This window comes from Dyella japonica DSM 16301, assembly GCF_001010355.1.
Taxonomy (GTDB): Bacteria; Pseudomonadota; Gammaproteobacteria; order Xanthomonadales; family Rhodanobacteraceae; genus Dyella; species Dyella japonica.
The window spans coordinates 1-44,728 of record NZ_JPLA01000044.1 but is presented as its reverse complement, the minus strand read 5'-3'; the positions used below and the strand labels follow the sequence as shown (position 1 = coordinate 44,728).

General features: G+C 61.7%; 44 protein-coding genes and 1 pseudogene. 26 read left to right on the top strand and 19 right to left on the bottom strand.

From position 1 onward, the window contains the following. Positions 1-117: 117 nt before the first annotated feature. The gene (locus Y882_RS15515) at positions 118-801 is read right to left on the bottom strand and encodes a hypothetical protein (RefSeq protein WP_046972855.1); all 684 of its coding nucleotides are present in this window, start codon (positions 799-801) and stop codon (positions 118-120) included. Positions 802-938: 137 nt separating this feature from the next. On the opposite strand from Y882_RS15515, the gene lptM reads away from it, so the two are divergent. The 7 genes from lptM (at position 939) to Y882_RS15475 (ending at position 6,622) form a co-directional block, all read left to right on the top strand. Further along, a complete protein-coding gene (gene lptM, locus Y882_RS15505; protein WP_244466364.1) occupies positions 939-1,328 on the top strand; it encodes an LPS translocon maturation chaperone LptM in 390 nt (129 codons plus the stop codon). Continuing rightward, the gene (gene dapF / locus Y882_RS15500; RefSeq protein WP_046972852.1) at positions 1,328-2,161 is read left to right on the top strand and encodes a diaminopimelate epimerase; all 834 of its coding nucleotides are present in this window, start codon (positions 1,328-1,330) and stop codon (positions 2,159-2,161) included. Before lptM ends, dapF begins: the two co-directional genes overlap by 1 nt. 85 nt (positions 2,162-2,246) lie before the next feature. Then, positions 2,247-2,930 carry a DUF484 family protein gene (locus tag Y882_RS15495; RefSeq protein ID WP_046972851.1) on the top strand — a complete coding sequence of 228 codons (684 nt, stop codon included), beginning with the start codon at positions 2,247-2,249 and terminating at the stop codon, positions 2,928-2,930. Positions 2,931-2,935: 5 nt separating this feature from the next. Beyond that, positions 2,936-3,823 (top strand): tyrosine recombinase XerC, encoded by an 888-nt coding sequence (gene xerC / locus Y882_RS15490; RefSeq protein WP_046972850.1) that lies wholly within the window; start codon positions 2,936-2,938, stop codon positions 3,821-3,823. Positions 3,824-4,019: 196 nt separating this feature from the next. Further along, positions 4,020-4,553 carry an ATP-dependent protease subunit HslV gene (gene hslV / locus Y882_RS15485; RefSeq protein ID WP_046972849.1) on the top strand — a complete coding sequence of 178 codons (534 nt, stop codon included), beginning with the start codon at positions 4,020-4,022 and terminating at the stop codon, positions 4,551-4,553. Between the two features lie 80 nt (positions 4,554-4,633). Continuing rightward, positions 4,634-5,971, top strand: a complete 1,338-nt coding sequence (gene hslU, locus Y882_RS15480; protein ID WP_046972848.1) for an ATP-dependent protease ATPase subunit HslU — start codon at positions 4,634-4,636, stop codon at positions 5,969-5,971. 36 nt (positions 5,972-6,007) lie between these two features. Then, the gene (locus tag Y882_RS15475) at positions 6,008-6,622 is read left to right on the top strand and encodes a hypothetical protein (RefSeq protein WP_046972847.1); all 615 of its coding nucleotides are present in this window, start codon (positions 6,008-6,010) and stop codon (positions 6,620-6,622) included. Between the two features lie 169 nt (positions 6,623-6,791). Here Y882_RS15475 and Y882_RS15470 read toward each other — a convergent pair whose 3' ends face one another. Further along, the gene (locus tag Y882_RS15470; protein ID WP_046972846.1) at positions 6,792-9,068 is read right to left on the bottom strand and encodes a S9 family peptidase; all 2,277 of its coding nucleotides are present in this window, start codon (positions 9,066-9,068) and stop codon (positions 6,792-6,794) included. Between the two features lie 153 nt (positions 9,069-9,221). Further along, positions 9,222-9,401 carry a hypothetical protein gene (locus Y882_RS15465; RefSeq protein ID WP_046972845.1) on the bottom strand — a complete coding sequence of 60 codons (180 nt, stop codon included), beginning with the start codon at positions 9,399-9,401 and terminating at the stop codon, positions 9,222-9,224. A 141-nt stretch (positions 9,402-9,542) separates the two neighbouring features. On the opposite strand from Y882_RS15465, the gene Y882_RS15460 reads away from it, so the two are divergent. Both Y882_RS15460 and rbsK read left to right on the top strand, forming a co-directional pair. Continuing rightward, the gene (locus tag Y882_RS15460; protein WP_052950054.1) at positions 9,543-9,968 is read left to right on the top strand and encodes a hypothetical protein; all 426 of its coding nucleotides are present in this window, start codon (positions 9,543-9,545) and stop codon (positions 9,966-9,968) included. A 59-nt stretch (positions 9,969-10,027) separates the two neighbouring features. Continuing rightward, on the top strand, positions 10,028-10,909 hold the full coding sequence (gene rbsK, locus Y882_RS15455; RefSeq protein ID WP_046972844.1) for a ribokinase: 882 nt from the start codon (positions 10,028-10,030) through the stop codon (positions 10,907-10,909). A gap of 110 nt (positions 10,910-11,019) precedes the next feature. On the opposite strand, the gene Y882_RS15450 is transcribed toward rbsK, so the two are convergent. Beyond that, positions 11,020-13,584 carry a DNA translocase FtsK 4TM domain-containing protein gene (locus tag Y882_RS15450; RefSeq protein ID WP_046972859.1) on the bottom strand — a complete coding sequence of 855 codons (2,565 nt, stop codon included), beginning with the start codon at positions 13,582-13,584 and terminating at the stop codon, positions 11,020-11,022. Positions 13,585-14,052: 468 nt separating this feature from the next. Here Y882_RS15450 and Y882_RS21010 point away from each other — a divergent pair, with 468 nt between their 5' ends. Then, complete coding sequence (locus Y882_RS21010; protein WP_425479473.1) at positions 14,053-14,292, top strand: helix-turn-helix transcriptional regulator; 240 nt, start codon at positions 14,053-14,055, stop codon at positions 14,290-14,292. On the opposite strand, the gene Y882_RS21005 is transcribed toward Y882_RS21010, so the two are convergent. Then, positions 14,289-14,456, bottom strand: coding sequence for a recombinase family protein (locus Y882_RS21005; protein ID WP_425479474.1), 168 nt, complete (start codon positions 14,454-14,456; stop codon positions 14,289-14,291). The genes Y882_RS21010 and Y882_RS21005 overlap by 4 nt on opposite strands. Positions 14,457-14,643: 187 nt before the next feature. Here Y882_RS21005 and Y882_RS15440 point away from each other — a divergent pair, with 187 nt between their 5' ends. Beyond that, the gene (locus Y882_RS15440; protein WP_046972842.1) at positions 14,644-15,159 is read left to right on the top strand and encodes a hypothetical protein; all 516 of its coding nucleotides are present in this window, start codon (positions 14,644-14,646) and stop codon (positions 15,157-15,159) included. A 394-nt stretch (positions 15,160-15,553) separates the two neighbouring features. Here Y882_RS15440 and Y882_RS15435 read toward each other — a convergent pair whose 3' ends face one another. Beyond that, complete coding sequence (locus Y882_RS15435) at positions 15,554-15,856, bottom strand: helix-turn-helix domain-containing protein (RefSeq protein ID WP_244466363.1); 303 nt, start codon at positions 15,854-15,856, stop codon at positions 15,554-15,556. 121 nt (positions 15,857-15,977) lie between these two features. Here Y882_RS15435 and Y882_RS15430 point away from each other — a divergent pair, with 121 nt between their 5' ends. Next, positions 15,978-16,451, top strand: a complete 474-nt coding sequence (locus tag Y882_RS15430) for a hypothetical protein (protein ID WP_162207425.1) — start codon at positions 15,978-15,980, stop codon at positions 16,449-16,451. Positions 16,452-16,595: 144 nt separating this feature from the next. Here Y882_RS15430 and Y882_RS19380 read toward each other — a convergent pair whose 3' ends face one another. From Y882_RS19380 to Y882_RS15415, 5 genes and pseudogenes are all read right to left on the bottom strand, one after another. After that, entirely contained in the window at positions 16,596-17,552 is a 957-nt protein-coding gene (locus Y882_RS19380; RefSeq protein WP_211259199.1) for a restriction endonuclease, read from the bottom strand. Positions 17,553-17,574: 22 nt separating this feature from the next. Then, on the bottom strand, positions 17,575-17,979 hold the full coding sequence (locus Y882_RS20100; RefSeq protein WP_156171509.1) for a hypothetical protein: 405 nt from the start codon (positions 17,977-17,979) through the stop codon (positions 17,575-17,577). Between the two features lie 50 nt (positions 17,980-18,029). Next, positions 18,030-18,515 carry a hypothetical protein gene (locus Y882_RS15420; RefSeq protein WP_244466362.1) on the bottom strand — a complete coding sequence of 162 codons (486 nt, stop codon included), beginning with the start codon at positions 18,513-18,515 and terminating at the stop codon, positions 18,030-18,032. Between the two features lie 39 nt (positions 18,516-18,554). Continuing rightward, positions 18,555-18,746, bottom strand: a pseudogene (locus Y882_RS21000) (HNH endonuclease); the annotation flags it as partial. A gap of 101 nt (positions 18,747-18,847) precedes the next feature. Then, positions 18,848-19,420: a recombinase family protein gene (locus tag Y882_RS15415; RefSeq protein ID WP_046972837.1), complete on the bottom strand. Its 573-nt coding sequence runs from the start codon at positions 19,418-19,420 to the stop codon at positions 18,848-18,850. A gap of 170 nt (positions 19,421-19,590) precedes the next feature. Here Y882_RS15415 and Y882_RS20280 point away from each other — a divergent pair, with 170 nt between their 5' ends. From Y882_RS20280 to Y882_RS15395, 4 genes are all read left to right on the top strand, one after another. Beyond that, positions 19,591-19,815 (top strand): hypothetical protein, encoded by a 225-nt coding sequence (locus tag Y882_RS20280; RefSeq protein WP_046972836.1) that lies wholly within the window; start codon positions 19,591-19,593, stop codon positions 19,813-19,815. Continuing rightward, positions 19,808-20,545 (top strand): TIGR04255 family protein, encoded by a 738-nt coding sequence (locus tag Y882_RS18975; RefSeq protein ID WP_052950049.1) that lies wholly within the window; start codon positions 19,808-19,810, stop codon positions 20,543-20,545. Before Y882_RS20280 ends, Y882_RS18975 begins: the two co-directional genes overlap by 8 nt. Next, positions 20,542-21,036 carry a hypothetical protein gene (locus tag Y882_RS15400; RefSeq protein ID WP_046972835.1) on the top strand — a complete coding sequence of 165 codons (495 nt, stop codon included), beginning with the start codon at positions 20,542-20,544 and terminating at the stop codon, positions 21,034-21,036. Before Y882_RS18975 ends, Y882_RS15400 begins: the two co-directional genes overlap by 4 nt. Positions 21,037-21,486: 450 nt before the next feature. Continuing rightward, positions 21,487-22,176, top strand: a complete 690-nt coding sequence (locus Y882_RS15395; protein ID WP_046972834.1) for a hypothetical protein — start codon at positions 21,487-21,489, stop codon at positions 22,174-22,176. A 390-nt stretch (positions 22,177-22,566) separates the two neighbouring features. On the opposite strand, the gene Y882_RS15390 is transcribed toward Y882_RS15395, so the two are convergent. The 5 genes from Y882_RS15390 to rpmH form a co-directional block, all read right to left on the bottom strand. Further along, positions 22,567-23,874, bottom strand: coding sequence for a tyrosine-type recombinase/integrase (locus tag Y882_RS15390; RefSeq protein WP_046972833.1), 1,308 nt, complete (start codon positions 23,872-23,874; stop codon positions 22,567-22,569). Between the two features lie 175 nt (positions 23,875-24,049). Continuing rightward, positions 24,050-25,390: a tRNA uridine-5-carboxymethylaminomethyl(34) synthesis GTPase MnmE gene (gene mnmE, locus Y882_RS15385; RefSeq protein ID WP_046972832.1), complete on the bottom strand. Its 1,341-nt coding sequence runs from the start codon at positions 25,388-25,390 to the stop codon at positions 24,050-24,052. Between the two features lie 77 nt (positions 25,391-25,467). Then, the gene (yidC, locus tag Y882_RS15380; RefSeq protein ID WP_046972831.1) at positions 25,468-27,165 is read right to left on the bottom strand and encodes a membrane protein insertase YidC; all 1,698 of its coding nucleotides are present in this window, start codon (positions 27,163-27,165) and stop codon (positions 25,468-25,470) included. 58 nt (positions 27,166-27,223) lie between these two features. Continuing rightward, positions 27,224-27,622, bottom strand: coding sequence for a ribonuclease P protein component (gene rnpA, locus Y882_RS15375; RefSeq protein WP_082121140.1), 399 nt, complete (start codon positions 27,620-27,622; stop codon positions 27,224-27,226). A 13-nt stretch (positions 27,623-27,635) separates the two neighbouring features. After that, entirely contained in the window at positions 27,636-27,773 is a 138-nt protein-coding gene (rpmH, locus tag Y882_RS15370) for a 50S ribosomal protein L34 (protein WP_019464789.1), read from the bottom strand. 211 nt (positions 27,774-27,984) lie between these two features. On the opposite strand from rpmH, the gene dnaA reads away from it, so the two are divergent. From dnaA to Y882_RS15325, 9 genes are all read left to right on the top strand, one after another. Next, on the top strand, positions 27,985-29,334 hold the full coding sequence (dnaA, locus tag Y882_RS15365) for a chromosomal replication initiator protein DnaA (RefSeq protein ID WP_046972830.1): 1,350 nt from the start codon (positions 27,985-27,987) through the stop codon (positions 29,332-29,334). A gap of 251 nt (positions 29,335-29,585) precedes the next feature. Next, complete coding sequence (gene dnaN, locus Y882_RS15360; RefSeq protein WP_046972829.1) at positions 29,586-30,686, top strand: DNA polymerase III subunit beta; 1,101 nt, start codon at positions 29,586-29,588, stop codon at positions 30,684-30,686. A gap of 96 nt (positions 30,687-30,782) precedes the next feature. Continuing rightward, complete coding sequence (recF, locus tag Y882_RS15355; protein ID WP_046972828.1) at positions 30,783-31,862, top strand: DNA replication/repair protein RecF; 1,080 nt, start codon at positions 30,783-30,785, stop codon at positions 31,860-31,862. A gap of 73 nt (positions 31,863-31,935) precedes the next feature. Further along, positions 31,936-34,350: a DNA topoisomerase (ATP-hydrolyzing) subunit B gene (gyrB, locus tag Y882_RS15350; protein WP_046972827.1), complete on the top strand. Its 2,415-nt coding sequence runs from the start codon at positions 31,936-31,938 to the stop codon at positions 34,348-34,350. Positions 34,351-34,661: 311 nt separating this feature from the next. Then, positions 34,662-35,951: a tetratricopeptide repeat protein gene (locus Y882_RS15345; RefSeq protein ID WP_211259198.1), complete on the top strand. Its 1,290-nt coding sequence runs from the start codon at positions 34,662-34,664 to the stop codon at positions 35,949-35,951. Between the two features lie 198 nt (positions 35,952-36,149). Continuing rightward, entirely contained in the window at positions 36,150-36,809 is a 660-nt protein-coding gene (locus Y882_RS15340; protein ID WP_046972826.1) for an energy transducer TonB, read from the top strand. Between the two features lie 49 nt (positions 36,810-36,858). Beyond that, positions 36,859-37,605: a MotA/TolQ/ExbB proton channel family protein gene (locus tag Y882_RS15335; protein WP_046972825.1), complete on the top strand. Its 747-nt coding sequence runs from the start codon at positions 36,859-36,861 to the stop codon at positions 37,603-37,605. An 11-nt stretch (positions 37,606-37,616) separates the two neighbouring features. Beyond that, positions 37,617-38,030 (top strand): ExbD/TolR family protein, encoded by a 414-nt coding sequence (locus Y882_RS15330; protein WP_046972824.1) that lies wholly within the window; start codon positions 37,617-37,619, stop codon positions 38,028-38,030. A 5-nt stretch (positions 38,031-38,035) separates the two neighbouring features. Further along, positions 38,036-38,452 (top strand): ExbD/TolR family protein, encoded by a 417-nt coding sequence (locus Y882_RS15325; protein ID WP_046972823.1) that lies wholly within the window; start codon positions 38,036-38,038, stop codon positions 38,450-38,452. Positions 38,453-38,671: 219 nt separating this feature from the next. Here the strand turns inward: Y882_RS15325 and Y882_RS15320 are convergent, their stop codons facing one another. Then, the gene (locus Y882_RS15320; RefSeq protein ID WP_046972822.1) at positions 38,672-39,415 is read right to left on the bottom strand and encodes a pyridoxine 5'-phosphate synthase; all 744 of its coding nucleotides are present in this window, start codon (positions 39,413-39,415) and stop codon (positions 38,672-38,674) included. A 211-nt stretch (positions 39,416-39,626) separates the two neighbouring features. Beyond that, positions 39,627-40,271, bottom strand: a complete 645-nt coding sequence (locus tag Y882_RS15315) for a 4'-phosphopantetheinyl transferase family protein (RefSeq protein WP_046972821.1) — start codon at positions 40,269-40,271, stop codon at positions 39,627-39,629. A gap of 107 nt (positions 40,272-40,378) precedes the next feature. Between Y882_RS15315 and Y882_RS15310 the strand changes: the two genes are divergently transcribed. Further along, on the top strand, positions 40,379-43,846 hold the full coding sequence (locus Y882_RS15310; protein WP_046972820.1) for a hybrid sensor histidine kinase/response regulator: 3,468 nt from the start codon (positions 40,379-40,381) through the stop codon (positions 43,844-43,846). Positions 43,847-44,018: 172 nt separating this feature from the next. On the opposite strand, the gene Y882_RS15305 is transcribed toward Y882_RS15310, so the two are convergent. Then, on the bottom strand, positions 44,019-44,693 hold the full coding sequence (locus tag Y882_RS15305; RefSeq protein WP_046972819.1) for a response regulator transcription factor: 675 nt from the start codon (positions 44,691-44,693) through the stop codon (positions 44,019-44,021). Positions 44,694-44,728 lie beyond the last annotated feature (35 nt).

Here is a 44,728-nt window from a genome sequence, read left to right as displayed (position 1 = left end):
TCGCAGGAATGACGATCAAATGCTGGACCGCGCCGGGGACGCCGCGCAAAACAGGTGGGCTGCGATGCCACACAACCAAGTGAGACAGCCCCTCACCTCAATCACCCTAAACCCAACTCAAAACGGCTGCGCAATCCTCTGCACCGTCGCCTCATCCGGCCGCGCCACCAACGCCCCCGTGCGCATCAGACTCACCGTGTAATGCCCCTGATCCACCAACGGCAAAAACACCCCGCTACCGAACTGCGCGTCCACATCCGGCACCCAGCGCGGATATTGCTTGTGCAGATCGAGCAAGTCGAAGCTGCCGCCCTCGCGAAAATCGACCACGGTGCGCGGCGCATGCATCTCATCGTTGGGATCGTCATAGCGCCCCGACAAGCGATCCAGTCGATACAGCGGCGGCACACCCGCCAGCATTGCGGGCAGTTTCCACTTCAGCACCACGGCCTCGACACGCCAGGCATCGCCGGCCACGTCGACCCGCCGGGTGGCGCCATCGGGCCAGTGCAGGACGAGCGTCCAGCGCTGCGGAGAAAGAATGTGCGCATCGATCTCGACCACCGGCGACTCCTCGCTGAGCAGGCGATAGCCGCGCAAAGCGAAGCCCATGCCGGTCAGCACCAGGGTGATGGCGAAACCCACGATCAGCAGCACGGAGCGACCGGCGGCCGCCAGGTGCTGCCTGTCGTCCAGGCGCTGGCGCAAGGCCACCAGCTGAAACAAGGTGAACAGCAGGGCGATCGCGGCCAGGATCAGCAGGATCGTCGAAGGGAGGCGCAACAGCGCGGTCCAGTCCATCGTTGTACTTCTGTGCATTCAAACCGCTCGCGGCGGCGACGGCGGCATCATAACGGCTGGCGCGCCGTTCACGCGTGGCGGCGCTTCCACAGCGGCGGCTCGCCTATACTGAGCGGGTTCCCGCCGGATACCCCGACATGCGCCGATCACTCCTGCTGCTTCCGCTGTGCTCCGTTCTCGCCCTGTTCGCCGGATGCGGCAACAAGGGGCCGCTCTACATGCCCAAGACCACGCCTGCAGCCACCGTGCATCCCGCGACGCCGGCGGCGCCGGCAGCGAAACCCGTGGCCGCGGCAGTTCCGGCCGCGTTGACGCCGGCTCCGGTGCATGGCTTTGTCACCGACATGACGGCGTTCGATGCCTTCATCGCCGCGCATCCGACGCCTGAGCAGTTCAAGGCCGCGTATCCGGATGTGCTGCTGGTCCTTCCCGGCACCATCGCCACCCGCGAGATGCGCAGCAACAACAGCCGCTATTTCGCCGAACTGGACGCCAACGGCCGGATCACCGGCGGCAAGTTCATGTAATGAAGCTTCCGTTCTCCAAGATGCACGGCATCGGCAACGACTTCGTGATGGTCGATTGCCGTCAGCGCGCGTTTTCGCTCAACGAGGAGCAGATCCGCGCCATCGCCGACCGGCACATGGGTGTGGGCTTCGACCAGCTGATCAGCATCGAGCCGCCGCGCGATCCCAGCTGCGCGTTCTACTACGGCATCTGGAATGCGGACGGCACGCCGTCGGGACAGTGCGGCAACGGCGTGCGCTGCGTAGCGGCGTGGCTGCATCGTGCTGGTGAATTGTCGATCGGCGACATGGTGCGCCTGGAAAGCCCGTCGGGCCCGGTCACCGTGCGTCTGAGCGGCCCGAACGAAGTGACGGTCGACATGGGCGTGCCGACGCTGGAGCCTGAGCGCATTCCGTTCCGCGCCGATTTGCAGGCGTATCGTTATTCCATCGAGGTGGGCGGCGATGTGCTGGAGATCGGCGCGCTGTCGATGGGCAATCCGCATGCGGTCGTGGTGGTGCCGGACCTGCAGGCGCCGTCGCTGTATCGGGTCGGCCCCATGCTGACCACGCACAGCCGTTTTCCCGAAGGCTGCAACGCCGGCTTCGTGCAACAGGTCGATCGGGGCCAGCTGCGCCTGCGCGTGCATGAGCGCGGCAGCGGCTGGACCCTCGCCTGCGGCACCGGCGCCTGCGCCGCGATGGCGGTGCTGCGCCTGCGCGACGAGGTCGACGAGAAAGTGATGGTGACGCTGCCCGGCGGCACCCTGACCATCGAATGGGCAGGACCGGGGCATACCCTGTGGATGACCGGGCCGGCAACCTTCGTTTTCGAAGGTGAATGGCTGGGTTGACGCGGCTTTCTGTCCGCGTCGGTTGAAAGCCGATAGCGGAACAACGCACACTCGGCGCGCACCGCATCACTCCGCCGAGGTAGTCATGTCCGAAACCGCCATTGTCGACACGCTTTCCGCCGGCGACGTCGCGGCTTTCCTGCGGCACCATCCGGAGTTTCTCACCGACTATCCCGATATCGCCGCCCAGCTCACGCTGCCGCGCGAGCAGGGCCGCGTCGCCTCGCTGGCGGTCTACCAGCTGCAGAGCCTGCGCGAGAAGAACGCGGAGCTGGAAAAGCAGCTGGCCGGCCTGATCTCCATCGCTGCCGAGAACGAGCGGCTGATGCAGCGGGTGCACGAGCTCAATCTCGCCGTGCTGCGCGCCGGCACGCCCGCGGTGGCCGCACGCAGCGTGGTGGCCCGGCTCGCGGAAGATTTCCAGACCGACCAGGTGCGCCTGATGCTGTTCGGCCCGATCGGCCTGCCGCCGGCCGACTGGCTGGTGCATATCCCGGGCGGCCGCTCGCAGGTGCCCGAGTTTTCCGATTTCATGGCGCACCACGAACCGGTCGCAGGCCGCCTCTCGGCCGAACGCCTATACCGCCTGTTTGGCGACCATGCGCCGGAGATCCGCTCCGCCGCCATGATGCCGCTGGGCGAGTTCGGCATCCTGGCCATCGGCAGCGGCGATGCGGACCACTTCCAGCCTGGCATGGGCACGGTGTTCCTGAAGATGATCGCGGGCACCGTCACCGCCGCGCTGCGCCGCGCGCAGGAAGTCATGTAACAGCCATGTCTCACCCGCAGGCCCAGGTCGATGCCTGGCTTTCGCGACTGGCGGGAGAACGCAAGGCATCGGTGCACACGGTCGATGGCTATCGCCGCGATCTTGCCAAGCTGCTGCGCTGGATGGAGGCGCAGGGCATCGCCGACTTCAGCGCACTTGAGCCCAACCGCATGCGCGGTTTCGTGGCCGGCGAACATCGCGCTGGCCTGGCGCCGAAAAGCCTGCAGCGCCTGCTGTCTTCCTGCCGCAGCCTGTTCCGCCAGCTCACCCGCGAGGGCCTGCTCGAGCATGACCCCTTGGCCGGCGTGCGTGGCCCCAAGGTGCATCGCAAACTGCCCCAGGTGCTCGACGTCGACGAAGCCACCTCGCTGGTGGAAACGCAGACCGAGGGCGCGCTGAATCTGCGCGACCGCGCGATGCTGGAGCTGTTCTATTCGTCGGGTTTGCGCCTGTCCGAACTCACGGGGCTGCGCTGGATCGACCTGGACATGCAGGCGGGCGAAGTGCGCGTGCTCGGCAAGGGCAACAAGACCCGCATCGTGCCAGTGGGCCGCCATGCCGTTGCCGCGCTGCGCGCGCTGGGCGAGGCGGAAGGCGTGGTTGCGGAGCAGCCCGTGTTCAAGGGGCGCGGCGGTGCGCCCATCCATCCACGCACGGTGCAGCTGCGACTGAAGACGCTCGCGCTGCAGCAAGGCATGGCCAAACGCATCCATCCGCATCTGCTGCGCCACACCTTCGCCAGCCATATGCTGGAATCCTCGGGCGACCTGCGCGCCGTGCAGGAGCTGCTCGGCCACGCCGATATCGCCACCACGCAGATCTATACGCACCTGGATTTCCAGTATCTGGCCAAGGTGTATGACGCGGCGCATCCGCGGGCGAAGCGGAAATAGGCGGGGCCTTGTCGCCATTCCCCTTGTAGGAGCGCACCCTGTGCGCGACCGCTCCCAGATTGCCCTTAACTCCGGCAACCGCGAGCGGCCAGACGCCGGTCGCGCACAGGGTGCGCTCCTACAGGGAGGGCGGTATGGCTTGGATTCCGCCCTTACGGCCCCACCTTTGGCGAATTCACTCTTTACGGAGTCCCCCATGGAATCCTTTCACGCCACGACCATCGTTTCGGTGCGCCGCAACGGGCAGGTCGTGATTGGCGGCGACGGCCAGGTCACCCTCGGCAACACGGTGATGAAGGCCAACGCCCGCAAGATCCGCCGCCTCGGCAAGGGCAATGTGATCGCCGGTTTCGCCGGCGCCACCGCCGACGCCTTCACCTTGTTCGAGCTGTTTGAGCAGAAGCTGGACAAGCACGGCGGCAACCTCACCCGCGCGGCCGTGGAACTGGCCAAGGAATGGCGTACCGATCGCCGCCTGGGCCGCCTGGAAGCCATGCTGGCGGTGGCCGACAAGGAGGCCTCGCTGCTGATTTCCGGCAACGGCGACGTGCTGGAGCCCGAACATGGCCTGATCGCCATCGGCTCGGGTGGCCCGTACGCGCAGTCCGCCGCGCTGGCCCTGCTGGAAAACACCGAGATGGATTCGCGCGCCATCGTCGAGCGCGCGCTGAAGATCGCTGGCGACATCTGCATCTATACCAACCACAACACCACGATCGAGGAGCTGTAAGCGCACGGCGCGACGGCTCCTGGTCCTGTCATTGCCGCTGAGGCGGAATGACGGCGAAAACCCATCTTTCCGGTGAACTCATGTCCGAACTTACTCCCCGCGAAATCGTCAACGAACTCGACCGCTACATCATCGGCCAGCACGACGCCAAACGCGCCGTGGCCATCGCGCTGCGCAACCGCTGGCGCCGCATGCAGCTGGAACCGGGCCTGCGCGACGAAGTGACGCCCAAGAACATCCTGATGATCGGTCCCACCGGCGTGGGCAAGACCGAGATTGCCCGCCGCCTCGCCACGCTGGCCAATGCGCCGTTCGTGAAGGTGGAAGCCACCAAGTTCACCGAGGTGGGCTATGTGGGCAAGGATGTCGAATCCATCGTGCGCGACCTCGCCGACGTCGCCTATAAGCTGGTGCGCGAGCAAGCCATGAAGCGCGTGCGCACGCAGGCCGAAGACCGCGCCGAAGACCGCATCCTGGACGCCCTGCTGCCGCGCCGCCAGACCCCGTCGGACTGGTCGCACGACGCCGCGCCCAGCAGCGAGCAGAACGACACCCGCCAGAAGCTGCGCAAGCAGCTGCGCGAAGGCGCGCTGGACGACCGCGAGATCGAGCTGGACTTCGCCACCAATGTCGGCGTGGAAATCATGTCCCCGCCGGGCATGGAGGAAATGGGCCAGCAGCTGCGCCAGATGTTCCAGAACATGGGCGGCGCCAAGACCCAGCAACGCAAGGTCGCCATCAAGGCCGCGCGTCCGATGCTGGTGGAGGAAGAGGCCGCCAAGCTGCTCAACGAGGAAGAAGTGCGTGCACAGGCCATGCAGGCGGCCGAGCAGAACGGCATCGTCTTCATCGACGAGATCGACAAGATCGCCCAGCGCTCCGAATGGGGCGGCGCCGGCGTCAGCCGCGAAGGCGTGCAGCGCGACCTGCTGCCGCTGGTCGAGGGCTCGACCGTGTCGACCAAGTACGGCCCGATCAAGACCGACCACATGCTGTTCATCGCCTCCGGCGCGTTCTCGCTGGCCAAGCCCTCGGACCTCATTCCGGAGCTGCAGGGCCGCCTGCCGATCCGCGTGGAGCTGTCGGCGCTGTCGGTCGGCGACTTCAAGCGCATCCTGCGCGAGCCCCATAACGCCTTGACCAAGCAGTACATCGCCTTGCTGGGTACCGAGGGCGTGACGATCAACTTCACGGAGGAAGGCATCGACCGCCTGGCCGAGGTGGCCTTCCAGGTGAACGAGCGCACCGAGAACATCGGCGCCCGCCGCCTGCATACCGTGATCGAGCGCCTGCTGGAGAAGATCTCCTACGAAGCTGCTGACAAATCCGGCGAAAAATACCTGATCGACGCCGAATATGTCGATAAAAACCTAGGCGTACTGGTCCAGGACGAGGATTTGTCGCGTTACATCCTGTAAACAAGGGGAAAGCCCCGGGCTGGTAAAATTTTGACCATGGGAAATGTGATTGAACTGAAGACCACCGGCCAGCGGGCTCAGCTGCGCGAGGCGCAGCAGAAGCACCAGCTGGTCCGGTTATGGCGCGGTGAACTCGAACACGGCAGCTTTTGCGGCTACGTGGGCGGGGTTGGCCGTGAATTCTTTCTGCTGTGGGTGGTTGGTGACGGCATCACCTATGACGGCATGTACGTGATGCGCCACCGCGACGTTTCCGAGCTGGAAGCGCCGGACAAACACGCGCCCTTCATGGAGAAGGCGCTGGTGCTCAAACACCTGATGCCACGTCCGCCGCGGGGCTTCCCGCTGGACGACATCCGCAGCGTCATCCAGGCCGCTGCCGCGCAGGCGCCAGTGATCGGCGTGCACGTGGACAGCGAGGACGAGGCCGAAGTCTGTTACATCGGTCGACTGATCAGCGTGGAAGAAGACGGCTTCAACATGCAGGAGATCTCGCCCGACGCCGAATGGCTGCGCGAAGCGTCATTCTTCTCGTGGGATGAGGTGTCCACCGTGAGCATCGAGGACGGCTACGCCACCTCTCTGCTGGCCGTTGCCGGCACCCCGCCGCCGCTGGAGCAGGGCGATTCGGGCGTGGGGCATGCGCAGTAAGGTTTGATGGATTGAAGCGAAAGGCCGCCCCAGGGCGGCCTTTTTTTGCCTGTTAGCGTCGGCGGTCTCGCCTCGCCTGTGGGAGCGCACACTGTGCGCGACAGCCACGCGGGGATGTACCGCTCCGTAGGTTTGTCGCGCACAGGGTGCGCTCCCACAAGAACGCGTTCTACCGCGTCGTGGTTGCCGCTGCCGGCACGGCCACCGCCTTGGGCGCAACCGGCGCAACCGCCGCCCCCTTCACCTGCTGCTGAAAGAAATTCTCAATCAGGTGATACACGTGACTGCGCTGCCCAGGCAGGTTCAGCCCATGCTTGGCGCCCGGGTAGGCCATGAACTGGAACTGCGTGCCGCGCTTCTGCAGCTCGGCCATCAACTCGGTCGAGTTGAGAAACAGCACGTTGTCGTCAGCCATACCGTGGACGAGATACAGCTTGGACGTCAGCCCATCGAGCCACGCCATCGGCGAACTGCGCGTATACCCCGAATCGTTGTCCTGCGGACGGCCCAGGTAACGCTCCGTATAGAACGTGTCGTACAGCCGCCAGTTGGTCACCGGCGCCACCGCCACGCCGCCAGCGAGTTCGTCGGAGGCCTTGGCCAGCATCATGGTGGTCATGTAGCCGCCGTAGCTCCAGCCGAACACGCCCATGTGCTTGGCATCCACCCACGGCTGCGACTTCAACCAGTGGATGCCGACCAGCTGATCGTCCACTTCGGCGGCGCCCAATTGCTGGTAGATCGCGTTCTCGAACTGGCGGCCGCGGCGCGCCATGCCGCGGTTGTCCAGGGTGAACACCACGAAGCCCTGGTTCGCCATGTACTGATTGAAGTAGTCGCCCCACGCATTGCTGACCATCTGCGCATGCGGGCCGCCATAAAACATGTCGAACACCGGGTACTTCTTGGTGGGATCGAAGCCGGCCGGCTTGTACAAGCGGTAATACAGCGTCTGCCCGTCCGCCGCCTTGAGCGTGCCGAATTCGGGCTTGATCAGGCTGTCGCGATACGGCCAGTACGGATGTTTTTCATCCAGCTTGTTCGGCTCGATCCAGCTGACCAGGCTGCCGTCCGCCTTGTGCAGGCTGACCTGGGGCGGCGTATCGACGCTGGAGAAATTGTCGAGATAGAAGCTGCCATCCGGCGCGAAGGAGGCCACATGCGTGCCGGCGCCCTGGCTGATGCGTGCGGGCGCTTTCGCCGTGCTGCCATCGAGCTTGAGCGCGTAGACCTGCTTCTCGGGAACCGCGTCCTTGTTCGAGGCCACGAAAACGGTACCCGTGTGCTCGTTCACCGCCAGCAACCCGTCGATCGGCCAATCGCCTTCGCTCACCGCGTGCTTGAGCGTGCCATCGAGTCCGTACAGATACAGATGGTGATAACCGCTGCGCTCGTTGCCCCACAGGAAACTCTTGCCGTCCTTGAGGAAGGTCAGATCGCTGTTGAGATTGATCCAGGTGTCGCTGGCCTCGGTGAGCAGGGTGCGCTGCGCCAGCGTCTTCGCATCGACCAGGCGCAAATCCAGTTTCTGCTGGTTGCGCGGCATGCGCTGATAGGCGAGGTGCTTGCCATCGGGCAACCAGTTCACGCGGGTGAGATAGATGTCCGCATCCTTGCCCAGGTCGATCCAACGCGGCTGGCCGCCCGCGGGCGAGACCAGGCCCAGCTTCACGGCGACGTTGGGTGCGCCGGCGGCGGGGTAGCGCTGATCGATCACATCGGTGTGATCGGCGAACAGCTCGGTGCGCTTGGTCACCGGCACCTTGGCTTCGTCGTAGCGCTCGAACGCGATGGCCGAATCGTCGGGCGCCCACCAGTAGCCTTCGCTGCGGTCCATCTCTTCCTGCGCCACGAACTCGGCTTCGCCGTTGTGCACGGTGCCGCCGCCATCATGGGTGAGCTGTTTGGCCTCGCCGGTGCTGAGCTCAATCACCCAAAGATTCTGATCGCGCACATAGGACACGTAGCGACCCTTCGGCGAGATCTTCGGGTCGATCACGTTGTCGCCGGTATCGAGCGGCGTGGGCGCCGCGTCCGGCGTGGCCAGCGCGACGACGTAGAGCTTGCCGTTGATCGGGAACAATAGCTGCTTGCCGTCCGGCGACCACTGATAGCTCACGATGCCGTGCAGGCCGGCGGTGCGTTCGCGTTCGCGACGCGCCTTTTCCGCATCCGACAACTGCTCGCCGTTGGGTTCGAGTTTCTTGGAGTCCACCAGCAGGCGCGTCTTGTTGTCCTTGAGCTGGTATTCCCACAGATCCAGCTGGAACTGATCGTCCGCGCGGGCGCGCAGGAAGGTCACGCGGCTGCCGTCGGGCGAAATCTGCAGACCGCGCGGCGCGGCACCAGCAAGATTGCCACCGTCGAAGATGCGTTCGATCGTGAGTTTTTCGGCCATGGTCGGCAGGGCTACCATCGTCAGGGCAGCAAACAGGAGGGCGCGCATGGAGACTTCCTTGGGCGACGCGTCGTACGCAAGAACAAACGGCGATTAGAACGCGTCACGCCCATGGAAACCAGCGTTTTGTGGGAAAAACAGGCGAAAAAGGGCGGAAAATATGTGAAGGCACGGCTTTGGCCCACAGCTCCCCGCGCCTCTTCACACACATGACCAGCTCTTCGCGCCCGGCCCGAACAGCACTTTGCGCGCTTCCTCGTCGGTGGTCAGATCGAACCGGCCCTTCATCTGATCGCCCAGCGCATACGCGCGCTGGGTGGCGGGACGTTCGCGGATTGCAGCGAATCCGGCCTGCCAAAGCGGGAAGTCCTCCAACGTCATGCATGAGGTTTTCCCTGGGGGCGGACAATCCGTTGATGTTCGTGGCGCTAGGCTTGGATGCAAGCCGGGGCCGGCGCTAGTACCGTCAACCGCCGTGGGCTGCCCGCGTTCCCGCAGATACGCCCTTGAGGAGAGCCGCCCATGCATCGCCTTCCCGCCTACGTTGCGCTTGCACTTGCCGTCACGTTGTCCGCCCACGCCTTCGCCCAGCAGGACACGCCCCCTGCCGCCGGCAGCCAGCACATGCACGCCTTCGACGCGCCGACGCAGTTGCAGCGCCTCACCAAGCAGTTGCAGCTGACCCCGGATCAGCAGGCCAAGATCGGTCCGCTGCTGCAGCAACGCGACCAGCAACTGCAGGCGGTGCGCGGCGACACCAGCCTCAAGCCGGCCGATCGCCGCGCCAAGACCATCGCCATCGTGCAGGACAGCGACAGTCAGATCGGCGGCGTGCTGACCCAGGAACAGCGCGACAAGTGGAAGGCCGTGCGCGAGAAGGCGATGGAGCGCATGCAGGAGCGGCGCGGGCAGAACGTGCCGGCAGCGCCGGGCAGCAGCGGCGGCTGATTCCGCCCGCAGCATCCCTTATCCTGCTCCATCTCGCCTAACGCAGTGATGGAGCAGGTATGGCACGCGTCGTCGTGGTCGGCAGCATCAATATGGACCTGGTGACGCTGGCGCCGCGCTTTGCCGAACCCGGCGAAACCATCCTTGGCGAACGCTTTCTCACCGTGCATGGCGGCAAGGGCGCCAACCAGGCGGTGGCCGCGGCCCGATTGGGTGCCGACGTCGCACTGATCGGTGCCTTGGGCGACGACGCCTTTGGCAACGAACTGCACGCCGGCCTCGCCCGCGAGGGCATCTCGCTGGAGCATGTCGTGCGCTTCGTCGACTGCGGCAGCGGCACCGCGTCGATCACCGTTGCGGGGGGTGAAAACCACATCGTGGTCGTACCCGCCGCCAACGCCCGCGTGACGCCGGCGCAGATCGAGGGCGCGCAGGCCACGCTCGCCTCAGCCGACGCCATCCTCGTGCAGATGGAAGTCCCGCTCGAATCTGTCGAGGCCACGCTGCGCCTGGGCCACAAGCTCGGCAAACCGGTCATCCTCAATCCGGCACCTGCGCAGAAGCTGCCGATGGAATGGTTGAAGCTGGCACGCTATCTCACGCCCAACCAGCACGAACTGGCCATCCTGCTCGGCGCATCGGGCGAGGAAGATTTTCGCGCCCTCATGCAACGCGCACCCGCGCCGGTGGTGCTCACCCGCGGTGGCGACGGCGCTTGGTTCCGCGATGGCGGGGAGCCACAGCATCAACCGGGTTTCAAAGTCGATGTGGTCGACACCACGGGGGCGGGGGATACGTTCAACGCGGCTCTGGCCGTCTTTCTGCATGAGGGACTGCCGGGCGCGGTGCGCAAGGCGTGTGCTGCGGCGGCGTTGTCGGTGACGCGATTGGGCGCACAAAGTGGCATGCCGACGCGTGCGGAGCTCGATGCGTTTCTTTAATAGCGCCCGCCCTCTGTGGGAGCGCACCCTGTGCGCGACAGCCACGCCTGGGTGTACCGCTCCGTAGGTTTGTCGCGCACAGGGTGCGCTCCCACACAGAAAAACGCCGGCTAGTCAGAGGGTCCTGGCGCAATCACTTCGCGCTGCCCGTTGATGCCCATCGACGACACCAGTCCCGCCGCTTCCATCGCTTCCACCAATCGCGCCGCGCGGTTGTAGCCAATGCGGAACTGGCGCTGCACAAACGAGATGGACGCACGACGCGAACGCAACACGAACGCAGCGGCTTCGTCGTAGAGAGGATCGAGTTCGGCGTCGCCGCCTTCTTCAGTGAGGAGGTCGCCCGAACCTTCGCTCGGCGGACCGGCGAGGATTTCATCCTTGTAGTCGGGTTCGCCGTAAAGCTTGAGGTGTGCCACGATGCGATGCACTTCTTCGTCGGCGACAAAAGCGCCGTGGATGCGCTGTGGATAACCGGTGCCCGGCGGCAGGAACAGCATGTCGCCCTGACCGAGCAGACTCTCTGCGCCCATCTGATCGAGAATGGTGCGTGAGTCGATTTTCGACGATACCTGGAAGGCCACGCGGGTGGGGATGTTGGCCTTGATCAGGCCGGTGATCACATCCACCGACGGGCGCTGTGTAGCGAGAATCAGATGGATGCCGGCGGCACGCGCCTTCTGGGCGAGACGCGCAATGAGTTCTTCGATCTTCTTGCCGGCGACCATCATCAGGTCGGCCAGCTCGTCGATCACCACCACGATCATCGGCAAGGTGTCCAACAACTCGGGCACTTCGGGATGTGCGGGGAACGGGTTCATCAACGGCCGGCCCGCGGCACGCGCCTCGCGCACTTTCTGATTGAAGCCGGCGAGATTGCGCACGCGCAGATCCGACATCACGCGATAGCGGTTCTCCATCTCGGCAACACACCACGCCAACGCATTGGCCGCGAGTTTCATGTCGGTGACGACCGGCGCGAGCAGATGTGGAATACCCTCGTAGACCGAAAGCTCCAGCATCTTCGGATCGATCATGATCATGCGCACGTCGTCAGGCGTGGCCTTGTACAGCATCGACAGGATCATCGCGTTGACCGCGACGGACTTGCCCGAACCGGTGGTGCCGGCGACGAGCATATGCGGTGCCTTCGCCAGATCGGCGACCACCGGCTCGCCGGTGATGCCCTTGCCCATCGCCAGCGTCAGCAGCGAATCGGCATCGCGATAGGCGGGGGAGTCGAGGATCTCGGACAAGGCGATCATCTGGCGCTGCTCGTTCGGCAGCTCCAGGCCCATGCAGGTCTTGCCGGGTATGGTTTCCACCACGCGGATGGACGTCCGTCCAAGACCGCGCGCGAGATCCTTCATCAGCGCAACGATCTGGTTGCCGCGCACACCCACGGCCGGCTCCACTTCGAAGCGCGTGATGACCGGGCCAGCCGATGCGCCGACCACGGTCACAGGCACTTTGAATTCGCGCAGGCGCTGTTCAATCAGCTCGCCGGTTTCAGCAAGCTGCACGTCGTCGATGGAGGTTTGCTCCAGGCGCGGCGCAGCAAGCAGGGAAAGCGGCGGCAAGATCGCCGTGGAACGGGTGCGCGCGGGTGGGGCCAAGGGCAGCGCTGCGATTTCCGCGGGAGCGTTGGCGGGTTCATCGTCGTTGGCCGCGATGCGTCGACCCGACGCGATGGGTACGGCCTGCAACGGCAGGGCGACGGCGGCCAGATCGACATCGAACGATGTGTCCTCCGCTGGGGTTGCCGTTGCGACATCGTCCAGCGGCACCGGGTCCACAGCTGTGGACGCAACCAGCGGCACGTCGTCGACGACGGGTTCGATCTGTATCGGCAACGGAGCCGGCATGATCGGCTCGATCGGCCGCGGAGCCTGTGCCGTCGCGACGCTGGCAGCCATCGGCGCAGCCGTGCTCTTGACCGCGCTCGTGGCGTTGGCCGGCGCAGTGCGTCCCAGCGGCACGCCTGGTGACGATGCAGCAACGCGACCATGCTTGGGCGTAAGCCAGGGTTCGCGTATCACTTTCTCTTGCTGTGCCGCGTATCGAACAGGCGCGATGCGCGACGACGACACGGCAGGTGACGTTGGTGACGCCGATGGCGCCGTGCTCTTGGCAGCGGCGACGGGATCGACAGCAGCACGCTGTGCTGCGGGCATCGGTCGGCGACTCTTCGCAGGCGCACGTTCCACTCGGCGCACGGCGCCCGTTGCCCGACGTCGGGTGACCGGCCTGCCACGCCGCGCGGCGATCGCATCCAATGCACGCTGAAGCAGGCTGGCGATCACGTCGACACCTGCCGACAGACGCTTGAACATCGCCGGCCAGCCCATGCCCAGGTACCACGGCAACGCAGCGGCAAGCAGCGCCAGCATGATCAGCGTGGCCAGCCAACCGCCGAGCAGGCCGCCGATGCCGTGCGACAGCGCGCGGCACACCGCGCCGCCGGCGTTGGCATCATCGGTGTATTGATCGATCAAAAGACCTTCGAGCGTTGCACTGGCCAGCAGCACCAGCAGCGCGCCCAGCCCGTAGCGAATCGAACCCTTGCCACCACCGGACCCATGGCGCCGCTTGAGCAGGCTCCTGCCAACGCGCCGGAACAGGGGTACAAGCCACAGTGTGGACAGCCCGAAGGCGCCGAAAAAGAAAGAGAGCATGCCTGGATTCGAATCGACCGCGTGCAAACTCAGCATGTTAGCGCCATTGCCTAAGGCACGTCAGCAGAGAGTTCGCTAACGTCTTGTCGCTGTTTGGAACTTCCCTTCGGCGTAGCTCGCTATTTGCCGATGCAGAACGTAGCATCACGATGCAACACGCTGATCATGTTGTAATCGGTGCATCCGTCGACAAGTTCGTGGTCCCGTAGGTGGTCCCGAAGTACCAAACCTAGCGATTGCCGGGCCTTCCTGAACAGGTTGAGTAGAAAGATTTCTACATCGAGATGGTCGGGACTATGGCGCTCAAGTGCTGCTGTGGTTGCGCTCGATTTCTATTATGAATTACCGACGTAGCAACCCTTCTCAAACGTGGACCGGCGAGCTCTTAATTCTCCTCAAATTCTGGTGAGGAGGTCGCATGAACGCCTGTTCGACGCACTCCACCGCTGGTGCCAAGCCATCGCTACCATGCCGCCAACTCGACGTAACAAGGGAGGCATGATGATCGAGATACCAGCCAATACGAAGTTCGTTCGCTTGCACACGGTTATGAAGATGGTTGGACTGTCGCGGTCCCAGATCTACAAGCTTGTAAGCGAAGGGCGGTTTCCACCGCAGATCAAACTTTCAACAAGGTCAGTCGCGTGGGTGGAAGCCGATGTCCTTTCATGGATGTATGGTCGTATAGCGCCGCGCTTGGCGGCCTAAGCTCGATTCTTGGGACGCTTAGCACCCAATATTCGTTCATAGATTCTCGATACCTGACGTCCGGTCCACCGGTGACCTCGTCTGGTTCGGTAGCCCTCGTCGTTTAGCCAGTGGGCGTACTCGCCGTAGCTCAAATGGCCGCGCTCATTTTGAGCATCGATCATGGCCTTACCGATAAGTTCGGCATGGTCATCTGCTAGTTGTTTTCGCTTGGCATTCGCGTTGCGAGTGTCCTCGTTTCGTACGTCCACGAGTTTCGGATTGCCACGCTTTCTGTTCATCGAATTAGCGAAATGTCCGGGTGCATCAAAAATACAGGTAGCAACAAAACATCACAAGTAAGGAGAAAGGATGGGGGAGAACGCAAAGATCAAGGTCAGCACGCTGCAGCGTGTTACAGCGGATTGGCTGAAGCAGCTGGAGCCAAACCTCTTCGTGACCTACACGTTTGAAGAAGCCGTTAGCTATGACAGGGCAATGAAAATATTCGGCACGCATGTTCATAGTCTTCGCGGCGAACTATTCGGGCGTAGATCCAAGCGTCTTATACCCATGGTGCCAGTCATCGAGATGTATGAAAGGGGCAGTTCGTACGGCAGCCTCCTCATGCCATCGGATGGCACGCACATCCATTGCGCGTACCGACTCCCCGGCCAGCCTGATGACTACAAGGAAGTAATCAGGCGAACTTGGACGCAGGCGGACAACACTTGTGGAAATCCAGACGTCTACTGTCGGAACAGCGACGGATGGTATCGGGAACTAAACACGGACTCGGATGCAGGTAACGTGATCGGTTACATGCTGAAGACCTGTGCTATGGACACCGAGGCTGTACTTTGGAAATTTGTGTCTTTCCGTCAATGATTTAAGGACTAGATCCACTTCGATTGCAGGCATAGAAATAGATCATACGATAGGGAGGAATCGTCCTCCCTTGATGAACTATTGCCTAGATTTAGGATGTCTAGAATCAAACAATTGAAGACATTCTAGGTATTACAACAGCTACGTTTGACCACATATCGGTGTGTGGATATCAGGTCGGAAGGCACGCATATATCCCCAATGTGAAGATGTATCGTGGAAGCGTTTGAGAAGCCTTCGCCGCTGCCAGAACCTTATACATATATATGTGGGAACCTGACAGATCGAGCAGCAAGCTACTGGCCACACATTCGCGCAGCGTCGCCGGGGCATCAAGAGGTCGAATCCTGCGATCCGGGTAAGGATTTATCCTATCCTTGCATACACGCGCGACTTATAGACCCTTGGCAAGCTTCTGTTTTGCGGCCCCGGTTAACCCTCGGCGCTTCAAGTACGCACGCAAGAATTCAACTGCGCTGACATCCAGCGCTTCGCAGAATTCGACCAGCTCTACGATATCCAAGCGCCTTTCCCCGCGCTCTACCTTCGATACGAAGGTCTGCGTGTTGCCTATGCGGTCCGCCAACTCCAACTGAGTCACCTTCGCCTTCCGGCGAGCTTCGCGCAATGCGGCGACTAGGAGCTGATAGTCCTGATGGTGCGTTGATGCGGCCATGACCTTGCCCAGATGGGTCACGGCACGCTAGAGTCCGTTTTGGAATAGTCCAAAATCGGCTATTTATTACAACTCGAACGAGGGCAGCGGAGGCACTAGCTGTTCGGAGCTGCGCCCTACAACAACGCACATCAAGGGGAAGATGATGAAAGCTCGTGCTATATGGCCGGCCGCGCTTCTGATGGCCGGTATGTTCTTGGGTGGTTGCGGAGGGGCTGCGGCTGGTTCCGATTCGGGCGGATGGGCCTCGTCGGAGGAGGTGTTTCTGAAGCGATGGAACAATATGGTAGATGCTGATCTGCGAATCGACCATTTCAATCATGCCGCCAACATGAATCCAACAGCGTATGTAGGTCAGGGCATAAAGATCGACATCGACGTCGGGAGAAGCATCTTTACCCTGAGTTCTGCCATGCCAGAACGACAGGCGTGCACGTTCCTTCTGGCGGCCGCATCAGGTTCGACCTACCAAGAAGCGGTGTCGATGGACGGGGAGGCTCTCAACAATTCATCCCGAACGGGACATTTATTTGCGGAGCGTGGTGGTGTGACTTATATGGTCGAGAAGTTCGGCAACGGCAGTTGGGGTTGCACTTCAATGAAGAGCCGAACTTAGCCCAGTCTCACTGTAGTTGCGCAGCACAGTGGCCGAGGCGCCACGATCCATACAAGTTTGGCGCCTGAAGCACTTACTTTCTTGGTACCGACTGCACAGATAGGCCATGGTCTGTTTTGCTGGGTCGGCGCCATCGTTTAGTAGCTATTCTCCCCAACCACCAAGCGCCGCCGGAATCACACCGAGCGATCCGATTCTATCCTTCTCGGCTGCAGTCATTTCTCTCGCAACAAGAGGGAACAGATTGATGAGGAATGTCTTCGAACGTTCCAACGCGGCTGGGGAGTACGAACGACTGGAATGAAGTTCATTGATGATAGCAATGAACCATCGAAGGTAGCCCACTGGTGCGACGATATCCGGTATGTCTTCCCATCCATCTACCAACCCCTTTCGATGGTGCTTGGACTTAAGGATCCGGTCACAAGCTCCCTTACAACACCAATATACTTTTTCGACCGTTCTCTCAGAATAGTCGTCGTTGCGGGAACACCACAAAACAATGATGCCTGAAAGGTCCGGGTGCAGAAGGCTCTTCTGACAATACTCACAGAGTAGCTCTGGGTCCTCGCGGAAGAGGCGTGCTGGAGCAGGATGTTCGCGCGACCAGTTCGCTGTCGAAACAGACATGTATCTGCGAGAAAGTGCGACGCCCGCTGGGCTCTTCAGCAGCTGCGATTCGATCCGCGCCCCATCAAAGACCTGTACTTCGTACGGCAAACCCTGCGCATTCAGCTTTTGAGCAAGGCCGCTGCTGGGAAGCGTGGAATAAAAACCCATGAAGCCCCGACAGTCATGTGTCTGCAGGCGATCTCGGATATCGCTCTCATCATCTGGAGTAACGGAAGCGCCACTATGAGCCTTGTGCTTGCAGCTGACCAGCCAACGAATTTTGCTATCGCCAGTTATACCGGTGCGCGTTTCTTCCACAATCAGGTCACGCCCGCCGTCTGCGCCGCGATCTGGACCCGTGACTACTCGAAACCCCTGCATGTCGAGGAAATCGCGAGCAAACATTTCGAATTGATCGCGGCCGGATCCTGACGTCGGCAGAGGAATCTCTTTGAAATTTAAAGCTGACATTACGATGTTGTAGTCCAAATGGTGGCGGGGTGCCTGATGGCTACGGAATTTGTGAGGATCCGGCTGCGGAATTAGCCATTTCCGCTCGGGCTTGCTCAATGTACTCGTATAACGTCATACCTTCTTCCGCAGCATCACGCTCCGCACACGCACGGAAGGTAGTCGAGTAGGAATTAAGGACTACATCTCCATCTGCCTGCCGGATTGCCGCCAGTTGGTCGAGCATTGCCATGACATCAGCGGCACTTGATCCACCAGCGAGTACTTGGCCGCCTGCGATCAACAGCCAGTCATCGCCTTGTTTCCCCACACCAGCAATGACGCGACCCGCTCCGTCTCGCATTTCCCCGTGTGGCTCAAAGACTGCATTTGGTTTTCTTATATGGGTTCGCTTGGGCGCCTTCTTCCGTTTCGCGTCTCGTTTTGCTTTCGAGTTCTTCGACATGGCGACTCTTTCCTTAAGTTCAGTGCCTTGGCCCCGCGGCTCCGATGGTCTCAACCGCGATTCATCTCGTTACCGTCTTCTTTGACGACGACAGATCTATCCGATCCCCGAGCTACCGATAAGTGTAGAAGGCAAATCATCTGTGAAGGTCCAACACCTCCTTCAAGGCGCTGTCGCTCCACTGCTGCAAATACGAGAAACCCGTGTTCAGCGAGGTCCACGATCATGGCGTCTATCGCTTTCCCCGCCCTCATAATCTCTACGACTTCCGAGCCATCTAGTACGTCCCCCCAGTCTTGTACCGCTTCGATGAATCCGCCAACTAAATCCATCTCTTCGTCGGTCAAATCATCGCCGAAGTACGGGTACTGACCAAAGCATCCAAGGGCAAGATCAAGTAGCGCCTTGCCGGATGTCACCATCGGCAACTGGGCAGGAATTTCGCTCTTGAAACGGGTGCGCTTAACTGGTGCAACTTTGGGCGCTTCTCGCGGTTTATTTTCAAGCGTTTCATGGACCCAAACCTCATGCTTCACCTTAATATCGCGTAGGATGCTGGCAGTGAATGCAACGGTTTGGTCGTCTACCTGCTTATGGTGAATTCGACATAGTAGAAGCAGATTTCCGAAGGAATCGACATCATCCTTGGGAAAGTTTGGATCGAACCGAGGGCCACCTGCGGCTCCGGATACTATGTGACATTCCTCGCCGACTACGGACTCGTCATCACTATCAGTCGGGGCAAGTACCAGTGCGTGCTGGCACATAGCGCATCGTCCGCCGGACTTCGCCCAAAGTATTTTTCGGGTCTTATCTGTGATTGCCACACCCGGCCCCCGTGCAAGTACACATCAAGCAATACGGGATCTTATCTTCCATCATGCGGGGGCTGGAGTGCCCTATAGATTGTTGCTGGGCCGACATTGAAGCGCTCGGCCAATTGGGCGACCGAGAACTTCTCTTCCTGTCGAAGGGTACGGATGCGCTTGCACTGTTCTTCGGTCAAGGCACGCTTCCGCCCAAATGCCACACCCTTCTGCTTGGCCTTATTGATTCCATCGGCCTGACGCTCGGCCCGGATGTCATTCTCGAACTGCGCGAAGGCCCCCAGCAGACTGAACATCAGTCGGCCCTCCGATGTACTGGTGTTGATAGCCTGATCGATGACGCGAAGTGCTACGCCCTTCTTGTTCAACAGGTCCGCGATTTTCGCCAAATCCAGTACGGACCGGGCCATGCGGTCTAGCCGGGATATAACCAAGGTGTCCCCATCCCGTAGGAACTGGAGGCACGCCTGAAGTTCAGGGCGCGTATCAGCCTGCTTGCCGGACCGCTTTTCGGAATAGATACGGGTGCAGCCAGCACCCTTCAGCTTGTCCAGTTGCACGTCGAGGCTTTGACCAGTGCTGCTGACACGGGCGTAACCTACCGTCTCGGACATAATCAAATCTCCTTAGATTATTTGATAATATCATTCTGATAGGGGATTTGATAGACGTCCTACTGCCTATCGCAACGTCTACTTTTTGATAGGAGACCTGCCTTTCAGCCACATTGTTGGCATGTCAGAAAGAGTCTAGACTCAATCCAAATAGAATCAGGTGGCATGCCGTGGCGCGTAGCAAGCTTGTACCCAGCTGCAAGCTCCAGTTGACGGTCGATGCGGCTACGGATCGCATCATCGAGGACATTTGTTCCTTGGGGATCCATGGAACCAATAAGTCCGAGGTTGCCTGTTCGATCATCCGGATGTGGCTTTGGGAAAATCAGGACAAGCTTCGTGACAACGGAGTCGCGCTCAACGTCGCCCCCAAGAAGGAAAGCGGCCGTGGCTAAGCCGAGGCATCTTGACCACGCCCCAATCCGTGAAGCCATCATAGATATTCAGGTTACAACCGCTGACGGCAGCATGAGAGCAGTCCAATCGTTAGTGGACAGCATTGCGGGCGGATTCTCATCCCGCATTGATATGTGGCACAACTCAGTAGGGCTGACCATTGATCCGTCTGGGGTTGCAAGCACGCAGACCGCGCAGAGTAAAATCGGTGTTCGCCTTGACGCCCCTCCACATGTCCTGCAGGTCAAGACCACAGGTTTGACCTTCAGTCGGCTGGCACCATATGAGGATTGGGATCAAATTTGCGGTGAGGCGAAGAAGTACTGGGACATATATCAAAAGGCGGTACGTCCTAGTGAGGTAACGCGGGTTGCGGTTCGTTACATTAACTCCATGCCCATCCCGGCCCCGCTGAAGGACTTCGACGCCTATTTGACCTGCCCGCCAGAAGTCCCGCCCGACTTGCCGCAGTCGATCTCAAGTTTTCTGCAACAGACCGTAATAGTTGATGGTGCCTCGAATCAAATTGCACGGGTGACTCAGGCATTGGAGCATCCGCCGTCCGTATCGGTACCTATGACCATCCTGCTGGATATCGATGTCATGCAGCAGAAGTCCTTCGATGCAGATGGACCGGCTATGTGGGAAGCGTTGGCTAAACTTCGCGACTTCAAGAACCGAATCTTCTTCGACTACATCACCGAAGAAACAGCAGGCTACTTCGTATGACAACAATGGCATTGCGTCCGAATTATGGAATCAACCCCCGCTGGGTCGACGCTGGCACGAGTCCGGAAGCCGTCTCTGTTGCCAAGCTGACCCGCACCGCGGTCAGTTCACTTCAGCGCGTAGATCAGCGCCTGCCTCTCGACGAGTTGGATGCACTGCAGGACGAGGTTCGCTCCGGGATTACCGACAACGTTGAACAGGAAACCGTCGGTGTTGGCCGCTTGTTTCTGCTGGCTCTTCCGAACTGGGTCCCCACTCCTGAGGTTGCCGTTGATCCTGACGGCGAAATTTCCTTCGACTGGTTCGGTAAGCGCGGAAAGAATTTTTCCGTCAGCATTCGCTTTGATGGACGTCTATCTTTCGCTGGTCAATTCGGACCTAAGGTAAGCCTGCATGGAACAGAAGAATTTGTGGACTCGATTCCAAAATCTGTTCTCAGTGCTATTGCCCAACTGGTTGATGAGCCGGTTCCCAGAGAAGAGGCTGCCTGACAGTCAGACGGTTACCCGATTCATATTCGAAAAACGGAACTACTCGGCTGCCGAACAAAGGCCCAAGCAAGCCGCGTTCTTGCCGGAGCCATATAAGGGCAGGCACGAGACGTCCGTTTGCCATCGGGAGCGGGTCTCAGTGAAGCGGCTGTGGTATCTCGGGCGGACCATACGGAAGGATCGCGTTGCCGTTGCTGCTTCCGACGTACCTGTTGCCAGTGTCGAAAACGCGAAACTTGAGGCGTTCTCCTCGCCAGCAAGGAAGTACGTAGAACACAGCGTTATTGTCGGATGGCATGCTGAGAAGCACGAGCAAAAGGCGACTGCAGCTAATCTCGTCTTTCATGCCAACTTGCTACTCCCGCGTTAATAGCGACGCCCTTCGATCAAGAAGAAGGATGTGTCACCGTACGGCCCAATGGTGTTGGGAGAATCCAAGAGGCAGGTGGGGTGAGCGAAGACACAAACGACAGCGGGCAACAACATGACCCGCCCGACGATGAAACTTTACGCCGTCGCACGCTGTTCGACGCCTATTGGACCGAACAACAGACTCGCGAACGAGCGAACAGGGACAAGTACGACAACACCATTCTGGCCTACTCCACTGGAGCGCTTGGCCTATCCATCACATTCATCAAAGACCTTGTGCCATTGGCTACAGCACATGCCCTGTGGACCATCAAGACATCTTGGGTGCTGTTCGCTGTCTCCCTGCTTTTAATGCTGGCATCCTTCCCGATCGCGGGAGAAGCCAACCGGCAGAGCGTCAACTTCGCCCATGAGTATTTCATCAACCGCAAGGACGACTATTACAACAAGGATGGCTTGGCTGGAAAGGTCCTGAAGTGGTTGAATCCACTAGCCGGTATGGTTTTTTTTGCGGCCTGTGGCTTCACCATCGCATTCGTTTGGATCAATGTTCACGACAAGACAGAGGGCACTGTGATGGCAGGCGAAAAAGAATCAGCGACCAGTTCGAGGCAGTCCTTGGTAACAGAAGGCATAGGTTCTGCAGCCATGCAGGTTGTGCATAAAGGCACCCCGAGCGCGGCAATGCCTGCGGCATCCACGGCAGCACCTGCACCTGCGGCACCAGCACCTGCACCAGCACCAGCACCAACCCAGTCAAGTAAGTAAAGGGCGGGCACGGTCCCATGCCCTGTACAAGGAGCACATTTATGGCTGACAAGAAGAATGGGCGTATTTACGCCAATGACGGCATGCCATCCGCCCTCATGAGCAAGGTTGTCTCCACTAATAACTCACGAGGGGCACCGAGCGCTCAGATGCCACGTGCACCGGCTGCCTCGCCGGCACCAGCACCTGCACCAGCTCCAGCTCCAGCTCCGCCCAAGAACAACAAGTAACTCTTCGGCCCAGCGTTGCTTGAAGTATGGGACGACGGCCGTAAGAACAGGGAGCAAGGCTCCCCTTGGTCAAGGTATCAACTGTTGTGTTGCCGATATGCGCATCTTGATCAGGCTTTGCTACGACAATGTTCATCAGCGCCGACACGCCCAACAGCCTTCACGGTACTACCAGCAGTTTCCGCAGCACATAGTCCCTTAGTACCCCATCCAACCTGATCTTTTCGATCAAGGTATCAACTTCGTTGGGTTGCTCGGCATTTGACGCGCTGGCCGGCTCGACAACTATTTCATGAAGGTGCCTTTCCCAGCGCAATAGTGCCTGATATCGCTGGTCGATTAGCTCGGAACGATCATAGATCTTCTTGATTCCCGTCGGCCGGTGATTGAGGCAAAGCTCGGCCACATTCGGCGCAATACCTAGTTCCGTTAGCTGGGTACGGATGGTGCGCCGCAGATCGTGTATTACGATACCGTTTGGCAACCCTTTCAGCGCACGCAGAGCGGTGTTGATTCCAGATTTGGTCAAGGGCTTCTTTCCGCCTCCTTTAGAAGAAGGGAGCACCCATTCACTGCCAGCCGCCAACAACAACAACTGTTCGAAGATGGATGCCACTTGATCTGAGAGTCGATGCCGCAATGGCGTCCCGTTCTTACTGTTCTCCTTGGGTATGTCCCACGTCCGCTCCTTAAGGTCCACATGTACCCACTTGGCGGCAAGAAGCTCGCCCTTACGCGCGGGGATCAACAGTAAAATTCTCAGGGCTAGCTTCATAGACCGCGGAATGCCGCTGGTTTCGATCGTATGCAGCCACACGGGAATTTCTGTCGGACTTAGCACCCGATCGCGGGCTTGCGCAGGTGCAATATGCTTCGGGTCAATACCGGTGACCGGACTGACGTGCAGATCACCCTTGCTAATCGCATAGTCAAAGACTCGCTTCAGTACGCTATGCACCCTCCGCGCTGCCTGATACCGCTTCTTGCCCTTGGCAAGGTCAATACAAGCCCAGACCGCCGCACGGTCGACATCCGCAATGTTTCGATCACGCAATGAAGGCAAGATGTAGTTCTTGAGGAAACCTTCGTCTGCAGATGGGGTTTTATTGACCTTCCGCAGAACATTGGCAACCCAATCATCCACGAGTGCGCCGAAGGTAGTCGCCTTCTTTTCTTCAGCTCGCCTTCGCTTCTTCTCCGCAGCAGGTGATATGCCACGCTGCACCTGTACGACCATTTCCCGGCACAGGTCCCTAGCTAGCCCAAGGTTCATGGCGGGATAGCTGCCGATGGTTACCTTTTGCCGCTTGCCGTCCAGTCTGTAGCGATAGCGGAAGGACAACTTGCCCGATGGCATAACGTCCACCACAAACCCTTCGATGCCGCCACCCTTTTCATAGACGGTATAGCGGATTGCTCGGGGTTTCAGACTTTTCAGGTAGACATCAGTGAAGCCACTTCTTGCCATATCTGGGACCACCCTCCGTTATTGGGTCGAGAACCACTATTCGTGGTCCCTATTGTGGTCCCAAATTATAACGGCTCTCCCGAGATCATCGAAGACGTCCGTGGACAGACAAATGGCTATACAGCGCCATTTTTCTTTCTTCCAAAGACCCTACTGGATGGTCATGGATCAATAGCTACTTTCCGATGCAGAACGAGCTGAAGATGGCGCCGAGCAGGTCGTCGCTGGTGTAGCTGCCGGTGATTTCGCCCAGGGCCTGCTGGGCCTGGCGCAGTTCTTCGGCCGCCAGTTCGCCGGCGCGGGTGACGCGCAGCACCTGCTCGGCCTGGTCCAGATGCAAGGCGACCTGCTCCAGCGCCAACACGTGGCGGCGACGCGCGCTGAAGGCGCCTTCTCCACTGCCCGAGCCGGCAAGTTGCTTCAGATGATCGCGCAAGGCATCGAGGCCGGCACCGGTTTTCGCGGATGCCCACACCCAGATGGCTTCTGGGCGTACGTCGTAACGCGGCGTGCCACGGGCGAGGTCGATTTTGTTGATAAAGACGATACGTTCCACGCTCGCGGGCAGATCGGCGAGCAGGGCAAGGTCGTGTTCGGCGTGCGCGATGTCGGTGACGAGCAGGGCGACGTCGGCGCGTGCGAGTTCGCCGTGGGCGCGGCGCACCCCTTCGCGTTCGACCGGATCGTCGGTGTCGCGTAGGCCCGCCGTGTCGGCCAGCTCCAGTGCAACGCCGTCGAGGTTGAGCTGTTCGCGCAATACGTCGCGTGTGGTGCCGGCGATGTCGGTGACGATGGCGCGGTCGCTGCCGGCGAGCGCATTGAGTAGGCTGGATTTGCCGGCGTTGGGACGGCCGATGATGGCGACGCGCAAACCGTCGTTGAGCCGGACGCCGCGCTGCGCTTCACGCAACAGGGCATCGAGTTCCGCACGCAACGCCTGCAGCTGCCGCATGATGGTCGGATCGGCGAGGAAATCGATTTCCTCTTCGGGAAAGTCGATCGCCGCTTCGATATGCACGCGCAGCGCGATCAACGACTGCAGCAGATCATGCACCTTGCGCGAGAACACGCCTTCCATCGAACGCAATGCCGCACGCGCGCCAGCTTGCGAACGCGCCGCGATCAGATCGGCGACCGCTTCCGCCTGCGCCAGATCGAGCTTGCCGTTGAGGAAGGCGCGTTCGGTGAATTCGCCAGGACGCGCCAGCCGTGCACCGATGCTGCAGACGCGACGCAGCAGCGCATCGAGCAGCACGGGACTGCCGTGGCCCTGCAGTTCCAGCACATGTTCGCCGGTGTAGGAGGCGGGCGCGGGAAAGTAGAGCAGCAGACCGCGATCAATCAGTTCGCCGTCGCGCTCGCGGAACGCGGTGAAGTGCGCGCGGCGCGGATCAGGGTCGCGACCGAACAGTTCCGCGGCGATGCCGGGCACGGCAGGCCCCGACACGCGCAACACACCGACGCCGGCGGCGCCGGGAGCGCTGGCAATGGCGGCAATGGTGTCGGTGTGAGGCATGACGTGAATTATGCGGCTTGCGTGCGCACGAGAAAAAGGCCGCTGACGCGGCCTTTTCTTTGAACGCTTCAGATCGATCAGGCCGTCGCCTTGGCCTTTTCTTCCGCGCGATCGACGCTGCGCGTGATCAGCCACTGCTGGGTCAGGCTGGTGAGGCCATTGACCACCCAGTACAGCACCAGGCCGGCCGGGAAGAACAGGAACATGAAGCCGAACACCACCGGCATCACCTTCATCATCTTCTGCTGTGCCGGGTCCATGCCCGCTGCGGCCGGGGTCAGCCACTGCGTGGCGAGCATCACGAGGATGTAGATCACCGGCAACACGAAGAACGGATCGGGCGCGGAAAGGTCGTGCACCCAGCCGAAGAACGGCGCATGGCGCAGCTCCACGCTTTCCATCAGCACGCGATACAGACCGAAGAACACCGGCATGGTGATCAGGATCGGCAGGCAGCCCGACATCGGGTTGACCTTCTCCTTCTTGTACAGCTCCATCATGGCCTGCTGCATCTTCATCTTGTCGTCGCCGTAACGCTCCTTCAGAGCGTTCACGCGCGGCTGCAGCTTGCGCATGCGGGCGCCGGAACGGAACTGCGCGGCGGTGAGCTTCCACAGCGCGCCCTTCAGCAACAGCACCAGCAGGATGATGGCCACGCCCCAGTTGCCGGCGATGGTGTGCAGCTGCGACAGCAGCCAGTGCAGCGGCTGCGCGACCACGGTCAGCCAACCGTAGTTGGTGGTCAGGTCGAGACCCGGCGCCACCTGGTCGAGCGTGCCCTGCAGCTTCGGACCGATATACAGACGCGACGCGCTGGTCGCGCTCTGGCCCGGCGCGATGCTGATGGACGGACCCACCGCGCGGATCAGGTAAACCGGCTGCGCGGTATCACCATTGATCACGCTGGTGCTGTAGGTACTGGCGTCCTGCGCCTGCGGAATCCAGGCCACGAAGAAGTAGTGCTGCAGCATCGATGCCCAGCCGCCGGTGATGGCGTGGTTCAACGGCTTCTTGGCGAAGTCGGCGAACGACAGCGTGGTCATCTTGTCGTCGGGGCTGTACCACGCGGCGCCATAGAAGCTGTGCGAGGAGGGATCGGTGAAATTCTGCAGCCAGCTCTTCTGCTGCGTCGGTGCCACACGCTGCAGCTGCTCATAGGTATTGCCGGCCCAGGCCGCGCTGCCGCCGTTCTCGATCTTCTGATCGACGGTGACAACGTAGCTGCCGCGCTTGAGCGCGAAGGTCTTGGTGACCTTGAGGCCGGCGGCGTTCTGCCAGGTGAGATCGACCTTCAGATCGTCCTGGCCCTGGGAGAGCGCGTAGCTGGTCTGCGCGGCCGAGAACACCGCACGATGATCGGGCGCGTCGCCCTGGTTGCTGACGATACCGCTCTGCGCTACGAAGTACTGCGCGCGGTCGTCATCGAGCAGGCGCGCCGGCGCCGGATCGGGATCCTTGCGGGTACGCGGCACCGACGGGTAGGTGAGCAGCTCCGAACGGACCACGCTGCCGCCGCGCGTATCGATGGTCAGGCGCAGCACATCGGTGCTGACCGTGATCAATTGCGCGGATGCCTCGCTGACGGTGCCGGGTACGGCGGCCGGCGCGGTGGACGAGCTGGCGCCCGGCACGCTGTTGTCAGTGCTGGCACCAGCCGCGGACGTGGTTGCAGTCGCCGCCGGCGGTTGCGGGCCGTAATCCTTCTCCCAGGCCTGGAACAAGAGATAGGCCACAGCCAGCAGGGCAAAGATGAGGAACGTACGCGTTTGATTCATCGCGGAGCAGATCCGGTGCATCCGCGACAAGGCGTGTCGCGGAAAGGAATGGAGAAGGTCAACGCACGATTGTGCCGGTCGGGTCGTCCGGCTTCAATGTGACCTCGACCTTGGCGGCACGCAGTTTCTTCCACAGCTGCTGCAATTCGGCGAGCAGCTCCGGACCGGGCAGGCCACACGCCTGCTCGCGTGCCATCACCATGAGGTCGACGGAGGGAAGCTCAAGACGCGCGCGCCGGAAAGATTCGCGGATCAGCCGCTTGATGCGGTTGCGATCGACCGCACGCTTGGACACGCGTTTGGATATGGCCAGCCCCAGGCGCGGGTGGCCCAGTTCATTGGCCCGATAGCGCACAGAAAAACAGCGGCCGCCGAAGCGGCCGCTGGTATGTCGCAAAGCTGCAAAATCACCGGCGCTACGTAACCGCGCTTCACGCGGCAGGCCGGCGGCACGCATCTTGGCGAGCCGCTTACGGGATCAGGCGCTTGCGACCCTTCGCGCGACGTGCGTTCAGGATCTTGCGGCCATCGGCCGTTGCCATACGAGCACGGAAGCCGTGGGTGCGGGCACGCTTGAGCTTGCTGGGCTGGAAGGTCCGCTTGGACATGGCTTCCTCCGGTTAAGTTGGTAAAAAGGTTGGAAATTATGGAGAGGAAGTTGGGCGCTTGTCAAATGGGGGTATGTTCGCGGTTGACAAAAGGCTGTTTACTTCCTGTGGATATCCATGTGGATATCCCGCCATGAAGGAGCGCTCGTGCTGCTAGAATTGCCGGTCCACCCCGCGCGAAAGCGCTCCTTCCAGTGGTTGAATACTTCCCATGAGTGACCTGTGGCGGCGCTGTCTCGAGCGCCTCGAGGGCGAATTGAACGCCGAAGACCTGCACACCTGGCTGATGCCACTGCAGGCGCGCGACGACACCCATGGCTTGCAGCTCTTTGCGCCGAACCCCTACACGCTGGATACGGTGCGCGAGCGCTATCTGGCGCGCATCGAAACGGTGATCAGCCAGCTGACCGGGCACGATCTGACCGTGCGCCTGGAGGTAGGCTCCAGCTCCCCGCGCGCCACGGCCAGCGGCAAGGTGGCTGCGCCGGCACCGGCCAAGGTCGCCCCCGCGGTGGTGATCGAAGCGCCGGCGCCGACCTTCTCGCACAACCTGGACCCGCACTACACCTTCGAAACCTTTGTCGAAGGCAAGTCGAACCAGCTGGGCAAGGCAGCCGCCATGCAGGTGGCCATGAACCCGGGCCGCGCCTACAACCCGTTGCTGCTGTACGGCGGCACCGGTCTAGGTAAAACCCACTTGATGCATGCCTCCGGCAACCTGATGCGCGAGCGCAACCCTGATTTCAAGGTGTTGTACCTGCGCTCGGAGCAGTTCGTCGGTTCGATGATCGAAGCGCTGCGCACCAAGAGCATGGACGAATTCAAGCGCCGCTTCCGTTCGGTCGACGCGCTGCTGATCGACGATATCCAGTTCTTCGCCGGCAAGGACACCACGCAGGAAGAGTTTTTCCACACCTTCAACGCGTTGTTCGAATCAAAGCAGCAGATCATCCTGACCTGCGACCGCTATCCGAAAGAAGTGGACAAGCTTGAGCCGCGACTGAAATCGCGCCTAGGCTGGGGCCTGTCGGTGGCGATCGAGCCGCCGGACTTCGAGACGCGCGCGGCGATCCTGCTGTCCAAGGCGCAGGACAAGGGCGTGGCGGTGAGCGAGAACGTGGCGATGCTGCTGGCCAAGCGCATCCGCTCCAATGTGCGCGACCTTGAGGGCGCGCTCAACACGCTAGCGGCGCGCGCCAACTTCTATGGCAAGCCGATCACCATCGACTTTGCGGAAGAAACCCTGCGCGACTTGCTCGCCACCCACGCGCAAGCGGTGACGGTGCCGAACATCCAGAAGATCGTGGCCGACTACTACCAGGTGCGCCTGCAGGATCTGTTGTCCAAGCGGCGCGTACGTTCGCTGGCTCGTCCGCGGCAGATCGCCATGGCCTTGTCCAAGGAGCTCACCGAGCACAGCCTGCCGGAGATCGGCGAGGCGTTCGGCGGCCGCGACCATACGACGGTCCTGCATGCCTGCCGCACCATCAAGAAGCATTGCGAGACCGACACGCGCATGCGGCAGGATTGGGAACAGCTGATTCGCATCCTTACCGGCTGAGCGAGCAGGGCGCCTGTGCACTGAACGCTTGAAAAGTACTGTGGCAAGCTGTGGATAATAGGTGGATGGATTGGACCCAAAAGTTATCCACATTTGGCCCACAATCATCAGGCCTCTGGAAACACAGTGTCGAAGTGCGGCAAGGTATTGATTGTTAAGGATAATTTCTCGGTTTTGAGTTATCCACGGCCCCTACCACCACTACAGAACTTCTTTTAAAAACAGAAAAGCAGGATTGGGGAAGCGCATACATGCAATTCAGCATTCAACGAGAAGCTCTGCTCAAACCGTTGCAGCAGGTCGTCGGCGTGGTCGAACGCCGCCAGACGCTGCCGGTTCTAGCCAACCTGCTGGTGAAAGTCGCCGACGGCAAAGTGTCGCTGACGGGTACCGATCTGGAAGTGGAGATGATTGCCACCACGGCCGCTGACAAGCTGGTCGACGGTGAGATCACCATTCCAGCGCGCAAGCTGTTCGACATCGTGCGTGCACTGCCCGATGGCGCCCAGATCGAGCTGAAGCTCAATGGCGATCGCGTCGCCATGAATGCTGGTCGCAGCCGATTCACGCTGGCCACGCTGCCAGCCACTGAATTCCCGACCATCGATGAAATAGAGCTGGTTGAGCGAGTAGCGCTGCCGGAAGAAGTGCTGCGCGATCTCATGGAGCGCACCTCCTTCGCCATGGCGAACCAGGACGTGCGCTACTACTTGAACGGCATGCTGTTGGATCTGCAGGAGCACACGCTGCGCTGCGTGGCCACTGACGGCCATCGCCTCGCGCTGAAGGAAACCAAGCTGGAGAGCAAGGTTTCCACCCGTCGCCAGATCATCATTCCCCGCAAGGGCGTGAATGAGTTGGTCGGTTTGTTCGAAACCGGCGATGGCCAGGTTGAGCTGGAATTCGGCCGTAATCACCTGCGCGTGCGTCGCGGCGATGTGGTGTTCACTTCCAAGCTGATCGACGGTCGTTTTCCGGACTACGAAGCAGTCATTCCGCTCGGCGCCGACAAGCACGCCACGCTGGATCGCGAAGTGCTGCGTGGTGCGCTCCAGCGTGCGGCGATTCTTTCCAACGAAAAGTATCGCGGCGTGAAGCTGGAACTGTCGCCGGGCAAGCTGCGCATCGTGGCTCACAACCCGGAGCAGGAAGAGGCCGTGGAAGAACTGGAAGCCGATACGCCGGTGTCCGATCTGGCCGTGGGCTTCAACGTGGGTTATCTGCTCGATGCGCTGGCAGCATTGCGCGGCGAGCGAGCCCGCCTGAGCCTGCGCGATGCGCAGTCGAGCTGCCTGGTGCAGGAAGACGACAGCGAGCAGGCGCGCCACGTGATCATGCCGCTGCGCCTCTGATGTCCAATCGCCGTTTGCCTGTTCACGGCAAGCCAGTCATGAACGCCGGGGCCGTCGAAAGACGCTCCGGCGTTCTTGCATGGGAAGTTTGCTGATATGTGGCTGGAGAGCCTGCGCATTCACGGTTTGCGCTGCCTAGGGGATGTGGTCATCCCTCTGGAGCCCGGTGTCACCGTCTTTGCGGGTGCCAATGGCGCCGGTAAGACCAGCATTCTGGAAGCCGCGTTCCTGCTTTCGCACGCCCGGTCGTTCCGCTCTGGGGCGAAAGATGCCTTGCTTCAGCGTGGGGCAGAGTCCCTGTCCGTGTTCACCGAGCTGCGGCACGCCGATGGTCGAGGGCGTCGCCTGGGTTTGGGTCGACAGGGCGTTCGTTGGGAAGCCCGGATGGATGGCGAAGTCGTCAGCCTCAGCGAATTGGTGGGGGAGTGCGCCGTCGTCTGTTTTGAACCCGGGTCGCATGCCCTGATCGCCGGAGGAGCTGAAGAGCGTCGCCGCTATCTCGATTGGGGCGTGTTCCACGTGGAACATGAGTTCATGCTGGCCTGGCGACGCTACCAACGCGCCCTCAAGCAGCGAAACGCGCTGTTGAGAGCTTCCACGCCCGCTTCGGATGCCTTGTTCCAGCCCTGGGAGGCTGAACTGGATGCCACGGCGACCGTCATCGACCGTCTGCGCGAACTGTATTTAGCGGCCCTTCGCCCCCATATCGAAGGGGCGATGGCTGGATTGCTGCCCGAACTGGGCCGCGTGGAGATGAAGTATCGGCGGGGCTGGTCGGAAGATGCCTCTTTGGGCGAGTTGCTGGCCAGCCAGCGCGGCAGGGACCTGGCGCGTGGTCACACGACCATGGGCTCGCATCGCGCCGACTGGTCGATCGTGTTCGAGCACGCTCCCCAACGCGAACATCTGTCCCGAGGGCAAGAGAAGCTCACGGCACTTGGTTGTTCCCTAGCCCAGGCCGCTCTCTATGCCGAGAGGCGAGGCGAGTGGCCCGTGGTCTGTCTGGACGATTTGGCCTCGGAACTCGATAAAGCCCATCAGGCGGCCGTAGTGGACCAACTGCGCCTGGTGGGCGCCCAGGTACTGGTCACGGGAACAGAGGTTCCTGAGGCCCTCCAGCAAGGTCCCACGCAAGTGTTCCACGTGGAACAGGGTCGTCTCGGCCCCCTGCTATAATCACCGATTGTGTCCCAGCCCGGCCTCTAGGCGCCGTCCGGGCGGGAGAAGGCGCCCAGGAAACGGTCGACGAATGAACGCATCCTACGATTCGAGCAACATCAAAGTTCTGAAAGGTCTGGAAGCGGTGCGCAAGCGCCCCGGTATGTACATCGGCGATACCGATGACGGCACCGGCCTGCACCACATGGTGTTCGAAGTCGTCGACAACTCGATCGACGAAGCCCTGGCGGGCTATTGCGACCACGTCACCGTCACCATCCTCGACGATGGTTCGGTCAGCGTGAGCGACAACGGCCGCGGCATCCCGGTCGACACGCATCCGGAAGAAGGGCGGTCCACCGCGGAAGTGGTGATGACCGTGCTGCATGCCGGCGGCAAGTTCGACGCCAATTCCTACAAGGTTTCCGGCGGCCTGCACGGCGTGGGCGTGTCCGTGGTGAACGCGCTCAGCTCGCACCTGTGGCTGACCATCTACCGCGAAGGCAAGGAGTACCAGCAGGAATACGCCCACGGCGAGCCGCTGTACCCGATCAAGCCTGTGGGCGATTCCACCAAGCGCGGCACCACCGTGCGCTTCCTGCCCAGCACCGGCACCTTCACCAATGTCGAGTTCCATTACGACATCCTGGCCAAGCGCCTGCGTGAGCTGGCCTTCCTCAACTCTGGCGTCACCATCGACCTGAAGGATGAGCGCGGGGAAGGGCGTAGCGACCGCTTTGCCTACGAGGGCGGCATCCGCTCCTTCGTGCAGCATCTGGCGCAGCTCAAGACCGCCTTGCATCCCAACGTGATCAGCCTGAGCGCGATGCAGGAAGGCATCTCGGTGGAGCTGGCGATGCAGTGGACCGATGCGTATCAGGAAACGATGTACTGCTTCACCAACAACATCCCGCAGCGCGACGGCGGCACCCACCTCACGGGCTTCCGTGCGGCGCTGACACGTTCGTTGCAGAGCTATATCGAAAAGGAAGGTCTGGCCAAGAACGCCAAGGTCACGCTGTCGGGCGACGATATGCGCGAAGGCATGATCGCCGTGCTTTCGGTGAAGGTCCCCGACCCGAAGTTCTCCTCGCAGACCAAGGACAAACTGGTTTCCTCCGAGGTGAAGACCGCGGTGGAGCAGGCCGTCAACGAGAAGCTCGGCGAATTCCTGCTGGAACATCCCAACGAAGCCAAGGCGATTGCCTCCAAGGTGGTCGACGCCGCCCGCGCCCGCGAAGCCGCCCGCAAGGCCCGCGAGATGACCCGCCGCAAGGGCGCGCTCGATATCGCTGGCCTGCCGGGCAAGCTGGCCGACTGCCAGGAAAAGGATCCGGCGCTGTGCGAACTGTTCCTGGTCGAGGGTGACTCCGCAGGCGGTTCGGCCAAGCAGGGCCGTAACCGCAAGACCCAGGCCGTGCTGCCGTTGAAGGGCAAGATCCTCAACGTGGAGAAGGCCCGCTTCGACAAGATGCTCGCCTCCGCCGAAGTCGGCACGCTGATCACCGCGCTGGGCACGGGCATCGGCAAGGAGGAATACAACCCGGACAAGCTGCGCTACCACCGCATCGTCATCATGACCGACGCGGACGTGGACGGTTCGCACATCCGCACCTTGCTGCTGACGTTCTTCTACCGCCAGATGCCCGAGCTGATCGAGCGTGGCCACATCTACATCGGCCTGCCGCCGCTGTACAAGATCAAGCAGGGCAAGCAGGAGCTGTATCTGAAGGACGACGCGGCGCTCAACGCCTACCTGGTTTCCAGTGCTCTGGATGGCGCCGAGTTGCAGTATTCAGCCGATGCACCGGGCGTCTCCGGCGAAGCGCTGGAGAAGCTGCTGCGCGATTACCAGGCAGCCCTCGACCAGATCGAACGACTCGGTCACCGCTTCGACGCCACCGTGCTCACCGCAATGCTCGAGCACGCGCCGATGGATCCCTCGCTGTGGAGCGATCCGGCCGCGATGCAGACGTGGTTGTCCGGTGTGCAGCTGCGCCTGGCCGCCAGCGGCCTGGGCAAGCCCCGCTACCGCCTGGCCCTGCGTCCGGCGCTAGATGAGCAACCCGCGGCGATCGAAGTGGTGCGCGACCAGCACGGGCTCTCGCATACCTGGTTGCTGCAGCAGCCGTTCTTCAGCGGCGCGGAATTCCGCCCGATCCTGCAGGCCAGCCAGCAGCTCGCCGGTCTGGTGCAGGCCGACGCGGTCGTGCGTCGTGGCAACGGCTCGCGCGGCGTGCTGAGCTTTGCCGACGCACGCCACTGGCTGCTGGAAGAGGGCAAGAAGGGCCGCATGATCCAGCGCTTCAAGGGCCTGGGTGAAATGAATCCGGAGCAGCTGTGGGAAACCACGGTGAATCCGGAAACCCGCCGCATGCTGCAGGTGGGCATCGAGGACGCGTTCGCGGCCGACCAGATGTTCTCTATGCTGATGGGCGAGGCGGTGGAGCCGCGTCGCGACTTCATCGAAGCGAACGCACTGAAGGTCGCCAACCTCGACGTGTAATCCTCAGGCCGCGCACGATGCGAGCACTCCTCGCATCGTCGCGGCCTTCTTTCTGCCCGCACGTGTTAACGCATTAGTACGTTAACTAAAGTCAGGAAAAGGGCTGCCGATAGCGTCTTTCCAGGCCAAAAAGTCACGGAAGGCATGGCGCTGGCGCATGAAAATCACGCCCTGTCGCTGGCGTATGGTCCAACTTATTGATTTTTAACATTCTTTGTTGCCGCGCTGCGACTTGTTATCTGCCGCCGAGTCAGGTTACGCTCAGCGATCCCCCGCGCTCTAAGCGCGTGAAACCTACATTGAGGACTGCCATGAAGCGTGTTCCCCTGATCAAGATGCTCGCTGGTTCGGCGCTGGCCCTGGCCGTGGTGAGCACCCCGGTCATCGCGAGCGACAGCTCTTCCAAGGACAAGAAGGAAGCGCTGTACCCCAACGCCACGCGCAAGGAACCGAAGCTGGACCTGACCAGCGAGAAGGACCAGAAGGCCATCAACGAAGGCCTCGACGCAGTCAACAACCAGGACAAGGACAAGGCGATCCAGATCCTCCAGCCGATCGCCGACGGCAGCAAGAGCAAGTATGCGCAAGCGCTGGCCCTGCAGGGTCTGGCGAACGTGCACTACAACGACGGCGACGTGAAGGGCGCGATCGATCTGCTCAAGCGCGCGCTCGACAACGGCACCATGCCGAACGACACCTACTTCCAGCTCGAGTACATGCTCGCCCAGTTCTACCTGGCCAATGAGCAGTACCAGCCGAGCATCGACACGGTTGAGAAGTGGCGCGCCGAAGGCAAGAAGGAAACCGCCGAGTCGTACGCACTCGAAGGCAATGCCTACTACCGCCTCGAGAAGTTCCCGGAAGCGATTGCCGCCATCAAGAAGGCGCAGTCGATGACCGACAAGCCGAACGACAGCTGGAACCAGATCCTGATGGCCAGCTACTCCGAATCCGGCCAGGGCGACCAGGCCGCCCAGGTGGCGCAGCAGCAGCTCGCAGCCAACCCGAATGATCCGAACGCATTGAACAACGCCGTGGCCGTGCTGATGCAGGCGCAGAAGTATCCCGAAGCGATTGCGCTGATGGAGAAGGCACGCGCCAGTGGTCAGCTCAAGACCGAGAAGGACTACGTCAATCTTGCCAAGCTCTACCTGGTCTCGGGCCAGCAGAGCGGCGACCAGAAAGAGCCGGCCACCAAGGCGGTTGCCGTCCTTCAGGAAGGCCTGAGCAAGGGCGTGGTGACTTCCACTGCCGAGAACTACACGTTGCTTGGTACGGCTTCCTACATGGCCGACAACACGTCGGGCGCGTTGGCGGCTTACCAGAAGGCTATCCCGATGGCGAAGGACGGCGAGGCGAATATCCGCGCTGGCCAGCTGCTCATTCAGGAGAGCAAGTTCAGCGACGCGAAGACCGTCATCCAGCAGGGCATCGACAAGGGCGTGCAGCACAAGGGCACGGCTTATATGTTGCTGGCCGAAGCGTGTCGTGGCCTGAAGGACAAGCCGGGCACGATTGCAGCTATGGAGAAGGCCGCACAGGATCCCGAAACCTCCGCCAAAGCAAAGGCTTGGCTGAAGGCGCAGGGCGCGAGCAAGTAAGGCAGAACGTGTAACAACTGCGAGGCAGATGGACGTCCATATGTCTGCCTCACAAGTGCTATACATTTGCCATGTGCTGTTGTACCGTTGAAACCCTTCCGTGTTCCCGTCCAGTGGCAAACGTCATCCGTTTGGATCGATTTGCCGCAGGAAACCGTGACCACGTCTTACCGATTGATTAGCTCCAGATAGTGACAGATGGCCTCAAGTAACGAAGCAACCGGCCAAGGGCCGTTCAATTGGAGGCGTACCTGGGCGCTGGCCGTAGCCATTGCGCTGCATGCGTTCGCGTTCCTGTTGCTGGTGGCGCCCATGGCACCGCCGAAGCAGGTACAGAAAGAAAAAGAACGCACGGTCCAGGTCAACTTTATCGAGCCTCCTCCGCCGCCACCGCCACCGCCGCCGCCGCCGCCGGAGCCGCCGAAGCAGCCGCCGCCGAAGATCATTCAGCAGGTCAAGCCGCCGCCGACACCGCCGCCGCCGGCTCCGCCGCCGGCTGTGGAAGAAAGATCCAATAATGCTGTTGCTGCGGCTCCGCCGGCACCGCCTGCTCCTCCGGCACCGCCTGCAGATATCACAGCCAGTCAGGACATCAGCTATAACAGCCGTATTCAGCCCAAGTATCCGCCGCAGGCTATTCGCCAGCGTCACGAGGGCACGGTCACGCTGATGATCTTGGTGGACGTGGACGGCACACCTAAGGACATCAAGGTGGAATCGTCCAGCGGTTATCGCGAGCTGGATCAGGCCGCGATTGAAACGGCACGCAAGTGGCGCTTCAATCCGAACATAAGGAACGGGCAAAAGACGGAAGGCTATGTCCGCGTCCCGGTCAATTTCAATCTCAATCAGCTGTAACTTCGGTTACGGTCAATCAGTTCACGCTTGACTTTCCAAGGGTAGCGTTATGTTCCTGCAAACTTCTCCGGCCCCCGCGGGCGGTACCACCAACGCCGAAGCCATGAAGTCGATGGGCTTCGATCACCTTATCCACAACTTCGATCCGCTTGGCTGGATCGTGTTCGTGGTGCTGGTGGTGATGTCCTTCTCTTCCTGGTACTTCATTGTCGCCAACGCCATCCGCAACTCCATGGTTCGCGGCCGCGCTGACAAGGTCATCAACGGCTTCTGGGCCAATGGCTCCACCCAGGACGCTATTCGCGAACTCGAAGCCCAGCCCAAGGGCGAACCGTTCTCGAAGATCGCCCTCGACGCCGCTTCGGCCGTCGCTCACCATCAGCAGGCTTCGGCCGGCGGTGGTCGCCTCGCCGAGTCGCTGAGCCGCTCCGAGTTCATCGATCGCGCCCTGCGCCAGGCCGTGGCTCGCGAGAGCCTGCGTCTGGAAGGCGGCCTGACCCTGCTCGCCACGGTCGGTTCGTCGGCACCGTTCATCGGTCTGCTTGGTACCGTGTGGGGCATCTACCACGCGCTGATCAAGATCTCCGCGTCGGGCAACGCTTCGATGGAAGCTGTGGCCGGTCCGGTGGGTGAAGCTCTGATCATGACCGCCTTCGGTCTGTTCACCGCTATCCCGGCCGTGCTCGCCTACAACTTCTTCAACCGCTCCAACCGTCTGACGTACGCTCAGTTCGACGAGTTTGCGCATGACCTGCACGACTTCTTCGCCACCGGCGCTCGCGTCGAAGGCAAGTGAGGATCTGACCCATGGCAATGAGTACCGGAGGCGATTCCGGCGGCCCGATGTCGGAGATCAACGTTACGCCGCTCGTCGACGTAATGCTGGTGTTGCTGATCATCTTCATGATCACCGCGCCGCTGATGTCCCATCGAATCACCGTCGAGCTGCCGACTGCCAATCCGAAGGTTCCGGATACTGAGCAGGTGACGCCGATGGACTTGGCCGTGAAGCCTGATGGCACGCTGTATCTCGATGACGTCGAAGTCACCGAGGCGGAACTGAAAGCCCAGTTTGCGGTGAAGGCGACGCTGACGCCGCAGCCTGAGCTTCAGATCCGAGCGGACAAGACCACGCAATACAAGATCGTCAAGAAGGTCCTCGCTGACGCCAAGGAATCCGGCATGGTGCACGTCGGCTTCATGACGACCGGCAAGGAGTAAGGGTCATGGCATTCAGTTCTGGAAGTGGTAAGGGGCCAATGGCTGACATCAACGTCACGCCGCTGGTCGACGTGATGCTGGTGCTGCTGATCATCTTCATGATCACGGCGCCGATGCTTACCCATAAAGTGAAGATCGACCTGCCGCAGCCGAATCCGAACATCGTGCAGCCGGAGAATCCGCCGGAGCCAGTTCGCCTCAAGATCGACCAGTCCGGTGCGCTGTACTGGAACGATACGCCGGTGGATGAGCTGGGCCTCAAGGCGCAGCTCGCGGTGATCGGTGGTCTGGGCGATCCGGCCAAGCAGCCGGAAGTGCAGATCAACGCGGACGACGGTGTGGCGTACGAGCACGTTGCTCGTGTGCTGGCTGATGCGAAGAGCTACGGCCTCACCAAGATCGGCTTCACTGAAGGTCAGTAATTCAGTAATACCGCAAGGCATTACCGCAAGACTACCCTTTGGACCCCCGCCCAGTGCGGGGGTTTTTTTCGTCTGTCGAAAGCTCGGTCGCCAGTATGCGCGGCTTGGCGACGCGCCATCGTCCGGACGTATGGATGGCTAAACGCTTGCAAGCCGCACAGGCCAATGCTTCCGGACACGCACGCTGCAGTGCCCGGTACCGGCGAGGCAGCTACGAGTTCAGCGCAGGATCTGCAGGTATTTCCGCACGGTCGTCGCCATGCCCTCGTACAGGGCCTCGCCTATCAACGCGTGTCCGATCGACACCTCGGCCAGGCCGGGAATCGCGGCCTTGAACGTGCCCAGGTTGGCCTGGCTCAAATCATGTCCGGCATTCACGGCCAGGCCCGCGTGCTGGGCGCGCCGTACGGTGTCCGCGCAGCGCTCGAGCTCCTGCTGCACCTGCCCTTCTTCGAAGGCCTGCGCGTAAGGGCCGGTGTAGATCTCGATGCGCTGAACGCCGATGGCCATCGCCTCTTCAAAGCCGGTCGCTCCTGAATCGACGAACAGGCTTACACGGCAACCGATGTCGCGGAGCGCGGCGACCAGCGGCTTCAGAGTCTCGATATCCCGCGTGAGGTCGAAGCCATGATCGGAGGTGATCTGGCCGTCGCCGTCCGGCACCAGGGTGACCTGGGTCGGGCGCACTTCGCGCGCGAGTTCGATCAGGCCCGGATAGCTGCCACGCGGACCGGCGAACGGATTGCCCTCGATGTTGTATTCGACGCGACCGCGGGTCACTGCCGCCAATGCCCGCACGTCGTCAGGACGAACGTGCCGCTGGTCGGGCCGGGGATGCACGGTGATGCCGCCGCAACCCGCATCGATGCAGGTGTGCGCGGCGCGCAGGATGTCCGGTTCGCTGCCGCCGCGCGAATTGCGCAGTACGGCGATCTTGTTGACGTTGACGCTGAGCAGGGTCATGGGTGGGACAACACTCGTTGAGAGGCTTCAAGCCGCTGACACTATGCGTAAGCGACGATCATGCAGGCGCACTTGGCGCCTGGATCCTGATCGACTCGCTGCTACGCGCCGATTCCTTTACGCGGGCCTTGCCGGCCTCGCTACCGTTCGGTGCGCTCTCGCAAGGGCTCTGGCAGAGCGTCACAACGGCGGGTTGCACACATTGCGCCGATCAATCCGTACCGGCAAGTGTCCACTGCCGGATGCGACGCGGTGCGCCCTGCCAGGCCAGTGTGCCGACATGGGCGTCATCCAGAATAAGGCGATGCAGCTGCCACTGCCGGGGCTCATAGCCTTCCAGTCGATGCAGCACCGGCAGGTGGGATGGCCCGCTGATGCTCAAGCGATGCAGCCCGAACGCCAGGCCGCGGCCAACGGCTTTGAGCACCGCCTCCTTGGCCGTCCATAGCTCCAGAAAGGCGCGATCACGCTGGTCGACCGGCAACGCCTCGAGCGCGGCCGTTTCGTCCGGACTGAAATAGCGCTGTGCGATGGGTACGGCCTTGGGGTGCGGGCGCAGTCGTTCCAGGTCGATTCCCGGCAGCACGCCGCGCGCGATGGCGATCAGCGCCTGGTCGTGGCTGTGCGACCAATTGAACGAAAACGCATCGCGCTGGCTGCCCGCCAGCTCCGGGCGCCCGTGCTCGGAAATCTGAAGTTCCACCGCGCTTGCGCTTACGCCCAGATAGCCGCCCAACATCGCCAGCAGAGGCGCGCGGCCCTGATGGTGGTCATAGGCGAGCCGCCAGACGTGAATATCCTCGTCACCCAGCTGCGCAGCCAGCTCGGCCGGTGTCTGGCCGTCGGTCGTGATCATCTGCCCATGTTGCCGGCTAAGGGGCGATACTTACAAGCACGGCGGTCGCCAGGAACGGCACCCCGGTTTCAGCCACCGCAGGAAGCCCTCATCTCGGAGAACACCGCTTGATTGCCGGATGGCTGCTGCTGCTGGTTTCGCTGCTGTATGTCGGGTTGCTGTTCGTGGTCGCCTATGCGGGCGATCGCCGACCGCTCTACCCGCGGCAACCGCGGCTGCGTCCGATCGTCTACAGCCTCGCGCTGGCGGTGTATTGCTCGTCGTGGACCTTCTATGGCGCAGTGGGCACGGCAGCGCGCGAAGGCCTGAGCTATCTGCCGATCTATCTCGGCCCGATCCTGTTGTTCGTGTTCGGCTTTGGCTTGCTGCGGCGCCTGGTGCTGCTGGCTCGCCAGCGCAATATCACTTCCATTGCCGACTTCATCGGCGCTCGCTTCGGCAAGTCGCATGGCCTGGCCGCCCTGGTGGCGGTGATCGCGGTGATTGCCGTGGTGCCGTACCTGGCGCTGCAGTTCAAGGCGGTGGCGATGTCCTATGCGGTGCTCGGCACCCCGTCGCCGGCGGGCACCTCGCAGTTCAGCGACAGCGCGCTGTGGTGCGCGATCCTGCTGGCCACCTTCGCGATCCTGTTTGGCACGCGCACCATCGATGCCACCGAACATCACCACGGCATGATGCTGGCCATCGCGGTCGAATCGCTGATCAAGCTCGTGGTGTTCATCGCCTTGGCCGGGTATGCGCTGTGGCGTGGACCGGGCTGGGCGGTCACCACGCAGTTGCCGGTCCAGCAATTTTCCGAAGGCGTCTCGCCTGGTTTTCTCGCGCAGACGCTGCTCGCCTTCTGCGCCATGTTCTGTCTGCCACGGCAATTCCAGATCGGTGTGGTGGAATGCGAGGACCCGCACGACGTCTCGCGCGCACGCTGGCTGTTTCCCATCTACATGGTGATCGTCAGCCTGGCCGTGCTGCCCATCGTGGCGGCAGGCTTGCACGTGCCGCAATTGCAGGCCGGCAACAAGGATGCCTGGGTACTCACCCTACCGATGGCCTACGGCGATCGCGGCATGGCCTTGCTCGCCTTTATCGGTGGGTTCTCCGCCGCGACCGGCATGGTGATCGTGGCCTGCGTGGCGTTGTCCACCATGATCAGCAACGACATCGTGATGCCGATGCTGCTGCGCATACACGCGCTCAAGCTCGAGCAGCGCGCCGACCTGTCGCAGCTGGTGTTGCTGGTGCGACGCATCGCCATCATCGCGCTGGCCGCGATGGCCTATGTCTATTACCGCGTGGTGGCGGACACCACCAATCTCGCCACTACGGGCTTGCTTGCGTTTGCGGCCGTCGCGCAATTCGCGCCAGGCATTGTCGCGGCGCTTTATTGGCGAGGCGCGAGCCGAAAAGGCGTGGCGGTCGGACTGGGTGCGGGCTTCCTGGTGTGGGCCTACACCTTGTTGCTGCCAGGGCTGAACCGCGAGGCGGATTGGCTGGATACGGGCCCGATGCATCTGAGCTGGTTGCAGCCGCAGGCGCTGTTCCATCTGAGTGGATGGGATCCGGTGATGCACGGCACGTTCTGGTCGCTGCTGGTCAACGTGGCCTGCCTGATCTTCGTCTCCCTGCGCTTTCGCCCCAACCTGGAAGAGCGCCTGCACGCGGCGATGTTCATCGACCCCTACGCCATCGACAGCCGCGGCGCGGGCGACTGGCGTGGCCGCGTGGCCGTGGCGGATCTTCGCACCATCGCCGAACGCATTGTCGGCGAGCGCAGCAGCCAGCGTGCGTTCGAGGACTATGGCGAGCGCCGCGGCAAACCGCTGCAAGCCAGCGAGGCAGCCGATCGCGCGCTCATCCAATACACCGAGCGCTTGCTTGCTTCCGCCGTTGGCGCTGCGAGTGCGCGACGCATCCTGATGGGCGCGCTGTCTGGCTCGGGTCTCGATATCGCCGAAGCGATGGCCTTGATGGACGAAGCCTCGCAGGAACTGCGCTTCAATCGCGAACTGTTGTCCACCACGCTGGAGAATGTGTCGCAAGGCATCAGCGTGATCGACGCGAGCATGCGGGTGGTCGCGTGGAATCGCCGTTATCTCGAACTGTTCGACTACCCCGACGGCATGGTCTACGTCGGCGTGCCGGTGGCCGACCTGATCCGCTGGAACGCCGAGCACGGTGAACTGGGTCCGGGTGAAGTCGAGGCGCATGTGACCAAGCGACTTGGCCATATGCATGCCGGTTCACCGCATGTGTTCCAGCGTATCCGTCCCGATGGTTCGGTGATCGAGATGCGCGGGCGCGCGCTGCCCGGTGGCGGCTATGTCACCACCTATACCGATGTCACGGCGTACAAGCATGCCGAGCAGGCGCTGATCGAGGCGAACGAGAACCTGGAGCAGCGCGTGGATCTGCGCACGGCCGAGCTCAGCGAGGCGCTCAACTCCGCTGCCCACGCGCGTCGCGAAGCGGAAATGGCCAATGCCTCGAAGACGCGCTTCCTGGCGGCGGCGAGTCATGACCTGCTGCAACCGTTGAACGCTGCGCGTTTGTTCACCGCCGCGCTGCGTCAGCATCCCGGGCTCGATGGCGAAGCCAGCCTGCTGGCCGAGCGCATCGACGCCTCGTTCCGCGCCGCCGAAGATTTGCTGGACGCACTGCTCGATACCTCACGCCTGGATGCCGGCAGCTATCGCGCGGACATCAGCAATGTGGCGTTGTCGGATCTGTTCGAATCGCTGATGGCACAGTTTGCCGTGATTGCCCAGCAGCGCGGACTGCGACTGCGTGTGGTGCCGACGAAGCTGGCCGTGCGCAGCGATCCACAGCTGCTGCGTCGCGTGCTGCAGAACTTCATTTCCAACGCACTGCGCTACACGCGCGAAGGCGGCATCCTGGTTGGTGCACGCCGCATGGGAGATGAAGTGCGGCTGGAAGTATGGGACACCGGACCTGGCATCGCGGCGGAACAACGTGCGCGCATCTTCGGCGAGTTCCAGCGACTGGATCGCCCATCGCCATGGGGTGAAAAAGGTTTGGGACTGGGCCTTTCCATTTGCGAGCGCATCGCCGGCATCCTGCATCACAAGCTCGAGCTGGTCTCGCGCGAAGGCAAGGGCAGCCGCTTCGCCGTGCGCGTGCCGCGCGCCGAAAGTGCAATACCGCGCCGGCGCACGAATGTGCATCCGGTATCGAACGAGCAGTTGCCACTCACCGTGCTTTGTCTGGACAACGACACCTCCATCCTCGACGGCATGCGCGCGCTGCTGCAGCGCTGGGGTGTGGATTGCCGCACCGCGATCGATGTGGCGGAGGCCGAGCAGGAACTGCGTCGCGGTGGCGTCGACCTGATCCTGGCCGACTACCATCTCACCGATGAAATGGACGGCTTGCAGGCGCTCGAAGCACTGCGCACGGAGCTGGGTGATTTGCCGCCGATCGCGATGATTACCGCCGATGGCAGCAGCGAGTTGAAGCAGCGCGCGCGGGCCTTGGGGTATCCGATTCTGCATAAGCCGGTCAGGCCGGCGGCGTTGCGGGCGTTGTTGAGCGCGTTGGTGCGCAGGCAGACGATGGCTTAGAGCGCGGTGGAGCGTTTGCCGCACATCGGCTTTGGCGAGTCTCCCGGGCGTGCTCGCTCGTCTGTGGGAGCGCACCCTGTGCGCGACGGCCACGCTGTGGTGTACCGCTTCGTAGGTTTGTCGCGCACAGGGTGCGCTCCCACAAGGGTGTGCCCCTGCGGGCCGGCGCGAATCAGCTTTCTTCGTCTGCCGGCAGCGACGGCATCGCTTCCTGGTCGATGGCCAGATGGCTGGCAGCGAGTGCGACCTGGGTGCGGTTGTTGACGCCCAGTTTGCGCATGATGGCGGTCATGTGCGCCTTTACCGTGGCTTCGGAGACGCCCAGGTCGTAGGCGATCTGCTTGTTGAGCAGACCTTCAGCGATCATGGTGAGCACGCGGAACTGCTGCGGCGTGAGTGTGGCGACGCGATCGGCAACAGCTGCTTCGTCCGGCTTGAGTGCGGTACCGCCGCCGACCAGCTGGTGCGGTAGCCACACATCGCCATCGAGCACCTTGCGGATGGCGGTGATGATGTCTTCGCCCGGCGTCGACTTTGGAATATAGGCCGATGCGCCATGCGCAAGCGCGCGTCGCGCGACCTGCACATCTTCATGACCGGACACCACGATGGTCGGCAGGCCCGGGTTCTGTCCGCGGATATGCGCCAGTGCGGAGTAGCCGCGCGCGCCAGGCATGTGCAGGTCGAGCAGGAGCAACTCGGCGTCCGGATATTGCTCGATCAGGCTCAGCAGCGAATACACGCTGTCCGCGCTGTGCACGTTGGCGTTGGGAACGGCCGCCACCACGGCGCGTTGCAGGGCGTCGCGAAACAGCGGGTGATCGTCGGCAATCAGTACGTCAGGCATGGATTCCCTGCTTCACTCTGTAGGAGCGCACCCTG

Coding starts and splice junctions, on each gene's coding strand:
- Y882_RS15515 (WP_046972855.1), bottom strand. CDS start 801: ATGGACTGGACCGCGCTGTTGCGCCTCCCTTCGACGATCCTGCTGATC.
- lptM (WP_244466364.1), top strand. CDS start 939: ATGCGCCGATCACTCCTGCTGCTTCCGCTGTGCTCCGTTCTCGCCCTG.
- dapF (WP_046972852.1), top strand. CDS start 1,328: ATGAAGCTTCCGTTCTCCAAGATGCACGGCATCGGCAACGACTTCGTG.
- Y882_RS15495 (WP_046972851.1), top strand. CDS start 2,247: ATGTCCGAAACCGCCATTGTCGACACGCTTTCCGCCGGCGACGTCGCG.
- xerC (WP_046972850.1), top strand. CDS start 2,936: ATGTCTCACCCGCAGGCCCAGGTCGATGCCTGGCTTTCGCGACTGGCG.
- hslV (WP_046972849.1), top strand. CDS start 4,020: ATGGAATCCTTTCACGCCACGACCATCGTTTCGGTGCGCCGCAACGGG.
- hslU (WP_046972848.1), top strand. CDS start 4,634: ATGTCCGAACTTACTCCCCGCGAAATCGTCAACGAACTCGACCGCTAC.
- Y882_RS15475 (WP_046972847.1), top strand. CDS start 6,008: ATGGGAAATGTGATTGAACTGAAGACCACCGGCCAGCGGGCTCAGCTG.
- Y882_RS15470 (WP_046972846.1), bottom strand. CDS start 9,068: ATGCGCGCCCTCCTGTTTGCTGCCCTGACGATGGTAGCCCTGCCGACC.
- Y882_RS15465 (WP_046972845.1), bottom strand. CDS start 9,401: ATGACGTTGGAGGACTTCCCGCTTTGGCAGGCCGGATTCGCTGCAATC.
- Y882_RS15460 (WP_052950054.1), top strand. CDS start 9,543: ATGCATCGCCTTCCCGCCTACGTTGCGCTTGCACTTGCCGTCACGTTG.
- rbsK (WP_046972844.1), top strand. CDS start 10,028: ATGGCACGCGTCGTCGTGGTCGGCAGCATCAATATGGACCTGGTGACG.
- Y882_RS15450 (WP_046972859.1), bottom strand. CDS start 13,584: ATGCTCTCTTTCTTTTTCGGCGCCTTCGGGCTGTCCACACTGTGGCTT.
- Y882_RS21010 (WP_425479473.1), top strand. CDS start 14,053: ATGCCGCCAACTCGACGTAACAAGGGAGGCATGATGATCGAGATACCA.
- Y882_RS21005 (WP_425479474.1), bottom strand. CDS start 14,456: ATGATCGATGCTCAAAATGAGCGCGGCCATTTGAGCTACGGCGAGTAC.
- Y882_RS15440 (WP_046972842.1), top strand. CDS start 14,644: ATGGGGGAGAACGCAAAGATCAAGGTCAGCACGCTGCAGCGTGTTACA.
- Y882_RS15430 (WP_162207425.1), top strand. CDS start 15,978: ATGATGAAAGCTCGTGCTATATGGCCGGCCGCGCTTCTGATGGCCGGT.
- Y882_RS20100 (WP_156171509.1), bottom strand. CDS start 17,979: ATGTCGAAGAACTCGAAAGCAAAACGAGACGCGAAACGGAAGAAGGCG.
- Y882_RS15415 (WP_046972837.1), bottom strand. CDS start 19,420: ATGTCCGAGACGGTAGGTTACGCCCGTGTCAGCAGCACTGGTCAAAGC.
- Y882_RS15400 (WP_046972835.1), top strand. CDS start 20,542: ATGACAACAATGGCATTGCGTCCGAATTATGGAATCAACCCCCGCTGG.
- Y882_RS15390 (WP_046972833.1), bottom strand. CDS start 23,874: ATGGCAAGAAGTGGCTTCACTGATGTCTACCTGAAAAGTCTGAAACCC.
- mnmE (WP_046972832.1), bottom strand. CDS start 25,390: ATGCCTCACACCGACACCATTGCCGCCATTGCCAGCGCTCCCGGCGCC.
- yidC (WP_046972831.1), bottom strand. CDS start 27,165: ATGAATCAAACGCGTACGTTCCTCATCTTTGCCCTGCTGGCTGTGGCC.
- rnpA (WP_082121140.1), bottom strand. CDS start 27,622: ATGCGTGCCGCCGGCCTGCCGCGTGAAGCGCGGTTACGTAGCGCCGGT.
- rpmH (WP_019464789.1), bottom strand. CDS start 27,773: ATGTCCAAGCGGACCTTCCAGCCCAGCAAGCTCAAGCGTGCCCGCACC.
- dnaA (WP_046972830.1), top strand. CDS start 27,985: ATGAGTGACCTGTGGCGGCGCTGTCTCGAGCGCCTCGAGGGCGAATTG.
- dnaN (WP_046972829.1), top strand. CDS start 29,586: ATGCAATTCAGCATTCAACGAGAAGCTCTGCTCAAACCGTTGCAGCAG.
- recF (WP_046972828.1), top strand. CDS start 30,783: ATGTGGCTGGAGAGCCTGCGCATTCACGGTTTGCGCTGCCTAGGGGAT.
- gyrB (WP_046972827.1), top strand. CDS start 31,936: ATGAACGCATCCTACGATTCGAGCAACATCAAAGTTCTGAAAGGTCTG.
- Y882_RS15345 (WP_211259198.1), top strand. CDS start 34,662: ATGAAGCGTGTTCCCCTGATCAAGATGCTCGCTGGTTCGGCGCTGGCC.
- Y882_RS15340 (WP_046972826.1), top strand. CDS start 36,150: ATGGCCTCAAGTAACGAAGCAACCGGCCAAGGGCCGTTCAATTGGAGG.
- Y882_RS15335 (WP_046972825.1), top strand. CDS start 36,859: ATGTTCCTGCAAACTTCTCCGGCCCCCGCGGGCGGTACCACCAACGCC.
- Y882_RS15330 (WP_046972824.1), top strand. CDS start 37,617: ATGGCAATGAGTACCGGAGGCGATTCCGGCGGCCCGATGTCGGAGATC.
- Y882_RS15325 (WP_046972823.1), top strand. CDS start 38,036: ATGGCATTCAGTTCTGGAAGTGGTAAGGGGCCAATGGCTGACATCAAC.
- Y882_RS15320 (WP_046972822.1), bottom strand. CDS start 39,415: ATGACCCTGCTCAGCGTCAACGTCAACAAGATCGCCGTACTGCGCAAT.
- Y882_RS15315 (WP_046972821.1), bottom strand. CDS start 40,271: ATGATCACGACCGACGGCCAGACACCGGCCGAGCTGGCTGCGCAGCTG.
- Y882_RS15305 (WP_046972819.1), bottom strand. CDS start 44,693: ATGCCTGACGTACTGATTGCCGACGATCACCCGCTGTTTCGCGACGCC.